Below are 57010 nucleotides of genomic sequence, written 5' to 3' on the forward strand. Positions count from 1 at the left end.
TGCCGAGCCGCCCAACGGCTGGATCAAGAGCGTGCTGGGGTTGCGCCAATTCAGTATGAGGGGCCTGCACCGGGTACGCGCCGAATTCAAGCTCGTGTGCCTGGCCCTCAATCTGCGCCGGATGTGTTCAATGCAAAGCGGCTGAGGGCAACAACCAGCAAAAAATGCCCGCACCTGCCCCGCAGCAGGGCTCAAGGAGCCGCCCCAGCGCGGTCGTGCCGCGCCAAAACCATGATCGACTGCCACGGTAGCAACGAAAACAGCAAATTACCAAGCTCATCGAGCCTCAAATCCTTCTGCCGCGCAGACTCCTAGAGACCTTTTTTATACAAAAGTTCGGCACGCATCTGCGCCTGGGCGGTTTTAGCCTCGGCGACTTCGAGTTCGAGCTCGAGCTGATGGCAGCGAAGGCGCTCATGCGTGAGCGCCGTATGCAACTGGTCCAATGCCGAAACGCACTCCAGCACGACGACCTGGATCCGGCCTGCTGTGTCGCGCATCTGCGGCTCGGGTGTTCCAGCCGGTCGGGTGCCCACAATCAACGTGAGCCTTTCCTCGACGGCGCGAAACAACTCGTCCCAATCCCCAATCGCAATATTCAAGGGATGGCTTGGTGGCGGCAGGCGGGCCAGCGGGCCGACTTGGGTCGTGTCAACAAACGCGTGATCCTGCGCTCGCACAGTTTCGGCCATGCCGGCCTCCGGGGCGTGATGCTTTGACTCATGAAAGAACGCTTCGGAACTCAGGCGTTTCAGTGTTGACTGGGACTGATTCTTGAAGGTGGGGTCGTGTGTGGACATTAGCTGGTTCATTTCGAAGTCCTCCCTGGGAAAACTGATGCAGGGCGCTGCAACTCCGATCAGACCTTGTGCGCAACAAGCGATTCACAAAAATGCCTGGCTCTCTTTTGTAAAACATAGGGGACGCCTTGTCTGTGCGGTATCGCACATCGGCGCACTGGTAAACCATTAACCCACACGGCAGTTCGCGCCTCACCTCAGCTAGGTTTCGATCGGGAACGGCGCAGGTCAGCCCAGCAAGCGGGTGTAGGACTGCCGGTCTGCGGCATAACAGCCACAGGCCGCGGCTTCGAGTCCGCCGCGGTCAAGCACCTTCAGCTCACCGCGGTGGTATTCGATGAGCCCGCCGCGCTGCAAGACACTGGCGGCGGTCGTGATGCCGACGCGGCGCATACCGAGCATGTAGGCAAGAAATTCATGCGTCACATGAAAGCTATCGGAATGGGCGCGGTCCTGACTCATGAGCAGCCAGCGCGCCAGACGTTGGCCGGTCAGGTGAAAGCGCAGGCAGGTGGCCGACGCCGCCTGCTGGGCCATCAGCACATAGAGATAGCGGTTCAGGATGCGCTGCAGCGCGGTACTGCGTGCCAGCTCCAGCCTGAAGGCCGCGCTGGCAATACGCCACGCCGCACCCTCGCCTTGAACCAGCGCATGCAGAGGCGCGGTAAGCACCCCCAGAGCCAGTTGTGCGCCCAGCATGCCTTCACGGCCCACCATTCCGACTTCCACGCCCGGACTGCCTTCGACCAGTGCCACCAGAGAAATGAAACCCTCGGTGGGAAAGTAAACATGGCGCGTCGGTTTGCCGGGCTCGCACAACACTTCAGCCAGTACCAGTTGAACCGGCTCGCAGATGGCAAGCAGGCGCAGACGGTCCTTGCGGGGAAGCCGCTCTATCAGGTGGTTCTGGACGGTGGCCAAACTGGCTCTCCGGTGGACTGGCCCCAACAGGTAACGGGGCGAGTAAAAGGTCGCGCTGCTGTAGAAAGCAGTTGAGGTCGGTGCACCCAGTATGCACCAGGCACCTCAGAGTCTCCGTATGCCAGCGCACATAGCGCCCCGGCACCTCCCCTGCCCCGCCTCCCAGCGCTTAATTACCCAAATCAGGCCGCCTGCATGGTGGGCAGCAGCCGGTCGTATTCCTTCTTGACCACGGCATAACATTCACAGGTGCGTTTCTCCAGGCCCGGCCGGTCCAGCACCGAGATGCGGCCGCGCGCGTAACGGATCAGCCCGGCAGCCTGCAGCTGGAGCGCAGCCTCGGTCACGCCTTCGCGGCGCACGCCCAGCATATTGGAGATGAGTTCCTGCGTCATCACGAGCTCACTGCCCTGCAGCCGGTCCAGGCTAAGCAGCAACCAGCGGCACAGCTGCTGGTCCAGCGAATGGTGCCGGTTGCAGACGGCGGTTTGCGACATCTGCGTGATCAAGGCCTGGGTATAGCGCAGCAGCAGGTGCAGCACCGGGCCGCCCCGGTTGAACTCGTTTTTCATCGCCTGCGCTTGCAGCCTAAAGCCCTGGCCGGCGCTTTGCACCACCACACGGCTGGGCGTGGACTCGCCGCCCATGAACAGCGAGATGCCAACGAGCCCCTCGTTGCCGACGACGACAATCTCGGCCGAAGCGCCGTTTTCCAGCACATAAAGCAGCGAGATGATGGCTGTCGTCGGAAAGTACACATGGCTCAAGGTGCTGCCTGACTCGTACAGCACCTGGCCCAAGGGCAAGTCGACCGCTTCAAGTTCCGGCAGCCAGCGCTGCCATTCGGCATCGGGCAGCGCGGCCAACAGCTGGTTCTTTTGGGGATCGGAAGTTATCGGTTGCGCGTGATTGGCCATCATGAAGCCCTGAGACGCGCTACTTTCAAGGCGGCTCAGAGACGAGAAGTTTTACAAAACAACTCAGTATAGGCAGTTGCATTTAGCGCGTATGTTCGCTACCGCACACAAGCGTAACAAGTCGCCTCACTTCGTAACCGGCGCAACATCGCTATCAAATAAATAGCTTCTTGCCCCCGTACTCATTGCGCTTCAAGCCATTTTCATCACTAAAAACGGCAAGGGCCGATGGCTGGCGGCAGAAACGCCTACTGGCCGGCAGCGGGAAGCTGCAAGCCCAGCAAGGCGGCCAGGGCGGCCGTGGACATGGCGCCTTCCTGCGTCACCAGCGCACCGGTCTGGGCATGGGTGGCGACGATGGTCGGGATGGAGCTGAAGCCGAAACGGGTCATCAGTTCGGTGTTTTTGACCACCGCGGCTTTCTGCGCCTCGGCATCACCGCTGGCGCTGATACCGCCGCGCTGAGCCCGCATGGAGGCTTCGTGCTCATCCATGGCGGCGACCGGGTCCTTGGCCGCCAGCAAGGTTGCGCCCTGCGCGGTGCTGGCCGGATTCAGGATGCCGACCGGAATCCAGACAAATTTCGCTTGCGACTTCAGCGGCCTCGCCGCCTCCCACAAGGCGGCGCAATGCGGGCACTGGGCATCGAAAAAAACATACACGGTGCGAGCGCTCATCGGCGAGCCGGCGGCAAAGCCCTTGGCCTCGGCGGCAATCGCCGCCACCGAAACCGGCGATGAAGCGGCTTTCGTCGACGCGGTCCCGGGCGCGTCGTTACAGCCAGAGAGCAGCAGGCTGACGGCAATGAGCGCAGCCGGGAAGATGTTGAAGGGCTTGAGTGTCATAAGAAGAACCTGCGGACTGAAGAATGGCAAGGATACCCCTGCCAGCCGGTTTTCGGCTCACCGGTGCTTGGGGCCGTGCTCAGCCTGGCGGCGGCGGCGCGTCGAACAGCCCCGGCTCAGCCCCAAAGCGCGCGCCTTCGATCTGCAGCATGCGCAGCTTGGTCGCCACGCCGCCGGCCGCTGAAAAGCCGCCAGCACGCTGGCCCGCCGCCAGGACGCGGTGGCAGGGCACGATAGGCGCAAACGGATTCGCCCCCAGCGCCTGGCCCACCGCGCGCGCCGCGCCGGGTTCGCCCAGCTCGCGCGCCAACTCGCCGTAGCTGCGCGTGCGGCCGGGCGCAATCGCGCGCGTGAGCGCGTAGACACGGCGGTGAAACGGCGGCACGCCGCTCATGTCGAGTGCGACGCTCTCAAACATGCGCGCCTCGCCGCTCAACAGCGCCACGATGTCTGCGATGGCCGCCTGCACTTCGGCCGGTGGCGGCAATGCCGGAAGATCCGGAAAACGCCGCAGCAAACGCCCCCGGGTTACTGCATCGCTAATTTCGGGCAGCTGCACGCCCGTGATGCCGCGCGGCCCCCAGCTGATGCCACAACGGCCCAGCGGGGTGTCAAACAGCGTGAAGCCTTCGCTTGTCATGAGTGGTGTTCTCGTTTGGCCTGAAAGTTTGCTACCAAATCAATAGCTAGCTGCGCATACCAGGCAAGGGCTACAGGCCAATTTAACTTGAAAATCAAGCCAAACCCGTGCATCTATCGCCTCAAGCCCCACGCAGGGCGCGCTTGAGCTGTGCGCCAATCTCGGGCTTGTCGGCAAACGGGTCGGTCGGATTGCGCGCCTGCAAGATATCCTCCATCCGCGTTTGAACCGAGTGAATCGCCTGGGGATGGCTGTAGATATAGAACTGGTCGGCCACCATGGCATCGAAGACTTTTTGCGCCACGCCGGCCGCCGTCACCTTGCCCGAGCCCACGGCCTTGTCCGTCATAGCCTGCTGGATCAGTTGGCTCTTGGTCGGCTTGCTGTTGCTCAGCTCGGCCGGCCGGTTGCGGTGACTCTGGCTGATGCCGGTGGGCACAAAAAACGGGCACAGTACCGAGGCGCCGATCTGGTCGGTCACCAGTTGCAAATCCTGGTACAGGGTTTCACTCAGGCTGACCACCGCATGCTTGCTGACGTTGTAGACCCCCATATTGGGCGGATTAAGCAACCCGGCCATGCTGGCGGTGTTGACGATATGCCCCTGCCAGGCCGGGTCTTTGGCGGCGGCTTCCAGCATCATGGGGACGAACAGGCGCACGCCATGAATCACGCCCCACAGATTGACGCCCAGCACCCACTCCCAGTCTTTGACGCTGTTCTCCCAGAGCAAGCCGCCCGAGCCGACACCAGCATTGTTGAAGACAAAATGCGGCGCGCCAAAATGCTCTAGCACGGCCCGGCTCATGGCCTGCATCTGCTCGGCATTCGATACATCCAGCCTGAAGGCCAGTACCTGGGCGCCGGTGGCCTGCAACTCTGCGCTGGCCTGATCCAGGGCGTCTTGCTGCACGTCGACCAAGACCAGATTCATGCCCAGTGCCGCCCCCAAGCGGGCGCACTCCAGGCCAAAGCCGGAGCCGGCCCCGGTCAGCACCGCTGTTTTGCCTTTGAAATTCGTGATCATCAATAACTCCCGAAGCTAAGCCGAACGCAACATTTCGATGTGGGGAATGTCGTCTTCGATGTAAGTCGCCCCCGAGCTGACAAAGCCGTGCTGCGCGTAAAACGACTCCAGCCGCGCCTGCGCGCCAATCCTGATGGCCTGCCGCCCCCAATGCTGCGACAGCTGGGCGATGGCCTGCTGCACCAGCACATGACCGGCACCGCTGCCGCGCAAGACGTCGCGCGTAATCACCCGGCCTATGCTGGCTTCGGCAAACTTGACGCCGGCGGCAAAGCAGCGCGCGTAGGCCACCAGTTGGCCTTGCAGCGTGCCCAGCAAATGCATGGCCTGGGCATCGGCGCCGTCCATGTCCTGGAAAACACAGTTTTGCTCGACCACGAAAACTTCGCTGCGAAGCTGCAGCAGCGCATACAGCTCGCCGGTCGTCAAGCTCTCAAAATCCACGAAGCGCCAGCTGATGCTGTCTGTGAGCTTGCTCATGCCGGCTTCACCGTATCCAGCGCCTTGAGCGCGTAGCCAATGCGAGGGAAATGCACATGAACCGTACCGGCGCGCTCGTCAGTGCGGCGCAAGGTGTAGTGCATGCGGGTGGCGGCCAAAAGCTCGCCTTCTGTAGGCTCAAGGCCAAAGCTCTCGGCCCTGACCTGCACCCGGCTACCCAGCGCAATGCCGTGCTCGTCCTGAAAGGTATCGTCATGCAGCGGCAGCGGTGTTGCGGCAGCAGCGACGGCAATGGCTTCTGGCGCGCTGAATTTCTCCATGCTGCCGTGGCCTATCGCGGCCATGCGATCCATCCAGTCCAGCACGGCGGGCGTGGCGCTCAGGATATCGGCCAGCACCGAGGTTCGCACACGCGTGAACCACAGCGGGTGGTACATGGCAAAGTCGGTGATGCACGGCACATCACCCAGCACAAAAGGCCGGACATCGAGCATGTCGGACAGGCGCCGCAAATAGGATTTGTAGGCCGCCGCCGCGTCTTCGGCACGCACACGCGCCATGCCGCCGTTCATGGCCTTGCGGTCTTCAGCAAAGACCCTGGCCGCGTCGGGCGGTGCATGGTCAAAGATCTGGGCCAGCCCCTTGGGCTGCATATTAAAAGCCATGGAGGCCCAGAACAGCGTGCTGTCGGCCCATTGCGCCAGCGTGCGCGCCATGCCTTTGCAGGGCTCGGGGTAGAGCGTGGGCCAGGGCTGGAGATGTTCCAGCACATCGGCGATCAGGGCCGTATCGCAATAAATGTCGGCGCCAATTTGCAGCACCGGTGTTTTGCGGTAGCCGCCCGTGAGCGCCACCAGATCGGGTTTGGGGCTCACCATGGGAATGACGACCGACTTCCAGGGCAGATTCTTGTAGCCCAGCATCAGCCGGACTTTCTCGGCAAAGGGCGAGTTTGGGTAATGGTGAAGAATTAACTCTGACATGGCTGTCTCTCTTGAGTAAGCGTTGTTAGGGCTGGCGGGGCATGGCCCGGGCAATGATGCTGGTGAAATCGGTCGTTGCGGCCAGGGTGCCGAAGGTTTGGCCCCAGTTGCCGGCGATGCGCGAATCGCAAAAAACTGCCCAAACCGCGCCGGGAGCCGTCTGGCACAGCAGCGCGGCCTGCAGCGCTAGGGCCACGTCCTGCGCCAGGCGGCGTGCTTCCAGCTCGGTCGCCATGTTTTCCACCCGGGCCGGCAAGGCGGCGGCGAGCCGGTCCAGGGCAGTATGCGCGCCCTGGGCGGCCGACAACTCCCGGGCCAGCGCAGCGACCACGTCGGCCTTGCGCAAGGCTCGCAGCAAGTCCAGCGCCATGATGTTGCCCGCACCTTCCCAGATCGAATTGAGCGGCATCTCGCGGTAGATTCTGGCCATGACGCCCTCGCCGCCCTCCTCCACATAGCCATTGCCGCCCAGGCATTCCATGGCCTCCTGGGCGAAATGGCTGCCGCGCTTGCAAATCCAGAACTTGGCCACCGGCGTCAGCAGGCGCGCCATCACGGCCTCGTGTGCGTCACCGGGGTGGTCAAACGCCCGCGCCAGGCGAATCGCCAGCGCGGTGGCGGCTTCGGACTCCAGCGCCAGATCGGCCAGCACGTTTTGCATCAAGGGCTGTGCTATCAGGCGCTTGCCGAAGGCCTGGCGCTGGGAAGTGTGGTTCAGTGCCAGGCTCAAGGCCTGGCGCATCAGGCCGCTGGTGCCCAGGGCGCAATCGAGCCGCGTCATGGTGCCCATCTCGAGGATTTGCGGAATGCCGCGCCCCTCGTCGCCGACCAACCAGGCTTGGGCGTTCTCGAATTCAACTTCAGAACTCGCGTTGGCCTTGTTGCCCAGCTTGTCCTTCAGGCGCTGAATGCGGATGGCGTTGCGGCTGCCGTCCGGCAAGACGCGCGGCAGAAAAAAGCAACTCAGGCCGCTGGCAGTCTGGGCCAGCACCAGGAAGGCGTCGCACATGGGCGCCGAGAAAAACCATTTGTGGCCGGTGATAGCGTAGCGCTCGCCCCAGCCGTCGCGCCCAGCAGCCACAGCCTGGGTCGTGTTGGCCCGCACGTCCGAGCCGCCCTGCTTCTCGGTCATGCCCATGCCCATGGTCAGGCCGGACTTGTCCTGCCACAGCTTGAGTGCCGGATCGTAAGCGCGGCTGGTGAGCTTGGGCCCCCAGTCGGCATAGATGGCCCCATTGCCGCGCAGCGCCGGGGTGGCCGCGTAAGTCATGGAAATCGGGCACAACACCGAAGGCTCCAGTTCGGTGAACAGCATGAAGCCCGCGGCGCGCAAAACATGGGGAGAGGTGCCGCCGCCAGACCAGGGTGTTCCATGCAGCCCTGCATCTGTCGCCAACTTCATGAGTTCGTGATAGCTGGGGTGAAACTCGACCCGGTCGATACGCCTGCCAAAGCGATCATGGCTGTGCAGCTCGGGCACCTGGACATTGGCCAGCCGCGCATGGGTCTGCATGTCGGCGCGGCCCAAGGTGGCGCCCAGCTGGCTGAGCTCGGCCGTGTCCAGCCCCGGCGCGTTAAACTTCAGCGCAGCGCGCAGCGCCTGGTTGCCTTCAAACAGGTTGTAGTTGACCAGCGGCTCGGGCTGGTTGAAGACCTCATGGGTGGTATCCACGGCGACCTCCTTTGGCAAGCGCTAAATCAGCTTGACCAATTGCTTGCCGAAATTTTTACCCTTGAGCAGCCCCAGAAAGGCCTCTGGCGCCGCTTCTATGCCCTGGGCCACGCTTTCACGTGGCCGCAGCTTGTCAGTGGCCACCAGCGTGCCCAGCTCCTTGAGGGCTTCGGGCCAGACTTCCATGTGCTCGCTGACGATAAAACCCTGAACCTTGAGCCGATTGGTCAGGATCAGCGCCGGGTGAGTCAACGGCATGGGCTGGCCGTCATAGCCGGCGATCATGCCGCACAGGGCGATGCGGCCAAAGGCATTCATCCGCGGCAGCACGGCGTCCAGCACCATGCCGCCGACGTTTTCGAAATAGCCGTCTATGCCGTCGGGGCAAACCCCCTTGAGCGCATTGGAGAGCGAGGCCGCGTCCTGGTGCAGCTTGTAGTCTATGCAGGCGTCAAAGCCGAGTTCCTCGACCGCGTACCGGCATTTTTCAGGGCCGCCGGCAATGCCCACCGCACGGCAGCCGCGCGCCTTGGCCAGCGCGGCAAAAGCACTGCCGACGGCGCCGGTGGCGGCGCTGACCACCACGGTCTGGCCGGCCTTGGGCTCTATGATTTTCACCAGGCCATACCAGGCGGTGACGCCGGGCATGCCGACCGCACCCAGGTAATGCGACAGCGGCACATGCGTGGTGTCGACCTTGCGCAAGGCGCCTGGCTGTTCCGCGTCGACCACGCTGTATTGCTGCCAGCCGCCCATGCCGACCACCTTGTCGCCGGGCTGAAACTTGGGTGAGCGGCTCTCCACCACTTCGCCGGCGGTGCCGCCCAGCATGACCTGGCCCAGGGGCTGCGGCGCCGCGTAACTCTTGGCGTCATTCATGCGGCCGCGCATATAGGGGTCCAGGCTCAGAAAGTGGTGGCGCACCAGTACCTGGCCGTCCTGCAGGGCCGGCGTTTCGCTGCTCACCTGCTTGAAATTGCTGACGACGGCCTCGCCGGTGGGGCGGCTATCGAGGAGGATTTGCTGATTGAGCGGCATGAGAGTCTCCTGTGATGACAATTTCGCTATCCATTTAATAGCTGCTAGAGCTCGCGCCTATTGGGCTAGAGCACTATTTTTCTATAAAACGCCGATTTAGTCGGTGGAAATGGAGTTGCCCGGCAGATTCAGCGACTGGGCGCTCTTGGGGCCGACGGGCAGCCGTTTAACGTATTTAAACGTTCCGGTGGCATGCGCGCAAGCCTGACCCTGCGCGTCGTAAAGCGTGGCCTCGGTAAACGCCAGCGTGGCGGTGCGGTGTATCAGCCGGCCCTTGCCGGTGAGCTTGCTGCCATCGCCCGGGGCCGGACGCATGAAGCTGGTCTTCATCTCTATGGTGACCACGCCCATGTCTTTTTGCACGCTACGAGCGGAGGTGGCCATGGTCACGTCCAGCAGCGTCATGATGGCGCCGCCATGGGTGACCAGAAAGGAGTTCAGGTGTTCAGGGCTGGGGCTGTAGCCCAGGGTAGATTCACCCCCGTCAAACCGCTCCAGGGTAAAGCCGAGGTGGTTGACGAAAGGGATTTCTGCGCCGAAATTCATTGTTTCTCCATTAGTTGTGGCTAGCCGCCCGTCACCACCGACACGCCACCGTCCACCGCCAGCCACTGGCCGGTGATGTGCTTGCCGGCGTCCGAGGCATACAGCACGCAAAGCCCTTTGAGGTCCTCGTCATCGCCGAGGCGGCCCAGCGGCGCATGCGCGGCGAGTTCGTCGCCCTTTTCCGCCAATGTGGCAGCCGTCAGCTTACTGGGGAAAAAGCCCGGGCAGATGGCGTTGACCGTGATGTTGTAGGCACCCCATTCACAACCCAGTGCGCGGGTGAAATTGATCACCGCTCCCTTGGAGGTGTTGTAGGCAATCATTGACATGCCTGGCGGGTTGCCGCCCAGACCGGCGATGGACGCCACATTGATGATGCGGCCCGACTTGCGCGGAATCATGCTGTGCTTGGCGATGTGCTGCGAGAGCAGGAAGTAGCCGCGGACGTTGAGGTTCATGACCTTGTCCCAGGCCTCGACCGGGTGGTCTTCGGCCGGTGCGCCCCAGGAGGCGCCGGCATTGTTGACCAGGATGTCGACATGGCCGAAACGCTTGAGGGTTTCGTCGGCCAACGCCCGGATATCGGCTTCCTTGGCGCAGTCTGCGGCAATCCAGTCGACATCTATGCCTGCGGCCTTCAGCACGGCGGCCGATTCGATCAGGTCTTGCTCCTTGCGCGAGCTCAGCATGACCTTGGCACCGGCCTCGCCCAGCGCCTGGGCCAGTTGCAGGCCCAGGCCGCGCGAACCGCCCGTGACCAAGGCGGTTTTTCCTTTGAGATCAAACAATTGCTGAATGCTACGGGTCATGCACTATCTCCTTGAGTTTGAAGTTTCGGCACCCGATGGGTGCCGAAGGTAAGAATATTTTTTTGGGGCGGCTGACAGCGCGCACTGGTTCAAGACCAAGTAAAGCACAAGATGGCGCAGGGCTTGGCGCCCGGCTGTCATGGTGGCGACTTCAGGACCGGGCTCCACTATGAAGCGGAGCCGCACGACTCATGCCCGCCATGCCCGCGCGAGAGCCAATGGCTTCATGGGTCAACCTTGAGTCTTGAGCGCACATAAATCAGGGCAAAACCCAGGCCGGCAACAATGCCGCCGCCCACCACCATGGTCCAGCCCGTGTCCTCGTCCAGACGCTCCACCGACAGGCCCAAAACCAGCGCCAGCAGCCCGCCATAAATCAGCACCCAGATGAGTGCCTGCAGGCGGGCCACGGCTTTATTGGAGGTCGTTCCGTCGGAAGATTTGAAAAAAGACATTAAAAGGATTCCTCGGCAAAATCGGCACAAGTCATGTCACGCTGTTCAACCACTTGAAGCCAGGCGCCCACCTTGGGCAGCTCATAGTGATAAAAGTAACGTGCTGCGCCCAGTCTACCTGCAGTGGCTGCTATTAATTTTGCGCTATCGGCTTTCAGCGCAGCCAGTGCCACCTCCAGCCAAATCCAGGCCAGCACGGTATGGCCAAAGCCCTGCATATAAGGCACGGCATTGGCCAGGGCTTCGCCAGGATGGGCGCCAGCCCAGGCGGCTTGGGTGGCGCGCCCCACATGCTGCAGGGCCTGGCCCAGGGCATTGGCATGGGCCGCCAGCTCGGGCAGTTGGGTCGCGCGCTCAATCGTCACCTTGATGCGCGCCGCCAGCAGTTGCAGTCCCCTGCCCCCTTCCATCAAGACCTTGCGGCCCAGCAAGTCCATGGCCTGAATGCCGTGCGTGCCTTCGTGAATCATGTTCAGGCGGTTGTCGCGCCAGTATTGCTCCACCGGAAAATCGCGGGTGTAGCCGTAGCCGCCATGCACCTGAATCGCCAGCGAGTTGGCCTCCAGACACCATTCGCTGGGCCAGCTTTTGGCAATCGGCGTCAACACCTCCAGCAGCAGGCGTGCGTCGTCGGCGGCCTGGGCATGGGCCGTGTGCTGCTCATCGACCAGCCGGGCGCAATACAGCTCCAGCGCCAGGGCACCCTCGCAATAGGCTTTTTGCGCCAGCAGCATGCGCTTGACGTCGGCGTGCTCGATGATGCGGACCTGCGCTTGCGCCGCATCTTTTCCGCCCAATCCAACAGGCCTGCCCTGCGGCCGGCTCTTGGCGTAATCCAGGCTGGCCTCATACCCCGCCATGCCCAGCATGGTGGCGGCCATGCCGATGCCTATGCGTGCCTCGTTCATCATGTGGAACATGCAGCGCAGGCCTTCATGCGGTTTGCCGACCAGGTAGCCGACGGCGCCGGCCTCACCGTTCACCGGGAATTTGCCCTCGCCAAAATTGAGCAGCGTGTTGGTGGTGCCGCGCCAGCCCAGCTTGTGGTTCAGGCCGGCCAGCGCCACGTCGTTGCGCACGCCTGTGAGTTCGCCGTCGCTATTCACCAGCTTTTTCGGCACGATGAACAGCGAAATGCCGCGCGTGCCGGCAATCAGCTTGCCGTCAGGGCCGGGAATCTTGGCCAGCACCAGATGAATGATGTTCTCAGTCAACTCATGTTCGCCGGCCGAGATCCACATCTTGTTGCCCTTGAGGCGAAAGCGTGGGCCAAGCGGGTCGGCGTCGAAATCGTCGCCATCGGGCACGGCCCGCGTGATGAAGTCGCTAAGAGAGGAGCCGGCTTGCGGCTCTGACAAACACATGGTGCCGGAAAAGCGCCCCGAAAACTCGTTCAGGGCAAAGACCTTTTTCTGCAGCTCGGTGCCGTGCACCATCAGCAAATTGGCGTTACCGGTGGTCAGCAGGCTGGCGCCTATGCTGACCGAGGCCATGGCAAAGAAAGCATTGGCCGCCGCCTCAATGGTGTAAGGCAGTTGCATGCCGCCTGCGTCGTAGTCCTGCGCGGCGCCAAGCATGCCCGAAGCCGCGTAGGCCTTGTGCGCATCGTGCGTGGCCTGCGGCAGGACGACTTTTTCACCGTCGAAATGCGGCTCCTGCGTGTCCACCGTGCGATTGAAGGGCGCATATTTTTCGCGGGCGATGCGCTCGCAGGTGTCAAACACGGCATCAAAGGTGTCGCGCGAATGATCGGCAAAACGCGGGCGCTGCTGCAGCGATTCAGCGTCAAGCCACTGGTAGAGCAGGAAATCCAGGGTAGATCGCAAACTCATGACTGGCCTTCAAGGCAAAAAGAAAACGGGCCAATCATGCTTGGCGTTGGCATGATAGCCCCTAGGCTGAAGGGCTTGAACGCCCCGGCTTTACAACACCTCAAACACGCCTGCAGCGCCCATGCCGCCGCCTATGCACATGGTCACGCAAACCAGTTTGGCGCCGCGTCGCTTGCCTTCGATCAAGGCATGGCCCGTCAGGCGCTGGCCGGTCACGCCATAAGGATGGCCGACGGCGATGGCACCGCCATTGACGTTGAGCTTGTCCATGGGAATGCTCAGTTTGTCGGCGCAGTACAGCACCTGCACGGCAAAGGCTTCATTGAGTTCCCACAGGTCAATGTCATCGATCTTCAGGCCCAGCTTGGCCAGCACCTTGGGGATGGCAAATACCGGGCCTATGCCCATTTCGTCGGGCTCGCAGCCGGCAACGGCAAAGCCGAGGAAACGGCCCAAAGGTTTCAGGCCTTTCTTTTCGGCCACTTTTTCGTCCATCACCACCACGGCGCCGGCGCCGTCGGAAAACTGGCTGGCATTGCCGGCCGCAATCACACCGCCCGGCATGGCCGGCTTGATGCCGCTGATGCCTTCCTTGGTGGTTCCTTCACGAATGCCTTCATCCTTGCTGACGCTTACTTTCCGGGTGCTCAAACCCATCACCGGGTCGACGATACCGGCCATCACGGTGATGGGTGCGATCTCGGCTTCAAAAAGGCCGGCAGCCAGCGCTGCCGTGGCTTTTTGCTGGCTAAGTGCACCGTACTCGTCCATGCGATCGCGCGAAATGTTGTAGCGTTGGGCGACCTGCTCAGCGGTTTGCAGCATGTTCCAGTAGATTTCAGGCTTGTTTTTGAGCAGCCAGGGGTCGGTCAGCATATGGGTGTTCATTTCCTGCTGTACGCAGGAGATGCTTTCGACGCCGCCAGCCACAAAAATATCGGCTTCGCCGGCAATCACGCGCTGGGCCGCCAAGGCAATGGCTTGCAGACCGGAGGAGCAAAAACGGTTGACCGTCATGCCCGACACGGTGACCGGGCAGCCGGCGCGCAAGGCGATCTGGCGCGCAATGTTGGCGCCCGTGGCGCCCTCAGGCGTGGCACAGCCGATGATGACGTCCTCCACTTCACCGGCCTCAATGCCGGCGCGCTTGATGGCATGTTCCACGGCATGGCCGCCCAGGGTGGCGCCGTGCGTCATGTTGAAGGAGCCCTTCCAGCTTTTGGCCAAAGGAGTGCGGGCGGTGGAAACGATTACTGCTGAAGTCATGAATTTCTCCGAAATGAGTTAACTGGGGAGTCAGTTGAAAGTCTTGCCTTCAGCAACCAGTTTGGCCAGCAGCGGTGCAGGTTTCCAGAAAGCGGCGTCGTCGAGCGGGTTTTGCGCGAAGCGCTTCATGCTTTGCAGCACGTTGAAGAGGCCCACCTGGTCGGCGTACAACATGGGACCGCCGCGATATACCGGGAAGCCATAGCCCATGATGTAAACCATGTCGATGTCGCTGGCCTTGGAGGCTATGCCTTCCTCCAAGATGTGGGCGGCCTCATTGACCAGTGAATAAACCAGGCGTTGCACGATTTCTTCGTCGGAGATCTTGCGCGGCGTGATGCCCAGTGCCTTGCGGTGCTCCTCTATCATCTGGACCACCTCGGCATTGGGGATGGCATCGCGCTTGCCGGCCACATAGTCATACCAGCCGGCACCGGTTTTCTGGCCAAAACGCCCTTTTTCGCAAAGCAGGTCAGCCGTCTTGCTGTACTTCATACCTGGCTGCTCAATCGCGCGGCGCTTTCGAATGGCCCAGCCAATGTCGTTACCGGCCAAGTCACCCATGCGAAACGGGCCCATGGCAAAGCCGAACTTTTCAATGGCCTTGTCGACCTGTTCAGGCGTGCAGCCCTCGTCCAGCAAGAAGCCGCCCTGGCGGCCGTATTGCTCGATCATGCGGTTGCCGATGAAGCCGTCACACACGCCAGAAACCACGGCCGTCTTCTTGATTTTTTTACCCAGGGCCATCACGGTGGCCAGCACGTCCTTGGCGGTCTTCTCGCCGCGCACCACTTCGAGCAGCTTCATGATGTTGGCGGGGCTGAAGAAGTGGGTGCCTATGACGTCTTGCGGACGCTTGGTGAAATTGGCAATCTGGTTGAGGTCAAGCGTTGATGTGTTGGATGCCAGGATGGCGCCCGGCTTCATCACCCGGTCCAACTCCTTGAAGACCTTTTCCTTGACGCCCATTTCCTCGAAGACCGCTTCGATCACCATGTCGGCGTCTTTCAGGTCCTCGTAGCTCAGCGTGGTGCTGAGCAGGCTCATGCGCTGCTCATACTTGTCTAGCTTGAGTTTGCCCTTCTTGACCTGGGCTTCGTAATTTTTGCGAATGGTGGCGATACCGCGCTCCAGCGCCTCCTGCTTCATTTCCAGCATCTTGACCGGGATGCCGGCGTTGAGGAAATTCATGGAAATGCCGCCGCCCATGGTGCCGGCGCCAATCACGGCAATCGATTTGATGTCGCGTTTCGGCGTGTCGCTCGGCACGTCCGGAATCTTGGAGGCGGCGCGTTCAGACATGAAAACATGGCGCAGCGCGCGGCTTTCGGGCGTCCACATCAGGTTGATGAAGATTTCGCGCTCAAACAGCAGGCCGTCTTCAAACTTTTTCCGGGTCGCGGCTTCGACGGCATCCACGCACTTGAGTGGTGCCGGGAAATTTTTGGACATGCCCTTGACCATATTGCGCGAAAACTGGAAATAGGCGTCGCCATTGGGGTGTTTGCAGGGCAGATCGCGCACCAGCGGAAGTGGGCGCGCATCGGCAATCGCCTGGGCAAAGGCAAGCGCCTCTTCGGCCAGCGATTCTGGCGACTGGGCCAGCTTGTCAAACAGCTTCTGGCCGGGAATCTGGGCCAGCAACTCGCTCTTGACGGGTTCGCCGCTGACGATCATGTTCAGTGCCGGTTCGACGCCAAGGGCACGCGGCAGGCGCTGGGTACCGCCCGCGCCAGGCAGCAGGCCCAGCTTGACTTCGGGCAAGGCCACACTGCAGCCCGGCGCAGCAATGCGGTAGTGGCAAGCCAGCGCCAGCTCCAGGCCACCGCCCATGCAGACCGAGTGAATCGCCGCAACTACCGGCTTGGAGGAGTTCTCGACGACCCGTATGACGCTGTGCAGATTGGGTTCGGACAAGGCCTTGGGCGTGCCAAACTCCTTGATGTCGGCGCCGCCCGAAAAGGCCTTGCCGGCGCCGGTGATCACGATGGACTTGACGGCCGCATCCGCATTGGCTTTTTGCAGGTTGTCGGTCAGGCTCAAGCGCGTGGCGTGACCCAGGCCATTGACAGGAGGATTGCTCAGGGTGATGAGCGCCACGCTGCCGCGAACTTCATAATGGGTTGTCATTGAGATGTCTCTTTCCTTGATTGAAGTTTCAGTATCAGGTGCATCGCCCCAGTGGCAGGATTTGCACTTCTCGATAAAAATAGTACGACCGTTCTTTTATCATTGTAGGGGGAGCGCTTGACAGGGCAAGCGCGTCAGGGCGGTGATGGGCCCTAAGCTGTCTCTGCAGTGACAAGCCCCATGGTTTTTACACTTCCAGCCACTCTTTTCGAACGTAGGCATCGGCCCGCAGACCGTCCGGGGTGCCATCGAACACGATGCTGCCGTGCCCCATCACCAGAACCCGGTCTGAAATAGCCATGGCGATGGTCAGCTTCTGCTCAATCAGGAGCACAGAGATGCCTTTTGCCTTGAGCGCTTGCAAGTACTGGCCCACCAGTTCCACAATTTTTGGCGCCAGGCCTTCGGTAGGCTCGTCAATGATGATGAGATCCGGGTCTCCCATGAGCGTGCGGCACAGCGTCAGCATTTGCTGCTCGCCGCCCGACAAGACCCCGGCTTCCGTGTGCTGGCGCTCCAGCAGGCGCGGAAACATGGCGTACATGTCCTTGAAGGACCAGCGTGCCCCCTTGCCCGCGCCCTTTTGCCCCAGCAGCAGGTTTTGATGCACCGTCAGTTTGGGAAAGATGTCGCGGTTTTCGGGAACGTAGCCAATGCCCAGATGAGCAATCTGGTAAGCCTTTTTACCGACAATTTCACGCTCTTTCCAAAGAATGCTGCCGCGGCAATCGACCAGCCCCATGATGGCTTTGGCGGTGGTCGAGCGGCCCGAGCCGTTGCGGCCCAGCAAAGCCACAATCTGGCCGGGCTGCACATGGAACGAGACGCCATGCAGCACATGGCTTTTGCCATAAAAAGCGTGAAGGTTTGCGACATTCAGCATGAGCTGACTCCATAACGCCACCCCAAGGACGGCACAGAGGTCACAAAGTGCCCAACGTGGGGGCTCATGCCTTCACTCCTGCCTGCTGGTCGGCCACCGATGAACCCAAATAGGCCTCCTGGACGCGCTGGTCGGCACGTACCCTCTCCGGCGTATCGTAAGCAATGACCTCCCCGTAAACCACTACCGCGATTTTGTCGGCCAGACCAAACACCACCCCCATGTCGTGCTCTACCGTCAGCAGTGTTTTGCCAACGGTGACCTCCTTGATCAGGCTGATGAAGCGACTGGTTTCGGAGCGACTCATGCCTGCGGTTGGCTCATCCAGCAGGATCACGCCGGCGCCACCGGCAATGGTGATGCCGATCTCCAGCGCACGCTGCTCGGCATAGGTCAGGTTGATCGCCAGTACGTCGCGTTTTTTGTCGAGCTTGATCATGGCCATCAGCTCATCAGCCCGCGCATTGGCGTCATCCAGATCCGCCAGAAATTTGAGGAAGGTGTATTTGTAGCCCAGGCTCCAGAGCACGCCACAGCGCAGGTTCTCAAACACGCTGAGCTTGGGGAAAATATTGGTGATCTGAAAGCTGCGCGACAAACCGAGCCGGTTGATTTCGAAAGGCTTTTTTCCATTGATACGCTGGCCGTTGAGCAGCACTTCGCCACTGCAGGGCTCAAAGCGGCCGCTGATCAGATTGAACAGCGTGGACTTGCCGGCACCATTCGGCCCGATGATGGCCACCCGTTCCCCGGGTTTAACGGCCAGGTTGGCACCCCGGATGATTTCGGTTTTACCAAAGCTTTTACGCAGATTCTTAAGTTCAAGTGAATAGCTCACAACAGCTCCCTTCGCTTGATTTCCTTTTCAATCTCACCCTGGACTTCACCCCATTGCGCCAGAAACTGCCGGCGTGTGAGCTCGAACAGCCCCAGTCCCGTCAACAGCACCAAACCGGCGCCAAACCAGCTATTGACATTCATGGCATTGAGCTTGAAGCCCAAGAAGCCCAACTGCGGGCCGAGTGCGGCGTTAAGTTGCAGGTGATAAATCATCTCCACCATGGCGGCCGCGCCGAACAACGCGGTCAGCGCGGTCACCCCCAGGGCCAGGTAGCCCACCCACAATTGCCGGAGTTTTCCGAAAGCAGCCACCCGCAGATTCATCATGATCAGGCTGGCCAGGCCGCCGGGCGCATACATCACCATGAAAAGAAAAATCAGCCCCACGTAAAGCAGCCAAGCCATGGACAGCTCTGACAGCAAAATCAGCGCCAGCACCAGCAGGCCCGCGCCCATGATGGGGCCGAAGAAGAAGGTGGCGCCACCCAGAAAGGTGAACAGAAGCAGACTGCCGGAACGCACACCGCTGACCACCTCAGCGGTGACAATTTCCGAGTTGATGGCCGCCAGCCCGCCGCCAATGCCGGCGAAAAAGCCGGCAATGATGAAGGCGTAATAACGCACCTGCTGTGTGTTGTAGCCTATGAACTCCACGCGTTCGGGGTTGTCGCGCACCGCGTTCAGCATGCGCCCCAGGGGCGTTCGGGTGAAGGCAAACATGGCAGCGGTGCAGACAAAGCAGTACACCGCAATCAGGTAGTACACCTGAATTTGCGGCCCGAAGCTGATGCCCCACAGCGGCTTGCCGTAGGCCCGATTGGTGGTGATGCCGCCCTCGCCGCCAAAAAACTCCGGGAACATCAGCGACATGGCAAACACCAGCTCACCCACGCCCAGGGTGATCATGGCAAAGGTGGTGCCGGCTTTTTTGGTGGTGACATAGCCCAGCAAAGCGGCGAAGAAAAGCCCGGACAGGCCGCCCACCAAGGGAATCAGCGGCAAGGGGATGTAAAACACGCCCTTGGAGGCCAGGTTCATCGCATGTATGGCGAGGAAGGAACCCAGCCCGACATAGACCGCATGGCCGAAACTCAGCATGCCGCCCTGCCCCAGCAGAATGTTGTAGCTCAGGCAAACAATCACCAGATAGCCGGCCTGCGAGAGCATGGTGAGCGCCAGGCTGCTCTTGAACAGCATGGGCGCCACGATCAGCAGCAAGGCGTAAAGCGTCCAGACCAGCCAGCGGCCGATGTTATAGGGTTTGAATTGATAAAACTGACTTGCCATGTGATGCTGCCCTCAGCCTTCCCGGGTACCCAAAAGGCCTTTGGGCCGAAAAATAAGGATTAGCACCAGAAACAGAAAAGGCAGTATCGGCGCGGTCTGTGAAATGCTGAGCTTGAGCAGGGGGTAGCCAAAGGTGTCGGGCGTCACCACGTAGTTGAACTTGGCCAGCAGCGTGATCAGTGACTGGTCCATGGCCACGGCAAAGGTCTGTACCAGACCGATCAATAGTGAGGCCAGAAAAGCGCCGCTGAGTGAGCCCAGGCCGCCCACCACCACCACCACAAAAATGATGGCGCCAACCGAACCGGCCATCGCCGGTTCGGTGATAAAGGTGTTGCCGCCCACCACCCCGGCCAGGCCGGCCAGCGCCGCACCACCGCCAAACACCAGCATGAACACCCGGGGCACGTTGTGCCCCAGCGACTCCACCGTCTCCGGATGCGTCAGGGCGGCCTGAATCACCAGCCCAATGCGGGTGCGCGTCAGCAGCAGCCAGATGCCGACCAGCATGGCCAGGGAAATGAACATGATGAAAGCTCGCGACTTGGGAAAGTTGGTGCCAAACACCGTGAACAGCGGCCCTTGCAGGCCGGGGGGCAATGCATAGTTCACGGCGGCGCGGCCCCACACCAGTTGAACCAGCTCCAGCAGCAGATACGACAGGCCAAAGGTCACCAGCAACTCGGCCACATGGCCAAACTTGTGCACCTTGCGCAGACAAAAGCGCTCAAAGGCGGCGCCCATGACGAATACCAGCAAAGGCGCTACCAGCAAAGACCACCAAAAGCCTATGACCTGCGAGGTGCTGTAGGCGAGGTAGGCGCCCAACATGTAGAAAGAGGTATGGGCAAAATTGAGCACGCCCATCATGCTGAAGATCAGCGTCAGCCCTGAGCTGAGCATGAAGAGCAGCAGGCCGTAGCTAAGCCCATTGAGCAGGGAAATGGTGAAAAACTCCAGGTTCATCGGTGAGCGTCTGAAAAGTAAATAAAAAGGCCCGAACTTTGGTCGGGCCTTGCGTCACGAGCGCCAGCGCTCCCGGCGCATCACGCGGGGCGCTTCATCTGGCACGAGGTCGGTGTGCTGGCCACATAGGGTTCGTAATATTTGACCGGCACAAAGGTATAGCCTGTGTTTTCAGCGTCATAAGGGTATTTGCCGCCCGCTTTTTCCCAGCGGTCAATGTACAGGCCCTGCTGCAGCTGATGGTCGGTCTTGCGCATCTCCACGTCGCCGTTAAAGCTCTTGAAGCGCAGGCCTTCCATGGTTTTGGCCACCACGGCTGGCTCGGTCGACTTGGCCTGGGCCATGGCCTCGGTCAGCAGCATGAAGGCGTGATAGACCGCCCCGGTATACATGTCGTCATTGAACTTTTTCTTGAAGTCCGCCATGACTTGCTGGATGTCGCCGCCCATGTTGTAGTGGTTGTAGGAAACCTGATAAACCCGGCCGGCCGATGCGGCGCCCATGGCCGTCGGTGTACCGCTCACGCCGCCATAGTAGGTGTAGAACTTCACAGTGTTCAGACCAGCCTCATTGGCCGCCTTGATCAGCAAGGTCAGATCCGAGCCCCAGTTGCCGGTGATGACCGAGTCAGCACCAGACTGCTTGATTTTGGCGACGTAAGGGGCGAAGTCGCGAACCTGGGCCAGGGGATGCAGGTCGTCGCCGACGATCTGGATGTCAGCGCGCTTGGTCGCCAGGTTCAGCTTGGCAAACTTAGAAACCTGCTGGCCGTGCGAGTAGTTCTGATTGATCAGGTAAACCTTCTTGATCTCGGGCTGATCCTTGATGAAGGCGGTGAGCGCCTCCATTTTCATGGAGGTGTCAGCGTCCAGGCGGAAGTGCCAGTAATCGCACTTGCTATTGGTCAGATCGGGATCGACGGCGGCATAGTTCAGGTAAACCACCTCCTTGCCGGGATTTCGCTCGTTGTACTTGGACAAGGCGTCAATGATGGCGAGCGCCGGACCGGAGCCATTGCCCTGCACCACATAGCGTGCGCCCTGGTCAATCGCCGACTTGAGCGCGTTGGTGGTCTCCTGCGGACTGAGCTTGTTGTCAATGCCAATGATCTCGAACTTCACCCCGGCCTTGTTTTTCTGGCTGAAGCGCTCGGCCAGAAACTGAAAGCTCTTGAGCTGGTTGGTACCCACGGCTGCCATCAGGCCGGACAAGGGGTCCAGCCAGGCGATCTTCACGGTCTGATTCAGGTTGACCACAGTACCCGGCGCCGGCGCCGCAGACTTGACCGGCGCGGCGACGGCTTTGGCAGGCGCCTGGGCCAGCGCCACGCCACCGCACAGCATGGCCGAGGCGGCCACGGCCATACCCACATGCCGGCGGGAAAAATAGGTCTGGGTGCTCATCCGTGGTCTCCTGAGAGTTATTGAAATGACGCGCAAAACGAACGGTGAAGCGGCAAAGATTAGGGTAAAAGAAGCGGCACAACTTCAGGGAATGCCCTAGCTTATGTCGCTCTTATGTCGCTCGCGGGACTAACCCGGCATGGCCGCTGCGCTAGCTCAAAGCTGCGGCAGCTTGTAGTCCTTCAGCAACTCCCTGAGCCGGGTCTTGAGCATCTTTCCGGTCGCGCCCAAAGGTATGGCGTCCACAAACACCACGTCATCCGGGATCTGCCATTTCGCTGTCTTGCCCTCGTAGAACTTGATGAGTTCGTCGCGTGTGACCTCCATGCCGGGTTTCTTGACCACCGCGATGATGGGCCGCTCATCCCACTTGGGATGAGGCACGCCGATACAGGCTGCCATGGCCACGGCCGGATGGGCCACGGCAATATTTTCAATCTCTATGGAACTGATCCATTCACCGCCCGACTTGATGACGTCCTTGCTGCGATCGGTGACCTGCATGTAGCCATCGGCGTCTATGGTGGCAACGTCGCCGGTCGGAAACCAGCCATCTACCAGCGGGCTGCCGCCCTCGCCCTTGTAGTACTCGCGCACTATCCATGGACCCTTGACATGAAGATCACCAAAGGTCTTACCGTCCCAGGGCAGCTCCTTGCCAGCCTCGTCGACGATTTTCATATCGACACCGTAAATCGCCCGCCCCTGCTTCAGGCGAATTTTCATTTTTTCCTCGGCGGGCAAGGCGTCATGCTTGTTCTTGAGGGTGCACAGCGTGCCCAGCGGACTCATTTCGGTCATGCCCCAGGCGTGCAGCACTTCCACGCCGTAGTCATCATTAAAGGCCTTGATCATGGCCGGCGGGCAGGCCGATCCACCAATCACCGTGCGGCGCAGCGTGGAAAACCTCAAGCCCCCCGGCTTCATGTGACTCAGCAGCATTTGCCAGACGGTGGGCACGCCGGCGGCGTAGGTGACTTTTTCCGCCTCCAGCAGTTCGTAGATCGACTTGCCATCGAGTGCCGGGCCGGGAAACACCAGCTTGGCGCCGGTCAGCGCCGCCGAGTAAGGGATGCCCCAGGCGTTGACATGGAACATGGGCACCACCGGCAAGATGGCGTCGCGCGCCGACATGCACATCACATCGGGCAAGGCGGCGGCATAGGCATGCAGTGTGCTGGAGCGATGACTGTAGAGCGCCGCCTTGGGATTGCCGGTCGTGCCGCTGGTGTAGCACATGCCGGAGGCTGTGTTCTCATCAAAACTCGGCCAGACGTAGCTATCGGACTGAGCGCCTATCCAGCTTTCGTAGCTCTGCAGGTTGGGAATGCCGGAGTCAGCCGGGAGCTTGTCCGCATCGCACAGCGCGATGTAGTGCTTGATGCTGCTGCATTTGCCATGCACGGCCTGCACCAGCGGTAAAAAGCTCAGGTCAAAGCACAGCACCTGGTCTTCTGCGTGATTGGCAATCCAGGCGATCTGATCGGGGTGCAAGCGTGGGTTGATGGTGTGCAGCACCCGGCCCGAGCCGCTGACGCCGTAATACAGCTCAAAATGCCGATAGCCATTCCAGGCCAAGGTGGCAACTCGGTCGCCGAAGTTGAGCTTCAAGGCATCCAGGGCATTGGCGACCTGGCGGGAGCGTCGGCCGGCCTCCTTGTAGGTGTAGCGGTGCAGGTCGCCCTCGACGCGGCGTGAGACGATTTCGGCATCGCCATGGTGACGCTCGGCGAATTCGATCAGGGAAGAAATCAGCAGCGGCTGGTTTTGCATTAAACCTAACATCGTCCGTATCCTTTCGTGCCGACTGGGGCATGCTTGATAGTTGAAGGCTCTGCCGCGCATGGTAACGCGCCCCAAGGCCGGCTTTCCCCGGGAAACTCCGCAGAGACGGCGCCTTGGCGACACCACCGGGCGCTGCAAACCCCTGGCGGCACAGGGCTGCCGGAGCCATTGCACAATCAGCTCATGACCTCTGCTCCGAACGCCGCCCCTGCCGCGCCCAGCCTTGCGCAAGCTAACCCGACATGGGTGAACAGCTTTGCCCAACTTGGCCCCGACTTCTACACCGAACTCCAGCCCACGCCACTGCCCTCGCCCTACTGGGTGGGGCGCAGCCGGGCGCTGGCGCGCGAGCTGGGCCTGGAGGATGCGTGGCTGGAATCCGATGCCATGCTGGCCGTGCTGAGCGGCAACCAGACGCTGCCCGGCTCCCGGCCGCTGGCCAGCGTGTACAGCGGTCACCAGTTCGGCGTCTGGGCCGGGCAACTCGGCGACGGCCGGGCGATTTTGCTGGGCGAGCTGGAAACCGCCAGCGGTGCGCAGGAGATCCAGCTCAAGGGCGCAGGCCGCACGCCCTACTCGCGCATGGGCGATGGCCGCGCCGTGCTGCGCAGCTCGATTCGCGAATTTTTGTGTTCCGAAGCCATGCACGGCCTGGGCATACCCACCACCCGCGCGCTGTGCGTGACCGGCTCCGATGCCCCAGTGCGGCGCGAGGAAATTGAAACCGCCGCCGTGGTGACCCGCACGGCGCCCAGTTTTGTCCGCTTTGGCCACTTTGAACACTTCAGCTACAGCGGCCAGCACGTCCAGCTCAAGGCGCTGGCCGACTATGTGATTGATCAGTTTTACCCGGTCTGCCGTGAGGCCAAACAGCCCTATGCGGCGCTGCTGCAAGCGGTGAGCGAACGCACGGCGCTGCTAATGGCCGCCTGGCAGGCCGTGGGCTTTTGCCATGGCGTCATGAACACCGACAACATGAGCATCCTGGGCCTGACCATGGACTACGGCCCGTTCCAGTTTCTCGATGCCTTTGATCCCGGCCACATCTGCAACCACTCCGACAACCAGGGCCGCTACGCCTACAACAAGCAGCCCAATATTGCCTACTGGAACCTGTTTTGCCTGGGCCAGGCCTTGCTGCCGCTGATTGAGGAACAAGACCAGGCGCTGGCAGCCCTGGAATCCTATAAAACCGTGTTTCCTGACGCACTGCAGGCCCGCATGCGCGCCAAGCTGGGCCTGGCCGATGTGCAAGCCGAGGACAAGGAGTTGATAGACAGCATCTTCAGGCTACTGGCCAGCAACAAAGTGGACTACACGATTTTCTGGCGCCGCCTGTGCGCCTTCACCCCGCAAAGCGGCCATGAGCCACTGCGCGATCTCTTCTTCGACCGCGAATCCTTCAACGCCTGGGCGCTACAGTATTCGGAGCGCATTGCGCACGTGGATATTGGCCTGTGGACCGATTTGATGCTTAAAAACAATCCCAAATTCGTGTTGCGCAACCATTTGGGCGAAGAGGCCATACAGGCTGCGAAACTAAAAGACTTCTCGGGGGTCAACACCTTGCTGAAGTTGTTGCAAGCCCCATTTGAAGAGCATCCCGGCCACGACAGCTTCGCCGGCTTTCCGCCTGACTGGGCGGCCTCCATAGAAATCAGTTGCAGCTCGTAACGCCTTCTTTCAACGTCAAAGACGCCAGGACACCCACGCCATGAACACCAAAATCCAGAAAACCGACGCCGAATGGAAAGCCTTGCTGGCTGACAAAGGCGCCGAAGCGGTCGCCTTCGAAGTCACCCGCCATGCCGCCACCGAGCGCCCATTTACCGGAAAGTACGAAACCAACTATGCGGCAGGCACTTACCGCTGCATCTGCTGCGATGCCGAGCTGTTCGACTCATCGACCAAGTTTGATGCCGGCTGCGGCTGGCCCAGCTTCTCCCAGGAAGTCAAACCCGGCGCCATCGAAGAACATGTGGACCGCGCGCATGGCATGACGCGAACCGAAACCGTTTGCGCCAACTGCGGCGCCCATCTGGGTCATGTGTTTCCCGATGGCCCGGCCCCCACCGGCTTGCGCTACTGCATGAACTCGGCCTCGCTGGATTTCAAACCCAAGTGATCGCCCCCACGGTCGCTCGCTACGCGTAGCTCCCTGCCCCCCGAGGGGGCCGCTGCGCCTGCGGTCTGGCGAAGCCAGTCCCGCGGCCCCTGCTGGCCGTTCCGGGCACAAGGTCAAACCATCTCTTCTTCTTTTTTGCCACCGATAATCACAGCATGAAAATTTTGTTCGACTTTTTACCCATTGCCCTTTTCTTCGGCATGTTCAAGTACGCCGAAGGCCACAAGGACTGGGCGGCCAGCACGGCCACCGACTGGCTGGGCTTCATGGTTTCCGGCGGCGTGGTCGGGCCGGCTGAAGCCCCCATGCTGCTGGCTACGGTCGTGGTCATCGTGGCCACCTTCGCCCAGATCCTCTGGCTCAAGTTACGCGGCAAAAAAGTCGATGCCATGCTGTGGGTCAGCCTGGGCCTGGTCACCATGCTGGGCAGCGCCACTATTTACTTCCATAGCGAAAGCTTCATCAAATGGAAGCCGACGGTGCTTTACTGGGTGATGGGCGGCGCCTTGCTGTTTGGTCAGCTGGTGCTGAAGAAAAACGGCATCAAGTCCTTGATGGGCGCGCAAATGAACCTGCCTGACGCCGTCTGGCGCACCGTGAATTTCAGCTGGGTGGTCTTTTTTGCCGTGATGGGTTGCGTCAACCTCTGGGTAGCCTTCAACTTCTCCACCGACACCTGGGTCAATTTCAAGCTCTTTGGCGGCCTGGGCCTGATGCTGGTGTTTGTGCTGGCGCAAGCGGTCTACCTGAACAAGCACCTCAAGCCGGACACCACCCCATGAGCGCGCAGCTACCGGCCGCCCGGCCCATTCATGTGAGCGAAATCGAACAGCAACTCCAGGCGCGGCTTCAGCCCACGCAGCTGGAAGTACTGGACGAAAGTGCCGCCCATGCAGGCCATGCCGGCGCCAACGGCCAAGGCTTTGGCAGCCACTTTCGCGTCCGCATTGCCAGTCCTGCCTTTGTGGGAAAGAGCCGCGTGGCATGCCATCGGCTTGTGTATGATGCAATGCAAAATTTCATCGATCAGGGCTTGCACGCCCTGGCTATTGAGATTCTTTAATTCCCCCGAGACTTGTCGAGTTGCCGAAACCCTCCGCCACCTGTGGCCGGCAACGCGCCATCCAACAACCAGCCTGACCAAAGGACAATCGCTTTCATGAAGAAACAATTTTTACTGGCAACCGCTGTTGCCGGCTTGCTGGCCCTGAGCGCACAAGGCGTTCTCGCCCAGAACGTCGCCATCGTCAATGGCAAGGCCGTGCCCAAGTCCCGCCTGGATTCGCTGGCCCAGCAAGTTGCCAAATCCGGCCGCCCGGTGACGCCTGAAATGGAAGGCCAATTGCGCGAAGAAGTCATTGCCCGCGAAGTGTTCATGCAAGAAGCCGAGAAGCTGGGCCTGACCACCAGCGAAGACTACAAAGTGCAGATGGAGCTGGCACGCCAGACCATACTGATCCGCGAGCTGTTCGCCGACTACCAGAAAAAGAATCCGGTCACGGAAGCCGACCTGAAAGCCGAATACGACAAGTTCGCCGCCGCCAACGGTGGCCAGGAATACAAGGCCCGCCACATCCTGGTGGAAAAAGAAGCCGAAGCCAAAGCCATCATTGCCAGCCTGAAAAAAGGCGGCAAATTTGAAGACATTGCCAAGAAGCAATCCAAAGACACGGGTTCAGGCGCAAAGGGTGGCGATCTTGACTGGGCCAACCCGTCCAGCTATGTGCCTGAATTCGCCGATGCCATGCGCAAGTTGAGCAAAGGCCAAACCACCGACACCCCGGTGAAGTCGGATTTCGGCTACCACATCATTCGCGTCGACGACATCCGCACGGCCCAGTTGCCGGCCTTTGAAGAAGTCAAGCCGCAAATTGCCCAGCAGATGCAGCAGCAAAAACTGGCAGCCTTCCAGGAAGACCTGCGCAAAAAAGCCAAGGTGGAATAAACCTTTTGCCGGACGGCCCTTCACGGGTCCAATCCGTCAACAAAAAAGCGCGGCAATACCGCGCTTTTTTGCTTTCCAGAGCGATCAAGAGCGCGAAAGTTGTCCTAGTCTAGTGTGGACAAGTTTGTTGATGAGCCCCTGGAAAAGCCGGCAAAGCGATACAGGGCGGGGCTTTCACTAGGGCGCCCAAACTTTAGGCAATCAATTAGGTAATCCATAAAAAAACGCATTGTTAATATGACTCGCACAAAACAACAGTCATTATTTTTGGAAGTTGGGAAAAGGCCAAGCATGAAATCCATTCATTTACTGACCACCCTGGCAACGGCCTGCCTGCTGGCGGCCTGCAGCGGCGGCTATTTTGCCCCTGCGGCCCGTGGTTCCCTGATCCAAAACCCGCCGCTACTCACCACCTCGCTAACGGCCGACAGCCTGGCGGCCAGCCTCAACAGCAGTGCCACCGGCAAGGGCCTGCTGGCCATGGCAGGAAAACCCAAATGCGGCATCAATGTGCAGCACATCCAGTACGCTACGGTAGGCGGCGCTGGCGAAGCCACTGACGCATCGGGCGCCCTGATGACGCCATCGGGCGGCGTGGACTGCACAGGGGCCCGTCCCGTCGTGCTCTATGCGCACGGCACCACAGCCGCCAAGAACTACAACCTGGGCACCCTGGCGGACAACACGAACCCAGCTTATGGTGAAGCCCTGCTGATTGCCGCCATGTACGCGGCCCAGGGCTTCATCGTAGTCGCCCCCAACTATGCTGGCTACGACAGCTCCAGACTCAACTACCACCCCTACCTGAACGCCGACCAGTCATCCAAGGACATGATGGACGCCCTGAGCGCCGCACGCAAAGCCCTGACTGGCCTGAAGCAGCCTGTGCAAGACAGCGGCAAGCTCTTCATCACCGGTTACTCGCAAGGCGGCCATGTCGCCATGGCCACCCACAAGGCCATGCAGGCCGCAGGCCTGCCGGTCGCCGCCAGCGCCCCCATGTCCGGCCCCTACGCCACCGCCGCTTTTGGCGACGCCATTTACTACGGCAATGTCAACCTCGGCAGCACGCTCTTCCTGCCTTTGCTGGTGAATAGCTACCAAAAAGCCTACGGCAATATCTACAGCCGTCTCACCGATATTTACGAGCCCGCCTACGCCACCGGCCTGGACAAGCTACTGCCCACAGACCTGCCCGTCAAGACCCTGTTCAGCCAGGGTTTGCTGCCGCAAACCACCTTGTTCAGCAACCCAGCGCCTACGGCGCCCGCCGGCTCGCCACCCACCCTGCAAGCGACCCTGAACGCCATCAGCCCGCCTACCAAGCCGCCCGCGCTGGCGCCACTGTTTGCCCTGGGGTTTGGCCATAACAATCTGATGACCAACCAGTCCAGGCTCAATTACCTGCTTGATGCCATCGCCCACCCGGATGGCGCCATGCCGCGCCTGACTAATGGTGCGCCTGCGGCCAGCCCTGCCCACCCCATGCGCATCGCCGCCAAAAGGAATGACTTGCGTAACTGGACGCCCACCAGCCCCGTGCTTCTGTGTGGTGGCAAGGGCGACCCGACGGTGTTTTTCGACATCAACACCAGCTTGATGCAAAGCTTCTGGTCAGCCCCCTCACCCGCCGCTCCAGCAGCCGGTTTGTTGACCGTGCTGGATCTGGCATCTGCCTCCACCGGCGCCGCCGACCCTTACGCCGCGGCCAAAACCGGCTTTAACCAGGCGATGAGCAACACGGCCAAAGCGGCTATTGCCGCAGGCGCTACCGATGGCGGCAGCGCCGCCGTCACCCAGGCTTATCACGGCGCGCTACTGCCGCCCTTTTGCAACGCTGCCGCGCGCGGCTTCTTCCAGCAGGTGCTGGCCAGGGGCGCATAAAAGCACCGGCTTGGCCTGGCTGGCAAGGGCCTGAGCGGCGCTATTCAAGCCGACACAGCTCGCCTTCATTTTGCAAAACGGGGAACAAATGAGCTGTGCTGGCCTCTACCAGCCAGTGCAGCTAGCTCTGAGCTGGAGTACTAGCGCATCAACCCCTGAACCGGAGAAGAATAAAGATGAAGTCATTGACCAAGGAGCTGCTCGGCTGCGGCGCACTTTCGCTGCTATTGCTGAGTGCTTCATTGCCTGCAGCAGGAGCCACAAAAACGCCCGCTGCAGCAGCCACGGCAAGTCAACAGGCCAGCGCCAACAGCGCACTGGCATGGACGCAATGGGAATTGATTTCGCCTGAATACGCAGGGCTGGAGCAGCGAGCCTTCTTGAAATTCACAGACCTCCGCTTGAACGCCTCGGTGGGTTTGAATTCCATAGGTGGAAGCTACACGCTGGATGGCAAAAAAATAACCATCAACCACTTGTTTTCAACACGCATGGCGGGCCCTGCTTCGCTGATGAAGGCGGAAGACCTCTATAGCCAGGCGCTGCAGAGCGTGCGGAGCTTTGATGTTTCAGCCGATGGAAAAAACCTGAGCTTGCGCGGCGAATCCACCTTGTCATTTCGTTTGACGGGCCACACCCCGCAAGGCTTTGTCGCGACAGAAAGCAAAATCATCAATGTGGCGCCGCAACTCGGCCCGGAACTGGACGGCGACAAAACGCCCAAGTATCTGCAACTTGAGGATTTGAGTCAGGGCAGCAGCTGGGGACGCTTTAGCGAGGCCAGCATAGAAGGCTTCGACTATGTGCCAGGCTACCGTTACCAGATGCGCGTCGTCGTCGAGCGCAACGCACGCACCAACGAAAAGCGGCTACGCCTGCTGGAGGTTTTCAGCCAGCAGTGGATGCAAAGCACCAAGCTAGAAGCCAATCACAAGATCCTTGAAGTCGCGCCGACCAAAGTCAATTGCGTAGGCGTGGCGCCCATGCAATGCCTGCAGGTGCGCGAAGCAGGCGGCCAGTGGACAAACTTCCATGCCCCGATTGAAGGCTTCAACTTTCAGGAAGGCTGGCGTTATCGCCTCCAAGTCGCGGTGGAGCCGGTTCAAAATCCGCCAGCAGATGCTTCGAGCTTGCGCTACACGCTGGTGCGTATCCTCGACAAGCTGCCGGTCATTCGCTAAGCGCCGGCGCCCTTGGCTGGGACATGCTGGTCACGCCGCGAGTGGCGTGACCAGCATGCGGCCTTATGGGATCACGCCGATCAAGCCACCCACTTGCGCGCGTTGAGCCACAGCTGCGTCCAGGGGCTGAGCTCGCTCTTGTCCAGGCTGGTCCAGCTCATCTGGATGTTGCGGAACACGCGCTCGGGGTGCGGCATCATGGCGGTGAAGCGGCCGTCTAGCGTGGTCACTGCGGTCAAACCGCCGGCGCTGCCGTTGGGGTTGGCCGGATAGGCCTCCGTCGGCTGGCCGTGGTTGTCGGTGAAACGCATGGCGGCAATCGCCTTGCTGGCATCGCCGCGATAGGCAAAGTTGGCATAGCCCTCGCCATGAGCCACCGCGATGGGCAGGCGCGTACCGGCCATGCCTTGCAGGAACAGGCTGGGCGAATCCAGCACTTCAACCTGGCTCAAGCGGGCTTCAAAACGCTCGCTCTGGTTGGTGGTGAAACGCGGCCAGGCTTGAGCGCCCGGAATGATGTCGGCCAGCTCGGCAAACATCTGGCAGCCGTTGCACACGCCCAGACCAAAGGTATCGAGGCGACCGAAGAAGGCCTTGAACTGGTCGGCCAACACCGGGTTGAAGGTGATGGAGCGCGCCCAGCCAATGCCGGCACCCAGGGTGTCGCCATAGCTGAAACCACCACAGGCCACCACGCCCTTGAAATCGGCCAGCTGGGCCCGGCCGGTTTGCAGGTCGGTCATGTGCACGTCTATGGCTTCAAAGCCGGCCTGCGTGAAGGCGTAAGCCATTTCCACATGCGAGTTGACGCCCTGCTCGCGCAGCACCGCCACCTTGGGGCGCGACAGATTCAGCGCCGGCGCAGCCGGCAGCTTGGCGGGCTCAAAGCTCAGGTGCACATGCAAGCCGGGATCGCTCGGCTCGCCGGCGGCGGCGTGCTCGGCATCGGCGCAGGCTGGGTTGTCGCGCTGCTGGTTGATCTTCCAGCTGATCGAGTCCCAGACCTGATGCAAGTCGTGCAGCTTGGCGCTGAACACCGACTTGGTGTCGCGCCAGATCTGCACTTCGCCCTTGCCGATTTCCAGCGCAGCGTGTTGCGGCCGGGTCTTGCCGACGAAGTGGCTGAATTTGGACAGGCCGTGCTCGCGCAGGGTTTGCATGACCTCGTTGCGCGACTCGGTGCGCACCTGAATCACGGCGCCCAGCTCTTCGTTGAACAAGGCTTTGAGCGTCAGCTCTTCGCGGCGCGGGCCGACTTGCTTTGCCCAGTTCTTGCTGTCACCGGCATCCATGCGGCTGTCGCTGATGCCGTCGCCTTCGAGCAGCAGCATGTCGATATTGAGCGACACGCCGACATGGCCGGCAAAAGCCATCTCGCAAACGGTGGCGAACAAGCCGCCGTCGCTGCGATCGTGGTAGGCCAGGATCTGGCCCTGGGCGCGCAGCGCATTGATGGCGTTGACCAGGTTGACCAGGTCTTTGGCCTCGTCCAGATCGGGCACTGCGCCGTCTTCGAGCTTGAGGCTTTGCGCCAGGATGGAGCCGCCCATGCGCATCTGACCCTTGCCCAGGTCGATCAGGATCAGCGTGGTGTCGGCCTCCTCTGCATTGAGTTGCGGCGTCAGCGTGCCGCGCACATCGGCCAGGGTGGCAAAGGCGCTGACGATCAGCGACACCGGCGAGGTGACTTTCTTGGCTTGGCTGTCGTCACTCCAGACCGTGCGCATGGACAGCGAATCCTTGCCGACGGGAATCGATACGCCCAGCGCCGGGCACAACTCCATGCCGACAGCCTTGACGGTTTCGTACAGCGCGGCGTCCTGACCCGGCTCGCCGCAGGCGGCCATCCAGTTGGCAGACAGCTTGACGCGCGGCAGCTCAATCGGTGCGGCCAGCAAGTTGGTGATGGCCTCAGCCACCGCCATGCGACCCGATGCCGCGGCATTGTTAGCGGCCAGCGGCGTGCGTTCGCCCATGCTCATGGCTTCGCCGGCAAAGCCCTGGTAGTCGGCCAAGGTGACGGCGCAATCGGCCACCGGCACTTGCCACGGGCCGACCATCTGGTCGCGGTGCGTCATGCCGCCCACGGTGCGGTCGCCAATGGTGATCAAAAAGCGCTTGGAGGCCACCGTCGGGTGGCTCAGCACATCAATCGCGCTCTTTTGCAGCTCCACGCCGGTCAGGTCAATCGCTTTGATGGCGCGCGTCACGGTGGTCACGTCGCGGTGCATCTTGGGCGGCTTGCCCAGCAGCACGTTCATGGGCATGTCGACCGGCGAGGCAGCGCCCTGATCAGACAGCACCAGCTGCCTTTCTTCCGTGGCCACGCCAATCACCGCAAACGGGCAACGCTCGCGCTCGCAAAAGGCCTGGAACTGCGGCAGCGACTCGGGCGCAATCGCCATGACGTAGCGTTCCTGACTCTCGTTGCTCCAGATTTCCTTGGGCGACAGGCCGCTTTCTTCCAGCGGCACGGCGCGCAGTGCAAAACTTGCGCCGCGCCCGGCATCATTCACCAGTTCGGGGAAGGCGTTGGACAGGCCGCCGGCACCCACGTCGTGGATCGCCAGAATCGGGTTGGCCGTGCCAAGCTGGGCACACTGGTTGATGACCTCTTGCGCACGGCGCTCGATTTCGGGGTTACCGCGCTGTACCGAGTCAAAGTCCAGGCTGGCCGCATTGGCGCCCGAAGCCATGGAGCTGGCGGCACTGCCACCCATGCCAATGCGCATGCCGGGGCCGCCGAGCTGGATCAGCAAAGTGCCGGCCGGGAACAGGATTTTCTTGGTGAGTTGGGCATCAATGGTGCCGACGCCGCCGGCGATCATGATGGGCTTGTGGTAGCCCCAGCGCTCGCCGCCCACGGTTTGCTCGTACTCGCGGAAGTAGCCGGCCAGGTTGGGGCGGCCAAATTCGTTGTTGAAGGCCGCGCCACCCAGCGGGCCTTCGGTCATGATTTGCAGCGGACTGGCGATGTGCTCGGGCTTGCCGTAGTCGCCGTCGAACAGCTTGGACACGGTAAAGCCGGTCAGGCCAGCCTTGGGCTTGGAGCCGCGACCGGTGGCGCCTTCGTCGCGAATTTCGCCGCCGGCGCCGGTGGAGGCGCCGGGGAATGGCGAGATCGCCGTGGGGTGGTTGTGGGTTTCAACCTTCATCAGCACATGCGTCAGCACGTCCTCGGAAGCGCTATAGCTTTGATAGCTGGTAGCGCATGCCACATCTGCGCTAGAGGTCGATTTCGCATAAAAACGCTGGATTTTTCCGCCTTCCATGACGGAGGCGTTGTCGGAGTAAGCCACCACCGTGTGCTGGGGGTTGAGCTTCTCGGTGTTGCGAATCATGCCGAACAGGCTTTTGTCCTGGGCCACGCCGTCAATCGTGAAGTCGGCGTTGAAAATCTTGTGGCGGCAATGCTCGCTATTGGCCTGGGCAAACATCATCAGCTCGACGTCGGTCGGGTTGCGCTTGAGCTGGGTGAAGGCGTTGACCAGGTAGTCAATTTCGTCCGCCGCCAGCGCCAGGCCGAACTCGGTATTGGCGCGTTCCAGCGCCGCCTTGCCACCGGCCAGCACGTCTATGGTTTGCAGCGGCGCGCCCTGCAATTCGGTGAACAGACCGGCCGCCTGGGCGCGCTCGAACATCACGCTTTCCGTCATGCGGTCGTGCAGCAAGGCCGCCACCTGCTGGTGCTGCGCCTCGCTCAAGGCGCTCTTGCTGAAAAAACCGGATTTCAGCGTCAGGCGGTATTCGGTAATGCGCTCTATGCGCTTGATGGCCAGGCCGCAGTTGTGCGCGATATCGGTCGCCTTGGAGGCCCAGGGCGACACCGTGCCAAAACGCGGCGAAACAATAAACAGCAAGGCCTGATCCGCGCTGCCGGCCGGCTCTGAGCAGGGCTCGCCGTAGGTCAGCAAGGCCGCCAGCTGGGTCTTGACGGCCTCGGAGGGCGCGGCCTCGCTGGCCACCAAATGCACAAACCGGGCGCTGATGCCCACGATCTTGTCGTGAATCGCTTGCAGGCGGGGAAGAAGTTGCTGGACGCGAAAGTCGCTCAGGGCGCTGATGCCATGGGCTTCGCCCTCAAAAGTCGTCAGGTGCAGGGTCACGGTAGCGGTGGCCTTGTAGTGGGAGGTTGGCAGCGCATGGGCTGTTGCTGGGGTGTCGCGCCGCCCGCCAGCCAGTGCTTTGGCAAGGCCTGCAGGGTACGCGTTAACCCGTAATTTTACCAGCGAGTCCGGGCTGCGCGCGTTCATGCGCCTAATTTGGCCGCCGGCGCTGGCAGCCCGCAATAGCTGGTGCTGACGCGGGAAATGCACTGCCAGTGGTCCGGTGGGATAATCGGGCCATGAGTATTACTTACAAAGACGCCGCAGGTATTGAAGGCATGCGCGTGGCGTGCAGGCTCGCTTCCGAGGTGCTGGACTACATCACCCCCTTTATCAAGCCGGGCATCACCACCAACGAAATCGACCGGCTGGCCTCCGAGTGCATGGTCACGCAGGGCTCGATTTCCGCCACCCTCAACTACCAGCCGCCGGGCTATGTGCCCTACCCCAAATCCCTGTGCACCTCGGTCAACCACCAGGTCTGCCACGGCATTCCCAATGACAAGCCGCTGAAAAAAGGCGACATCGTCAACGTCGACGTGACCGTCATCAAGGATGGCTGGCACGGCGATAACAGCCGCATGTATCTGATCGGCGACTGCTCGATTGCCGCCAAGCGGCTGTGCCACATCACCTATGAGTCCATGTGGCACGGCATCATGCGCGTCAAGCCCGGCGTCCGGCTGGGCGACATCGGTCATGCCATCCAGGTTTTTGCCGAAAAAAATGGTTTTTCCGTGGTGCGCGAATTTTGCGGCCATGGCATTGGGCAGAAGTTTCATGAGGACCCGCAGGTGCTGCATTACGGCCGGCCCGGTACGCTGGAAGAACTCAAGCCCGGCATGATTTTCACCATTGAGCCCATGATCAACGCCGGCAAGCGCGACATCAAGGACGGCCCGGAAAAAGACGGCTGGAGCATCGTGACGCGCGACCACTCGCTCTCGGCCCAGTGGGAGCACACCGTGCTGGTCACCGAAACCGGCTACGAGGTGCTGACGCTCTCCGCCGGCAGCCCGCCGATTCCCGCCTTTGTTCCGCAAAGCAGCCCGGAGCAGGCCGGCGCCTGATCACCCCGCCCCCCGGCGCATCCCCGCGCCCGCATGTGTTCACCCCTGGATGAGCTGGTATGACTGAACTGCTGCAAGTGCGCGAACAATACCGGGCGGGCAAGGCCGCGCTGCTGGCCTCGCTGGCAAGCAGCGGCGCCTCGACTAGGGGCATACACGGCCTGCTGAAAAAGCTGGCCAAACATACCGACGCCACCTTGCAGCAGCTGTGGCAGCAGGCCGATTTTCCGGCCTCTGTCTGCTTGGTGGCGGTCGGCGGCTTTGGCCGGGGTGAGCTCTTCCCCCATTCCGATATCGATGTCTTGCTGCTGCTGCCCGACGATGCGCAAGTCGAAAACGATCCGGCGCTCAAGGCCAAGGTGGAAGGCTTCATCAGCAATTGCTGGGACGGCGGCCTGGAAATAGGCTCCAGCGTGCGCACGGCGGCCGACTGCGTGGAAGAAGCGGCCAAGGACGTTACGGTGCAGACCTCCTTGCTGGAGATGCGGCTGATCACCGGGTCCAAGAGCAACTTCCTGCGCCTGCAACGCCAGCTCGATGCCATCCTCGATCCCAAGGCCTTTTTTATCGCCAAAACGCTGGAGCTGCGGCAGCGCCACAACAAATTTGAAAACACGCCCTACGCGTTGGAGCCCAACTGCAAGGAGTCGCCGGGCGGCCTGCGCGACCTGCAGGTGCTGTTGTGGGTAGCGCGGGCGGCCGGCTTGGGCAAGTCCTGGGACGAGCTGGCCAAAAACGGCCTGGCCACGGCTTTTGAAATACGGCAGATCAAGGCCAACGAGGCGCTGCTCAGCATGGTGCGCGCGCGTCTGCACCTGATTTCCGGCCGCCGTGAAGACCGGCTGGTGTTCGACCTGCAAACCGCCGTGGCCGAGTCCTTCGGCTATGGGGCCCAGGCCGACGAGGCAAGCAAGCGACCGCGCCGCCTCAGCGAAGCGCTGATGCGGCGCTATTACTGGGCCGCCAAGGCGGTAAGCCAGTTGAACCAGATTTTGCTGCTCAACATCGAAGAGCGGCTCAACCCCGACACCTATCCGCTGCGTCCCATCAACGAACGTTTTCTGGACAAGTCCGGCATGCTGGAAGTCGCCAGCGACGACCTGTATGTGCGCCAGCCCCACGCCATCCTGGAAACCTTTTTGCTGTATGAGACCACGGTGGGCATCAAGGGCCTGTCGGCGCGTACCCTGAGGGCGCTGTACAACGCCAGGGGCGTGATGAACGGCGCATTTCGCCGCGACCCGGTGAACCGCACCACCTTCAGGCGCATCCTGCAGCAACCCGAGGGCATCACACACGCCCTGCGGCTGATGAACCAGACCTCGGTGCTGGGCCGCTACCTCTGGGTGTTCCGCAACATCGTCGGGCAGATGCAGCACGACCTGTTCCACGTCTACACGGTGGACCAGCACATCCTGATGGTGCTGCGCAACGTGCGGCGCTTCTTCATGGCCGAGCATTCGCACGAGTACCCCATGTGCTCGCAATTGGCGGCCGGCTGGGACAAGCCCTGGATACTTTTTATTGCCGCGCTGTTTCACGACATTGCCAAGGGCCGCGGCGGCGACCATTCCGAACTGGGCCGCAAGGAGGTGCGCGTGTTCTGCCGCCAGCATGGCATTGCCAGCGAAGACGCCAAGCTAATCGAATTCCTGGTCGGCGAGCACCTGAGCATGAGCCGCATCGCCCAAAAGGAAGACCTGAGCAACCCCGAAGTGATTGCCGCTTTCGCCCAGCGCGTGGGCAACGAGCGCTACCTGACGGCACTCTATCTGCTGACGGTGGCCGACATACGCGGCACCAGCCCCAAGGTCTGGAATGCCTGGAAGGGCAAGCTGCTGGAAGACCTTTACCGCTACACCCTGCGTGTGCTGGGTGGCCGCGCGCCCGATGCCGACGCCGAGGTCGAAGCCCGCAAGCGCGAAGCCCTGACCACACTGGCCCTGCATGCCGAACCTTTTGAGGGGCACAAGGCACTGTGGGACACGCTGGACGTGAGTTATTTCATGCGCCACGAGGCCAGCGACATCGCCTGGCATGCGCGCCAGCTGTCGCGCCATGTCGGCAAGGCCAAGGCCATTGTTCGCGCCCGCCGCTCACTGGCGGGCGAAGGCATGCAGGTGCTGGTCTACACACCCGACGCACCCGACTTGTTCGCGCGCATCTGCGGCTACTTTGACCAGGCCGGGTTCAGCATCCTGGACGCCAAGATCCACACCGCCAACAACGGCTACGCCATTGACACCTTCCAGGTCATCAGCCCGACGCTGGCCGAGCATTACCGCGAACTGGCAGCCATGGTCGAAGCCGACCTGGACCGCACCATAGAAGAGCCTGGCCCGCTGCCGCCGCCCGGCAAAGGCCGGGTGTCGCGCCGGGTCAAAAGTTTTCCGATTGCGCCGCGGGTGGATTTGCGGCCCGATGAAAAAGCCCAGCGCTGGCTGCTCAGCGTTTCGGCCAGCGACCGCGTCGGCCTGCTCTACCTGATCGCCCGCGTGCTGGCCCGGCACAAGATCAATCTCCAGCTCGCCAAGATCACCACCCTGGGCGAGCGCGTCGAAGATACTTTTTTGATCGATGGCCCCGAACTGCAGCACAACAAGGCGCAGATCGCCATAGAGACCGAGTTGCTGGAAGCGCTGAACGCTTAGACGCCCAAAGGGCCAGGCCCGGCCTTGGCCATGCAGGCGCCAGCGCTCTTGCGGTAGCGCAGCAGACGGCCCTTGTACTTGGTAGCGCCGCCCGGCAGCGTTGAAATCAGTGTCTCGCTGCGCGCATAACCCATGGCGTCCATCTTGCGGTTGAAACTGGCCCGGTTGCCACGGTCCGGGTCGACGATCAAGACCTCCGCATCCGGCTGAGTATGCAGGCCTATGAATTGCGACAGCGCCTCGGGCTGATCCCGGTCGTAGAGCACATCGCTGCCAATAATCAGGTCAAACCGCGCCAACAGCGGATTGGCACGCGACCAGTTGCCGGTCTGGTATTTCATGACCGGCAGGTGGTTGAGCTTGAGGTTTTCCCGTAAAAAGTCGGCCGCCAGGGGATGGCAATCGCTGGCCGTGATGTTGCCCCCGCGCCGGTGCACCACCAGGCTGGCCAGTGCCAGGCCACAGCCCAGCTCCAAAATACGCTTGCCTTCCAGCTCATAGGTCAGCATGGCATGGGCCAGCACCCGGCCTGAGGGCCACAGCAGGCCAAAAATCGGCCAGGCCGAGGAAGAAATGCCCTCACGCTCGGCCTCACCCAGCGGGTCGTGAAACTGTTGCCGGTCCAGCAAGGAGCGCATTTGCAGGTCTTCGCCACTGCCGCTGACCGTTTCAAACTTGAGTTGGTAGGGATGCGAAGCAATCGGCTCAATGACATGAGCCAGTCCCGAATCGGGAGCATGTGACATCCGGAAAACTTCCTTGCGTACAACACGCTCAAACGAGGCAACATAGCCTCAACCGACCCTGCAGTGTACGCCTACGGCCTCACCGGGAAGAATCAGTCGTCAGCCGGCGTATCCAGCCCCGGAAACAGCACCTCGGTATAGCCAAACTTGCCGAGGTCGCGTATCCGCATGGGATAGAGCATTCCTATCAGATGATCGCACTCGTGCTGCACCACGCGCGCGTGAAAGCCCTGCACCGTGCGGTCAATCGGGTCACCGTACTGGTCAAAGCCGGTGTAGCGTATGCGCGAAAACCGTGGCACCACGCCGCGCAGGCCGGGCACCGAAAGGCAGCCTTCCCAGTCGCTCTCTTCCTCGGGTCCCAAGGGCGTGATGACTGGATTGAGCAACACGGTACGCGGCACCAGCGGCGCATCGGGATAGCGCGGGTTGACCTGGTCGGTGCCAAAAATCACCAGTTGCAAATCCACGCCAATCTGCGGCGCCGCCAGGCCGGCGCCGTTGACCGCACGCATGGTGTCAAACATGTCCGAGATCAGCAGATGCAGCGCGTCCGTGTCAAAGGCCGTGGCGGGCTGGGCCACGCGCAGCAGTCGCTCGTCGCCCATTTTGAGAATTTCGCGTATGGTCATGGACCAATTATCGCGGCGCCGCGATCACTTCAGGCGCATCTACCCCAGACTTAACGCCAATACCGGTGGCCGCGATAACCGTAGTAACCGGGTGCAGGCACCACCACCGCTGGCGGGCTGACATAAACGGAGGGCCCAACCGGGTAAGCGCCGTAGGCGTTAGCCCCCAGCGGCGCGACCACGCAGCCAGACAATAAAGCGACCAGGCCGGCGCTGGCCAGCAAGGCGGAAAAACGTTTGATATTCATAAAAGACTCCTGTGTATCCAGAGTCTCTCAACGTGCGAGCACACCCGAAGCCTGACATACGGCGTGCAAACTCCGGTAACCCCCTGTAAGTAAGGCGGCCTGCTGGCCGGCTCCCTTACCCGCGCTATTCAGTGACTACTCAGTGGTACTGGCGCTCCAGTAGGCCTGGCGCACCATGGGCAAGGCGGCAAGGTGCTCGACGATCAAATCCATGACGGCCCCATTCACGGACGTCGCCGCCAGCGTCGCCTCGATCTTGACGTTCTCGCCACCAAAGGGGTGAACCTCCAGATCGCGCGTCGGATAGTGCAGGTCTTCCAGCTCTTTCTCCAGCAGCGCCAGGGCTTCTTTCTGGCGCTCACTACTGGTGACGACATAGACGGTATTGGTCACCTCCGCGGACTGGACGTCCAGCGGCTGGCTGTTGATTTTGTCCACCACCGGACGCAGCAGCGTGTTGGCGGCCAGCACAAACAATGTTCCCATGGCCGCCTCTATCACCAGGCCGGCACCGGTGCAAGCACCGACGGCACCTGAACACCACAAGGTGGCCGCCGTATTCAGGCCGCGCACATTGCCCTCTTCGCGCATGATGACGCCGGCGCCCAGAAAACCAATACCAGACACCACATAGGCCACGACGCGCACCGCCCCTTCGCTGCCAGTCAGGCTGCTGGCCATGTCGACAAAAATCGACGCGCCCAGCGCCACCAGCACATTGGTGCGCAAACCCGCCGTACGCTGGCGGTATTGCCGCTCCAGGCCAATCAGGCCGCCAAGTATGAAAGCGGCCACCAGACTGACCAGCGTTTCAAGCAAGGAGGCCGTGTTGATGTCCTGAAAAGACTGCATGTCAGGTGTTGGTCCTAGTCAAACGAGCCGCTTCAGCCCGATGAAGATGTCAGCAAGGCCAGCAGCCCCGCCTCGTCAATGATGGCAAGGCCCAGCTCCTGGGCCTTGAGTAGCTTGCTGCCGGCCTCGGCGCCGGCCACCACGTAATCGGTTTTTTTGCTGACCGAGCCGGCCACCTTGCCGCCCGCGGCTTCCACCATGTCCTTGGCCTCATCCCGGCTCAAGCTGGGCAAGGTGCCGGTAATCACCAAGGTTTTCCCCGACAAGGGCTGGGGTGCCCGCGCCGCCGGCTCGCCCTCTTCCCAAGTCACGCCGCAGGCGCGCAGCTGCTCCACCACCTCGCGGTTGTGCGGCTGCTCAAAAAAGGTGCGCAGACTCTGGGCGACGATGGGGCCGACATCGCTGACTTCGAGCAACTGCTCTTCGGTCGCGTCCATGATGGCATCGAGCTTGCCGAAATGGCGCGCCAACTCCTTGGCCGTGGCCTCGCCGACATGGCGAATGCCCAGGCCAAACAGAAAGCGCGGCAAGGTCGTCTGTTTGGACTTTTCCAGCGCTTCCAGCAGCTTGTTGGCCGATTTGTCGGCCATGCGGTCCAGGCTGGCCAGGGCCGTGAAACCTAGCTTGTAAAGGTCGGGCAAGGTGCGGATCACGTTGGCATCCACCATCTGTTCGACCAGCTTGTCGCCCAGGCCTTCAACCTCCACCGCGCGCCGGTGCGCGAAGTGCAGTATGGCTTCCTTGCGCTGGGCGCCGCAAAACAGGCCGCCGGTGCAACGGTAGTCGGCTTCGCCCTCTTCCCGCACGGCGGCCGAGCCGCACACCGGGCACTGGCGCGGCATGGTGAACTGCGGCGCATCGGCCACGCGCTTGTCCAGCAGCACGCTGACCACCTCGGGAATCACGTCACCGGCACGGCGCACGATCACCGTGTCACCCACGCGCACATCCTTGCGACGCGCTTCGTCTTCATTGTGCAGCGTGGCATTGGTCACGGTGACGCCGCCGACAAACACCGGCGCTAATTTGGCAACCGGCGTCAGCTTGCCGGTGCGGCCTACCTGCACGTCAATGGCCAGCACGGTGGTGAGTTGCTCCTGCGCCGGGTATTTGTGCGCCACGGCCCAGCGCGGCTCGCGCGTGACAAAGCCCATTTGCCGTTGCAGCGCCAGGCTGTTGACCTTGTAGACCACGCCGTCGATGTCATAGGGCAGACTGTCGCGCGCGGCGCCCATGCGCTGGTGAAACGCTATTAATTCAGTAGCACCCTGCGCACGTCCCACCTGGGCTGCAACCGGAAAACCCCATGATTCCAGGGTTTTCAGCAGTTCGTAATGGGTGTTGAAGCTGGGCCCGCCCTGCTCGGGCGGCGTGATCTCGCCCAGACCGTAGGCAAAAAAGCTCAGGCGACGCTGGGCCGCGATGGCCGGGTCCAGCTGGCGCACGCCACCGGCCGCCGCATTGCGCGGATTGACAAAGGTTTTTTCGCCCTTGGCACCCTGGGCGATCTTTTCACGCTGCTTTTCATTCAAAGCTTCAAAATCGGCGCGCCGCATATAGACCTCGCCGCGCACCTCAATGACGGGTGGAGCATCCGCCGGCAGCCTGAGTGGAATCTGGTTGATGGTGCGGATGTTCTGCGTCACGTCTTCGCCGACCTCGCCGTCGCCGCGCGTGGCGGCCTGCACCAGCACGCCATGCTCGTAGCGCAAGCTCATGGCCAGGCCGTCGAACTTGAGTTCGGCGACGTATTCGACCGGGGGGTCGGCCGGCGTCAAGCCCAGCTCCTTGCGCACGCGGGTGTCAAAGTTCTGCGCACCGCTGGCTTCGGTATCGGTTTCGGTGCGTATGCTGAGCATGGGCACCTTGTGGCGCACGCTGGCGAACTGGTCCAACGGCTTGCCGCCCACGCGCTGGGTCGGCGAATCGGACGTCAGCAGCTCGGGGTGGGCGGCTTCCAGCGCCTGCAACTCCTTGAACAGCCGGTCGTACTCGCTGTCAGGAATGCTGGGTTCATCCAGCACGTAGTAACGGTGGGCATGCTCATGCAGTGCGGCGCGCAAGTCCGAAACCTGCTCGGCGATGGAGGCCGGCGGCGGAGAAGGCTGCGCAAACAGATCAAGGGTGGCCATGGGACAGGTGAAAGAAGACAAAAAAACTCACGAAAACAGGCGCCGGCTCAGTACCGAGCCGGCCGACAGCTCGCGCTCGTCCAGCATGTCATAAAGCTTTTCCAGGTCGGCGTGAATCACCTCCATGGCTTCGGGCCGGATGCGGCTGCCCTTGTCATCGGTGATGACGCCGTCCATGCTGGCGGCCAGCGCCAGGGCCAGCTCGCACATGCGCACAAAAGGCTGCTCGGAACGCAGCACTTGCGGCACGTCCAGCGACAGCGTGAGCTCGCGCAGCGCGGTTTGCTCCGGGTCTTCGGCCATGGCCGCCTGCGAGTCGAAGTGCAGGCCCAGAATCGGCGCCTGGCCTGGCTGAGTGCCGGGCAACACCATGCGCCCGGGGACAGCACCGGCCACAAAACCCAGGCTGGCTGCGCTTTGCTGCACATAACCCGGGCTCCAGGCCGCATGGACCGCACGCAGGGAAAAGCCCAGTTGAGCATCATGCGTGCTGGCAAACTGATCCAGTTCACGGGCGCGTGCCACCTCACCCTGCATTTCCGCAAACTCCACCTCGCCGCCTATGGCGTCGGCAAAGGTCTGGGTCTTGATGACAAATTCAGAATATTCGATCTGGTTCAGCGCACCGGTCCGGTTGGCCAGTTGCACGCCGCACTGAAAGGCGCTGTAACGCTGGCCGGCCGCAGGGAACTCCCACTCGCTACTGAGCGCGTTCAAGCCCTCGATGGCAAAGGGTTTGCTGCCAACCCGGCGCGTGCTGGGCATGGCCGCCAACGCGGCCTCGCCCGAAATCGCGGACTCCAGCGCCACAGACGCAATGGCGTCAATCAGGGCATCCAGGCCGGGTTTTTTTTCGGGGGCGGTGAGTTGGGTCAGTGCCGCCAGGCTGGCGTCGGCATCAAAGCTGGCATCGGTGTCAAAACTGGGCTCCGTCCGCTCGGCCAGCGCGTCAGGCGCCTGCCCCAGCGTGGGCTCTTGCGCTGGCGCGGACTCGGGCTCGGGCACTGGTTTGGGGCTGGCCTGCTTGGGCAGATTTTTACGCGTGGACCAGGCACTGTGGGCCACCACGCCCGCCAGCACCAAGCCGCCCACCATCGCTAAACTGATTTGTAATGTACTCATGATGTGTCAGATTGCTTCGGCAAAACCCAGGGCGGCTTCCATGTCCACCGCCACGATGCGGGAGACGCCCTGCTCCTGCATGGTTACGCCAATCAATTGTTCGGCCATTTCCATGGCGATCTTGTTGTGGCTGATAAATAAAAACTGTGTTTCCTTGCTCATGCTCGACACCAGTTTGGCATAGCGCTCGGTGTTGGCGTCGTCCAGCGGCGCATCGACCTCGTCCAGCAGGCAAAACGGCGCCGGATTGAGCTGAAAAATGGCAAACACCAGCGCAATCGCCGTGAGGGCTTTTTCACCGCCCGAGAGCAGGTGAATGGTCTGGTTTTTCTTGCCGGGCGGCTGCGCCATCACCTGCACGCCGGCATCCAGAATTTCATCGCCCGTCATCATGAGCTTGGCATTGCCACCGCCAAACAGCTCGGGAAACATGCGGCCAAAATGTCCGTTGACCGCCTCAAACGTGCTGGAAAGCAGGTCACGGGTTTCCATGTCAATCTTCTTGATCGCGTCTTCCAGCGTGGCCATGGCATCGTTCAGGTCGGCCGACTGGGCATCCAGAAACTGCTTGCGTTCGCGCGCGCTGCTCAGCTCATCCAGCGCGGCCAGGTTAACGGCGCCCAGCGACTGGATCTCGCGGCTGATCCGGTCAATCTCGCTTTGCAGGCCCGTTAGACGGACATTACCGTCCTCAATCGATTGCGCCACGGCGGCCAGGTCGGCCTGCGCATCGGCCAGCAGCTGATCGTATTGCTCCAGCCCCAGGCGCGCCGCCTGCTCCTTGAGCTGGAACTCGGTGATGCGCTGGCGCAGCGGATCGAGCTCGCGCTCGAGCTGCAGGCGCCGCTCATCGCTGGCGCGCAGCTTGTTGGTCAGGTCGTCGTAATGGCTGCGCTTGGCGCTCAAATCGGCCTCGCGCTCCATCTTGACATTCAGGGCGTCTTGCAGCCCGCCCTGCGCCGCCGCATCGGTCAAGCGCGACAGCTCATCGCGGGCCCGCTCCTCTTCGCTGGCAATCGAGGCCGCCTGGGCTGTGGCGATGGCGATGGAGCGGCTCAGTTCTTCGCGGCGCGCGGCCAGGCTGCGCAACGCAAACTGAGCCTCCTGCGCCTGCCGCTCCAGCGTGCGCTGCTGCTCACGCGACTCGGCCATGCGGCGCTCGATCTCGATCACCCGGTCGTCCAGCTGGGCATGGCGCTCCTGGCTGTCCGCCAGCTGCATGTCAAGCTCTTCAAAGCGCGCCTCGGCCGTGACCTTGCGCTCTTGCAACTCATCGAGCTGCGCCTCAATCTCAACCATATCGCCCTGAATCTGGGCACTGCGCGCACGCGTCTGCTCGGCCAGTTGGGTCAGGCGCAACACCTCCACCTGCAGCTCATGGGCCCGGCTCTGGCCTTCGGTGGCTTCACGGCGGGCCGCGGCCAGGCGCTGGGCGGCGTCGGCATAAGCCGCCTCGGCGCGTACCAGCGCACTGCGCGCTTCATCGCTGATCATGGCCTGGGCCTTGGCACTTTTCTCCAGGTTTTCAATTTCCTGGGCCCGCGCCAGCAAACCGGCCTGCTCGGAATCCTGCGCATAAAAGCTCACGCTGAAAGGCGTGACGGCGTGGCCGCTTTGCACGTAAATCACCTCGCCGGCCTGCAGCTGGGCGCGCACGGCCAGGGCGTCGTCCAGGCTCAGCGCGGTGTAGCAGCCATGCAGCCAGTCGCCCAGCAAGGCGGCCTGGCCGGCATCGTTTAGCCTGAGCAAATCAACCAGGGGCTTGAGTTGCAGCGCCGGGTTGGATCGCCCGGGCACGGCGGCATTCGGCGCCGTATAAAACGACAGCTTGGCCGGCGGCGTGCCCTGGCCGTCAGAGCCGGCAAAGCCGCGCACCATGTCCAGCCGGCTGACTTCCAGCGCACTCAGGCGCTCACGCAAGGCGGCTTCCAGCGCATTTTCCCAACCCTGCTCGATGTGGATGCGGCTCCACAAGCCTTGCAGGCCGTCCAAGCCATGCTTGGCCAGCCAGGGCCTGAGCTTGCCGTCGGTCTTGACCTTTTCCTGCAAGGCCTTGAGCGCCTCCATGCGGGCCGACAGATCGGCGCGTTTGGCCGACTCGGTGTTGACGCTTTGCTGCAGCCGGCGCCGCTCTTCGTCCAACTGCGGCACGCTGTCCGTCAGCTCCTGCAGCCGGGCCTCGGCCTCCGCCTGTGCCTCCTGGGCGCTGGCGAATTGCGTGCTCAGGTTGGCCAGGCGCGCCTCGTCCGGCGCATTGAGCGCATTGCGGTCGGCCGTCAAGCGCTCATGGCGCAGGCCCAGCGTGCGCGTCTGCTCTTCAATATTGCGCTGGTCGGCCGCCAGCACCTGAATCTGCTGCTGCACCTGGGACACGCTGGCACGCTGCTCGTTGGCCTTGGCCTGGGCCTGGCGCAGGGTTTCCTCCAGCGCCGGCGACTGGCTGGCCTGCTCCTCGTTTTGCGCCGCCAGCAGCTCAGCCTTTTCCTCGGCATCGATGGCCTGGCCGGCCAGGCTTTCCGCCTCTATGGCGGCGTCTTCCTGGCGCGCGGCCCACTGGGCGGTCTGCTCCTTGAGCTGGGCCAGGCGCTGCTCGACGCGCAGCCGGCCTTCCACCACAAAGCGGATTTCGGCCTCCAGCCGGCCCACTTCGGCACTGGCCTCGTAGAGCTTGCCCTGGGTCTGATTGACCTGATCGCCAGCCGTGTAGTGCGCCTGGCGTATGGTTTCCAGGTCAGCCTCGATGTGGCGCAGGTCGGCCAGACGGCTCTCCAGGTCGTTCACCGACTTTGCGGCATCCGCCTTGACCCTGGCCTGGTCGGCCTCGCTCTCGCTGCGCTTTAAAAACCACAGCTGATGCAGCTTCAGCGTACCGCTGGCCTGCAGCGCGTTGTAGCGTGTGGCCACCTCGGCCTGCTTTTCGAGGCGCTCCAGGTTGGTGTTGAGCTCGCGCAGGATGTCTTCCACCCGGGTCAGGTTTTCGCGCGTGTCGCTCAATCGGTTGGCGGTTTCGCGGCGGCGCTCCTTGTATTTGGAAACACCGGCGGCCTCTTCCAGAAACAGCCGCAGCTCTTCGGGTTTGGACTCGATGATGCGACTGATGGTGCCCTGGCCAATGATGGCGTAGGCACGCGGCCCCAGGCCGGTGCCCAGGAACACATCCTGCACGTCACGCCGGCGCACCGACTGGTTGTTGAGGTAGTAGCTGGAGTTGCCGTCGCGCGTCAGCACCCGCTTGACGGCGATTTCTTCAAACTGGCCCCACTGGCCGCCGGCGCGGTGGTCCGCGTTGTCAAACACCAGTTCCACGCTGGCGCGGCTGGCCTGCTTGCGGGTGGTGGTGCCGCTGAAAATAACGTCCTGCATGGATTCGCCGCGCAGCTCGGACGCCTTGCTTTCGCCCAGCACCCAGCGCACCGCATCCATGATGTTGGACTTGCCACAACCATTGGGCCCGACCACGCCGACCAGTTGCCCTGGCAGCATGAAATTGGTCGGCTCTGCGAACGATTTAAACCCGGATAACTTGATCGAATTGAGCCGCACGGCTGCCCCTGTTTTCTTGAGCCTGAGCTAAGTCGTTGATTTTTATAGCGACTACTGGGAGACGCTGGCACGGCGCGCACCACTTGGCAAGCTGTGCGCAGCCCGCAATGTTACCCGAGCACCGGTTTGCCTTTTGTAGGGCAAAAGGCCAAAAACGCCTGGCCGGGCCAGTCGGACCGGTTCACGGACCAAAAACCACTGACTTTCATGAAAAAATGCACGAAATTGCCTACTAGCCCAATCAGGGCGGGCGCAAGCAGCTATGGTTTTTGAAGCACTCATGACGCATGCCGCCGTGACCGACCGCGAGCGCCCGGGCAAGAGCAGCCGCCCAGGCTGGATAATCCGGGCATGAACCCCCTGCTTTCACGCCTTCAGCCCTACCCATTTGAGCGGCTGCGCCAACTGCACGCCGACATCACCCCCAATCCGGCCTACAGCCCCATCAGCCTGGGCATTGGCGAGCCCCGCCATGCCACGCCGCAGCTGGTCAAGGAGGCGCTGAGCGCCAGCCTGGCCGGCCTGGCGAGCTACCCCGGCACCCTGGGCACGCCCCTGCTGCGCCAGACCATGAGCGACTGGATGGCGCGTCGCTATGGCGGCCTCAAGGTCGATCCGGCGACGCAAATCCTGCCGGTCAACGGCTCGCGCGAGGCGCTTTTTGCGCTGACGCAGACCGTGATCGACGCCAGCCAGCCGGGCGCCACCGTGATCTGCCCGAATCCCTTCTATCAAATCTACGAAGGCGCGGCGCTGCTGGCCGGCGCGCAGACCTGGTTCGCCCCCAGCGTTCCAGCGCGCAACTTCGGCATCGACTGGGCGGCTGTGCCCGAGGCCGTGTGGGCCAAAACCCAGCTGGTCTTTGTCTGCTCGCCGGGCAACCCCACCGGCGCCGTGATGTCGCTGGCTGAGTGGGAACTGCTGTTCAAGCTCAGCGACCAGTACGGTTTTGTCATTGCCTCGGACGAGTGCTACAGCGAGATTTACTTCCGCGACGAAGCCCCGCTGGGCGGCTTGCAGGCCGCGGCGCAGCTGGGCCGGATGGATTTCAAAAACCTGATCTCGCTCACCAGCCTGTCCAAGCGCAGCAATGTGCCCGGCCTGCGCAGCGGCTTTGTGGCCGGCGACGCGGCCATCATCAAGTCCTTTTTGCTTTACCGCACCTACCACGGCAGCGCCATGAGCCCCGTGGTGCAGGCCGCCAGTATCGCCGCCTGGAACGACGAGCAGCATGTGGTCGACAACCGAGCCATGTACCGCGAGAAGTTTGCCCAGGTCACGCCCCTGCTCGCAGGTGTGATGGACGTGGCCCTGCCCGACGCCGGCTTTTATTTATGGGCCGCGATTCCGGAAATCTTCAAAGGCTCGGACACCAACTTCTCGCGCGAGCTGCTTGGCTTTTACAATGTCGTCGTGTTGCCGGGCAGTTACCTGGCACGCGATGGCCAGGGCCACAATCCGGGCGCCGGCAGAATCCGCATGGCGCTGGTGGCTGAAACCGCCGAATGCGTGGAAGCGGCGCAGCGCATCGTTCAATTCATTCAATCCAAAGCTCACTGAGAACCATCACATGACTAATCTGCAAAGCACCATAGACGCGGCCTGGGAAGATCGCGCCAACCTGTCGCCCAAGACGGCTTCCAAGGAAGTTCTTGATGCGGTCGAGCACACCATTGCCGAGCTGAACAACGGCAAGCTGCGCGTCGCCACCCGTGAAGGCGTGGGCCAGTGGACCACCCACCAGTGGATCAAAAAGGCCGTGCTGCTGAGCTTTCGCCTGAAAGACAACGAGATGATGCGCGCCGGCGACCTCGGCTTTTTCGACAAGGTGCAAACCAAGTTCGCCCACCTGAGCGAAGACGAAATGCGCGCCACCGGCGTGCGCGTGGTGCCGCCCGCCGTGGCTCGCCGCGGCAGCTACATCGCCAAGGGCGCGATCCTGATGCCCAGCTACGTCAACATCGGCGCTTGGGTCGGCGAAGGCACCATGGTTGACACTTGGGCCTGCGTCGGCAGCTGCGCACAGGTCGGCAACAACGTCCACCTGTCCGGCGGTGTCGGCCTGGGCGGCGTGCTCGAACCCCTGCAAGCCAACCCAACCATCATTGAAGACAACTGCTTTATCGGCGCCCGCTCCGAAATCGTCGAAGGCGTGATCGTCGAGGAAAACTCGGTGATTTCCATGGGCGTGTACATCGGCCAGAGCACGCCGATTTACGACCGCGAGCTGGATACCGTCAGCTATGGCCGCATTCCGGCCGGCTCGGTCGTGGTCTCGGGCAACCTGCCCAAGGCCGGCGGCAAATACAGCCTCTACTGCGCCGTGATCGTGAAGAAAGTTGACGCGAAAACCCGCGCTACCACCAGCCTGAACGACCTGTTGCGCGACTAAAAGAGCACATGGCCCCCACGCTTGTCACTGCGTGTACTGCGCTGCCCCCCGTGGGGGCTGTGCTGGCTTGGGGCGGCCCGGCGCGGCGCACCATGTCCCCCACGCTTGCCACTGCGTGTGCTGCGCTGCCCCCCGTGGGGGCGGCCTTGCTTAGGGCGGCCCGGCGCGGCGGCCGCTGGCATGCGTGGCTGGCGCTTTGTGTAATTTGAACTAAAAGGGCGAAGCATGAGCACGATGGAGAGAATTCTGCGTTTGATGGCCGATAAAAAGGCCTCGGACGTTTACCTGTCGGCTCACTCGCCCGCCCTCATCAAGATCAATGGCCAGGCCCTTCCCATCAATGCGCAGGTGCTGCCGGCTGACGCCCCGCTCAAGCTGTTGGCCGAAGTGCTGCCGCCCGAGCGGATTGAAGAGCTGCAAGAGCTCGGCGAGCTCAACGTTGCCCTGCCGATTACCGGTCTGGGCAACTTTCGTATCAGCGGCTTCAGGCAGCGCAACACCTATGCGGCGGTGATTCGCTTTATCCCCAACACGATTCCGCCTCTTGACAGCCTGAGCCTGCCGCCCATCCTGGCCGATCTGATCATGGAAAAGCGCGGCCTGCTGCTGATGGTGGGCGCCACTGGCGCCGGCAAGAGCACCACGCTCGCGTCCATGATGGACAGGCGCAATGAAACCGCGTCCGGCCACATTCTGACGATTGAAGATCCGGTCGAGTTTTTGTTCACCAACAAGAAGTCCGTGGTCAACCAGCGCGAGGTCGGCAACGACACGCAGTCGCTGCAGGTGGCGCTGAAAAACGCGCTGCGCCAGGCGCCCGACGTGATCCTGATCGGCGAGATCCGCGACCGTGAAACCATGTCGGCGGCCATCGCCTATGCCCAGTCCGGGCATTTGTGCCTGGCCACCATGCACGCCAACAACAGCTACCAGGCGCTCAACCGCATCCTCAGCTTTTACCCGGTGGAGGTGCGCAACACCTTGCTGGGTGACTTGGCTGCGGCCATGAAGGCCATCGTGTCACAGCGCTTGCTGCGTAGCGAGAGCGGCACGCGTGTGCCGGCGGTGGAAGTCATGCTCAACACCAAGCTGGTGGCCGAATTGATTGAAAAAGGCGACTTCTCGGGCGTCAAAGAGGCCATGGAAACCTCCATGGCCGACGGCTCGCAAACCTTCGAGCAGGATATTGCCCGCCTGATTGGGCAAGGCAGTGTCACGCGCAAGGAAGGCCTGCTGTTTGCCGATTCGCCAACCAACCTGATGTGGCGGCTTGAAAACGACTTCTCCACCAAGGCCAAGCCAGCGGAAGCCGAGGACGAGCGGGACGATGAACCCTCCTTCACGGAAATCACGCTGGACGTCAGGTATTGATGACCGCCGCCGCCACTCCCCTTACTTCGGGCCAACCCGACCGCTACTGAACGACTATGTCCCGAACGCTACATCTCGCAGAACAACTCATTTCCCGCCCGTCCGTCACCCCTGACGACGCAGGTTGCCAGGCCATCCTGGCCGCACGGCTCGCGCCCCTGGGCTTTAGCTGTGAAACCATCGTCAGCGGCCCGGAGCACTTCCGGGTCACCAATCTGTGGGCGAAATTTGAGGGTTTTAGGCCTGCAGCCCAATCAGGAAAAGCGCAAGGCGCTATTGAATCAATAGCAACCCAGGCATCCGGCAGGAGCCGCGCCAAAACCCTGGTGTTCGTCGGCCATACCGACGTGGTGCCCACCGGCCCGCTGGAGCAGTGGCACAGCCACCCCTTCACGCCCAGCCACCGCAACGGCATGTTGTACGGGCGCGGCACCGCCGACATGAAGACCTCCATCGCCGCCATGGTGGTGGCGGTGGAAGAATTTTTGGCAGCTCAGCCACAGCCCGAGCTGTCGATCGCCTTCCTGATCACCAGCGACGAGGAAGGCCCGGCGCTGGACGGTACGGTGGTGGTCTGCGAGCAACTCAAGGCCAGGGGCGAGGTGCTGGACTACTGCATCGTCGGCGAACCGACCTCGGTCGACCAGCTCGGCGACATGATCAAAAACGGCCGCCGCGGCACCTTGAGCGGCAAGCTCACCATCAAGGGTGTGCAAGGCCACATCGCCTACCCGCACCTGGCGAAAAATCCGATCCATCTCTTTGCACCGGCGCTGGCCGAGCTGGTGGCCACGCAGTGGGACCAGGGCAACGAATTCTTTCCGGCCACCAGCTGGCAGGTGTCCAACCTCAATGGCGGCACCGGCGCGACCAATGTGATACCGGGCGAACTGGTGGTTGACTTCAACTTCCGCTTTTGCACCGAGTCCACCCCCGAAAGCCTGCAGCAACGCCTGCAAGCCGTTTTGAGCAAGCACCAGCTGGAGTACGACCTGAAGTGGACCCTGGGCGGCCTGCCCTTTTTGACCACCCCGGGCACGCTGGTCGATGCGGTGCGCGGCGCCATCCAGGCCGAAACCGGCCTGAACACCGAGCTGTCAACGACGGGCGGTACCAGCGATGGCCGCTTCATCGCCAAAATCTGCCCGCAAGTCATTGAATTCGGCCCTATCAATGCCTCGATTCACAAGATCAATGAGTCTGTGCCGGTGGCCTCGCTAGACCCCCTGAAAAACATCTACAAAGGCGTGCTGGAACGCCTGGCCGCCGCATGAGCACTGCAGCCATGCCCGCGCAGCCCGTGACCATACTGGCGCTCATTGAGCAGATGGCGGCCCGGCTGGAAGCCGCCGGCCTGAGCTTTTCCGACGGCTTTGGCCAGGGTACGACCAATGCTTTCGACGAAGCCGCCTGGCTGGTGCTGTGGCAGCTGGGTTTACCGCTCGACGAGCTTGATGAAGTAGAAAACAAGGCTGTAGCGCCCGCCGATCAAGCGCAGCTTGCTCTACTTTTTGACAAACGCATCAGCAGCCGACTGCCCGCAGCCTATCTCACCAACGAAGCCTGGCTGATGGGCGTGCCCTTTTACGTCGACGAGCGCGTGATCATTCCGCGCTCCCTCATCGCCGAGCTGCTGGACGACGGCAGCATAGACCCCTGGCTGAGCGACGAAACGCAACGCGTGCTTGACTTGTGCACCGGCAACGGCAGCCTGGCCGTGCTGGCCGCCATGACCTACCCGGACGTGACGGTGGATGCCGCCGACATCAGCCCGGATGCCCTGGCCGTGGCCCGCATCAATGTGGACAAGCATCAGTTGGCCAGCCGCATCACCCTGATCGAGTCCGACGGCCTGGCCGCCTGCCGCGGCGCTGACAATGGGGGTTATGACCTGATTCTGTGCAACCCCCCCTATGTCAATGCCACCAGCATGGCTGCCCTGCCGGCTGAATTTCGCGCCGAACCCGACCTGGCGCTGGCCGGTGGCATCGATGGAATGGACTTTGTTCGAAGCCTTTTTCTAAACGTCGCGGCGCAAATGAACGAAAATGCCGTATTGGTGCTGGAAATAGGCCATGAACGCGCCAATTTTGAACGCGCTTTCCCCCATCTGGAACCGCTCTGGTTTGAAACCAGCGCCGGCAGTGACCAGGTGATGCTGCTGACACGGGAACAGCTGGCTTAAGTCCCGCTATCCCGTGATTGCTCCCCAGGCTGCGCTGCCAGCGGCCCGGCTACTTTTCTTCAGTCTGTTGGTTTTAAATGATTACCCTTAAAAACGTGGTGCTGCGTCGCGGCGCCAAAGTGATTCTCGACAGCGCGTCTGTCAGCCTCAACCCGGGCGAAAAAATTGGCCTGGTCGGCCGCAACGGCGCAGGCAAGTCCTCGCTGTTTGCCATGCTCAACGGCACGCTGCACGAAGACGGCGGCGAGTTTTACATCCCGGCCCAGTGGCGCATGGCGCAGGTCGCCCAGGACATGCCCGAAACCGAGCAAAGCGCCACCAGCTACGTGATCGAAGGCGACGTGGTGCTGCTGGCCGCGCAGGCCGAGGTCGATGCGGCCGAGGCCAGCGGCGACGGCGACCGCATGGCGCACGCCTACATGGACTTGTACGACTCGGGCGCGCACGACGCGCAGGCACGCGCACAGGCGCTGATCCTCGGCCTGGGCTTCAAGGTCAGCGAAGTCGACAACCCGGTCAACAGCTTTTCCGGTGGCTGGCGCATGCGCCTGCAGCTCGCACGCGCCCTCATGTGCCCGTCCGACCTGCTGCTGCTCGACGAACCGACCAATCACCTGGATCTGGACGCACTGGTCTGGCTGGAAGCCTGGCTGCAACGCTACCAGGGCACCATGCTGGTCATCAGCCATGACCGCGAATTCCTCGATGCCGTGACCGATGTCACCGTGCACATCGAACGCGCCAAACTCACGCGTTACGGTGGCAACTACAGCAAGTTCGAAGACCTGCGCGCCGAGCAGATGGCGCTGCAGCAAGGCGCTTATTCCAAGCAGCAGGACAAGATTGCCCACCTGCAGAAGTTCATTGCGCGTTTCAAAGCCAAGGCCAGCAAGGCCAAACAGGCACAAAGCCGCGTCAAGGCGCTTGATCGCATGGAGAAAATCGCGCCGCTGCTGGCCGAGGCCGACTTCACCTTCGAGTTCAAGGAACCGGCGAATCTGCCCAACCCCATGCTGTCGATGCAGAACGCCTACTTTGGCTACCCGGCACCGGAAGACGCCCCCGAAGGCACACCGCCCACAGTCATCGTGCAAAACGTCAGCAAGTCGGTGCTGGCCGGCCAGCGCATCGGCATTCTGGGCGCCAATGGCCAGGGTAAATCAACCCTGGTGAAAACCGTGGCGCGCGCCCTCGCCCCGATTCAAGGCGAGATGACCGAAGGCAAGGGCCTGAACATCGGCTACTTCGCCCAGCAGGAGCTGGACGTGCTGCGTCCCGCCGACAACCCGCTGGAACACATGATCCGCCTGGTCAAGGAAGTCACCGCTGCCGGCAAGATGGGCAACCAGCCCACGCGCGAGCAAGACCTGCGCAGCTTCCTGGGCAATTTCAATTTCAGCGGCGACATGGTCAAGCAAGCCGTCGGCAGCATGAGCGGCGGCGAAAAAGCCCGGCTGGTGTTGTGCATGATCGTCTGGCAGCGCCCCAACCTGCTGCTGCTTGATGAGCCCACCAATCACCTGGACCTGGCCACCCGCGAAGCACTGTCGATGGCTCTCAATGAGTTTGAAGGCACGGTGATGCTGGTCAGCCATGACCGCGCCCTGCTGCGCGCCGTCTGTGACGAATTCTGGATGGTGTCCCAGGGCGGTGTGGCGCCGTTTGACGGCGACCTTGACGACTACCAGAAGTATTTGCTCGACCATGCCAAGCGCCAGCGCGAAGAGGCCAAGGAAGGCAATCGCAAGTCCGCTGCGGCTGTTCAGCAACCAACGGCAACGCCGGTTGCAAAGCGCGAAGATCCCGAGCAGAAAAAACTCGAGGCGCAGCGCCGGCAACAGCAGGCCGAGGCGCTCAAGCCCGTGCGCAAGGAACTGGAAAAGGTAGACCGCAAGATGCAGTCGCTCACCACCGAGCGGGACAGCTTGCAAACCCTGTTGACCACCGCCACCGCTCCGGCAGAAATTGCCCAGACCGGCAAACGTTTAAAGGCGATTGAAGTGGATATGGCCGCGCTGGAGGAGCGTTGGCTGGCGCTGAACGAGCAGATTGACACTGCAACGGTATAAAGTGAAACTGCAGCCAGACCGCTTCAAAAGGTCTGCCTGCCATCACTTCACCAAGGAGTCCCAACATGCTGTCCTTTATCGGAACCATTATTGTCGGCTTGATTGTCGGCCTGCTAGCCCGGGCCCTGAAGCCCGGCAATGACAGCATGGGGTTCATCATGACCGCCGTATTGGGCATTGCCGGTGCCTTTGCCGCCAAATACGCAGGCATAGCCACCGGTTTTTACAAGGACGGCGATCCTGTCGGCTGGATTGCCTCCATCATTGGCGCCATCGTTCTGCTGGTCATTTACGGCTTGATCACTTCCAAACGCACCGGCTAATGCGGGCTGTTGCGGCACACGCGACGGCTACGCAGCGTCAAACCTAGGCCATTCATGCCGACAGCCCTGCAAATGGCGGCTGATGATGCCGCACTGGCTGCGGCCGTCAAACGCAGCCGCCAGCTACTCAACAAGCGTGCCATGGTCGCCGCAGCGGCCAGCGCCATTCCCGTGCCCGGACTGGACTGGGCGGTGGATGCAGCCCTGCTGTCCAGGCTGATTCCCGAAATCAACAAGGAGTTTGGCCTGAGTCCCAGCCAACTCGACCAGCTCGATCCAAAGAAGCGCGACCAGGTGCAAAAAGCCGTGGCCATGGTGGGTTCGGTGTTGATCGGAAAATTCGTCAGCCGTGACCTGATCATCAAGGCTGCCACCAAACTAGGGGTGCGCCTCACCAGCATGCAACTGGCCAAATTCATCCCTCTGGCCGGCCAGATCGTTTCGGCCGCAGTGGGCTATGCAGCGATTCGCTACTTTGGCGAAGAACACATGAAAGACTGCATTCGGGTCGCCAGGCAAGCACAGCTGCAGCTACCCTCAGCGGAACATTCCACCTGAAAATCAAGCGCAGCAACCCATGCAGGGCTGCATCATTGAACAGCTTGAAAAATGTGAATGCTGCAAGCAAGAAACTTCAGAGGAGATCGGCATAGGGGGCCTCCATTCTTGGAGGCACCCCTGCCACACCACCCGGCATGCGGGTCCGCACCGGGCGATTCGAGCGCTTGAGGTCAGGACAGTCTTGGCACCCCCAGCCCATTGAAGTACGCAATCGTCAGCACGATCTTGATGACCCCATTGCTGTTGCGCCACCAACGGTGGCAGTTTCCCGCCACCTGCTTGGCAACGTCTTCGCTGGCACCCATCGCCTTAAGCCCCCGGTAAATCGTCCTCGGCCGCTTCCAATGCCACAGCTGGATCGCCCTCAGGCGGTGGCGCAACCATTT

Annotated in this window: 48 protein-coding genes and 1 pseudogene; 18 read left to right on the top strand and 31 right to left on the bottom strand. The window is 61.8% G+C overall.

The features are described from left to right. The coding region (locus BM160_RS18325; protein ID WP_177219070.1) for a transposase at positions 1-145 on the top strand (145 nt) is incomplete at its 5' end. A 166-nt stretch (positions 146-311) separates the two neighbouring features. Here the strand turns inward: BM160_RS18325 and BM160_RS18330 are convergent. From BM160_RS18330 to BM160_RS18435, 22 genes are all read right to left on the bottom strand, one after another. Then, the gene (locus BM160_RS18330) at positions 312-800 is read right to left on the bottom strand and encodes a hypothetical protein (RefSeq protein WP_092007616.1); all 489 of its coding nucleotides are present in this window, start codon (positions 798-800) and stop codon (positions 312-314) included. A 228-nt stretch (positions 801-1028) separates the two neighbouring features. Continuing rightward, entirely contained in the window at positions 1029-1721 is a 693-nt protein-coding gene (locus tag BM160_RS18335) for a Crp/Fnr family transcriptional regulator (protein ID WP_092007617.1), read from the bottom strand. A gap of 182 nt (positions 1722-1903) precedes the next feature. Then, positions 1904-2641 carry a Crp/Fnr family transcriptional regulator gene (locus BM160_RS18340; RefSeq protein WP_255368998.1) on the bottom strand — a complete coding sequence of 246 codons (738 nt, stop codon included), beginning with the start codon at positions 2639-2641 and terminating at the stop codon, positions 1904-1906. A gap of 245 nt (positions 2642-2886) precedes the next feature. Then, on the bottom strand, positions 2887-3483 hold the full coding sequence (locus BM160_RS18345; protein WP_092007618.1) for a DsbC family protein: 597 nt from the start codon (positions 3481-3483) through the stop codon (positions 2887-2889). Between the two features lie 79 nt (positions 3484-3562). Further along, a complete protein-coding gene (locus tag BM160_RS18350; RefSeq protein ID WP_092007619.1) occupies positions 3563-4123 on the bottom strand; it encodes a methylated-DNA--[protein]-cysteine S-methyltransferase in 561 nt (186 codons plus the stop codon). A gap of 121 nt (positions 4124-4244) precedes the next feature. Then, on the bottom strand, positions 4245-5150 hold the full coding sequence (locus tag BM160_RS18355) for an SDR family oxidoreductase (protein ID WP_092007620.1): 906 nt from the start codon (positions 5148-5150) through the stop codon (positions 4245-4247). Between the two features lie 15 nt (positions 5151-5165). Continuing rightward, on the bottom strand, positions 5166-5630 hold the full coding sequence (locus tag BM160_RS18360) for a GNAT family N-acetyltransferase (protein ID WP_092007621.1): 465 nt from the start codon (positions 5628-5630) through the stop codon (positions 5166-5168). After that, the gene (locus BM160_RS18365) at positions 5627-6574 is read right to left on the bottom strand and encodes a glutathione S-transferase family protein (RefSeq protein WP_092007622.1); all 948 of its coding nucleotides are present in this window, start codon (positions 6572-6574) and stop codon (positions 5627-5629) included. The genes BM160_RS18360 and BM160_RS18365 overlap by 4 nt, the downstream gene beginning before the upstream one ends. A gap of 25 nt (positions 6575-6599) precedes the next feature. After that, complete coding sequence (locus BM160_RS18370; protein WP_092007659.1) at positions 6600-8246, bottom strand: isovaleryl-CoA dehydrogenase; 1647 nt, start codon at positions 8244-8246, stop codon at positions 6600-6602. 21 nt (positions 8247-8267) lie between these two features. Further along, entirely contained in the window at positions 8268-9284 is a 1017-nt protein-coding gene (locus BM160_RS18375; RefSeq protein ID WP_092007623.1) for an NADP-dependent oxidoreductase, read from the bottom strand. A gap of 96 nt (positions 9285-9380) precedes the next feature. After that, complete coding sequence (locus BM160_RS18380) at positions 9381-9830, bottom strand: PaaI family thioesterase (RefSeq protein WP_092007624.1); 450 nt, start codon at positions 9828-9830, stop codon at positions 9381-9383. 20 nt (positions 9831-9850) lie between these two features. After that, complete coding sequence (locus tag BM160_RS18385; protein ID WP_092007625.1) at positions 9851-10639, bottom strand: SDR family oxidoreductase; 789 nt, start codon at positions 10637-10639, stop codon at positions 9851-9853. Between the two features lie 224 nt (positions 10640-10863). Then, positions 10864-11094: a hypothetical protein gene (locus tag BM160_RS18390; RefSeq protein ID WP_092007626.1), complete on the bottom strand. Its 231-nt coding sequence runs from the start codon at positions 11092-11094 to the stop codon at positions 10864-10866. Then, positions 11094-12926, bottom strand: coding sequence for an acyl-CoA dehydrogenase (locus BM160_RS18395; protein WP_092007627.1), 1833 nt, complete (start codon positions 12924-12926; stop codon positions 11094-11096). Before BM160_RS18395 ends, BM160_RS18390 begins: the two co-directional genes overlap by 1 nt. Before the next feature lie 90 nt (positions 12927-13016). Then, the gene (locus BM160_RS18400) at positions 13017-14192 is read right to left on the bottom strand and encodes an acetyl-CoA C-acyltransferase (protein WP_092007628.1); all 1176 of its coding nucleotides are present in this window, start codon (positions 14190-14192) and stop codon (positions 13017-13019) included. Positions 14193-14222: 30 nt separating this feature from the next. After that, positions 14223-16322 (bottom strand): 3-hydroxyacyl-CoA dehydrogenase NAD-binding domain-containing protein, encoded by a 2100-nt coding sequence (locus BM160_RS18405; protein WP_092007629.1) that lies wholly within the window; start codon positions 16320-16322, stop codon positions 14223-14225. A gap of 187 nt (positions 16323-16509) precedes the next feature. Beyond that, positions 16510-17205 (bottom strand): ABC transporter ATP-binding protein, encoded by a 696-nt coding sequence (locus tag BM160_RS18410; RefSeq protein ID WP_092007630.1) that lies wholly within the window; start codon positions 17203-17205, stop codon positions 16510-16512. 64 nt (positions 17206-17269) lie between these two features. Then, positions 17270-18043, bottom strand: coding sequence for an ABC transporter ATP-binding protein (locus tag BM160_RS18415; protein WP_092007631.1), 774 nt, complete (start codon positions 18041-18043; stop codon positions 17270-17272). Further along, positions 18040-19332 carry a branched-chain amino acid ABC transporter permease gene (locus BM160_RS18420; protein ID WP_092007632.1) on the bottom strand — a complete coding sequence of 431 codons (1293 nt, stop codon included), beginning with the start codon at positions 19330-19332 and terminating at the stop codon, positions 18040-18042. The genes BM160_RS18415 and BM160_RS18420 overlap by 4 nt, the downstream gene beginning before the upstream one ends. A 12-nt stretch (positions 19333-19344) precedes the next feature. Next, a complete protein-coding gene (locus BM160_RS18425) occupies positions 19345-20298 on the bottom strand; it encodes a branched-chain amino acid ABC transporter permease (protein ID WP_092007633.1) in 954 nt (317 codons plus the stop codon). An 80-nt stretch (positions 20299-20378) separates the two neighbouring features. Continuing rightward, positions 20379-21641 carry a branched-chain amino acid ABC transporter substrate-binding protein gene (locus BM160_RS18430; RefSeq protein ID WP_092007660.1) on the bottom strand — a complete coding sequence of 421 codons (1263 nt, stop codon included), beginning with the start codon at positions 21639-21641 and terminating at the stop codon, positions 20379-20381. 216 nt (positions 21642-21857) lie between these two features. After that, positions 21858-23486 carry a 3-(methylthio)propionyl-CoA ligase gene (locus BM160_RS18435; protein ID WP_092007634.1) on the bottom strand — a complete coding sequence of 543 codons (1629 nt, stop codon included), beginning with the start codon at positions 23484-23486 and terminating at the stop codon, positions 21858-21860. Between the two features lie 183 nt (positions 23487-23669). Between BM160_RS18435 and BM160_RS18440 the strand changes: the two genes are divergently transcribed. The 7 genes from BM160_RS18440 to BM160_RS18470 all read left to right on the top strand — a co-directional run bounded on the left by BM160_RS18440 (position 23670) and on the right by BM160_RS18470 (position 30621). Continuing rightward, positions 23670-25160 (top strand): protein adenylyltransferase SelO, encoded by a 1491-nt coding sequence (locus tag BM160_RS18440; RefSeq protein WP_092007661.1) that lies wholly within the window; start codon positions 23670-23672, stop codon positions 25158-25160. A 40-nt stretch (positions 25161-25200) separates the two neighbouring features. After that, on the top strand, positions 25201-25611 hold the full coding sequence (gene msrB / locus BM160_RS18445) for a peptide-methionine (R)-S-oxide reductase MsrB (RefSeq protein WP_092007635.1): 411 nt from the start codon (positions 25201-25203) through the stop codon (positions 25609-25611). Between the two features lie 155 nt (positions 25612-25766). Next, positions 25767-26393, top strand: a complete 627-nt coding sequence (locus BM160_RS18450) for a septation protein A (RefSeq protein WP_092007636.1) — start codon at positions 25767-25769, stop codon at positions 26391-26393. Continuing rightward, the gene (locus tag BM160_RS18455) at positions 26390-26674 is read left to right on the top strand and encodes a BolA family protein (RefSeq protein ID WP_092007637.1); all 285 of its coding nucleotides are present in this window, start codon (positions 26390-26392) and stop codon (positions 26672-26674) included. The genes BM160_RS18450 and BM160_RS18455 overlap by 4 nt, the downstream gene beginning before the upstream one ends. 96 nt (positions 26675-26770) lie before the next feature. Next, the gene (locus BM160_RS18460; protein WP_092007638.1) at positions 26771-27556 is read left to right on the top strand and encodes a peptidylprolyl isomerase; all 786 of its coding nucleotides are present in this window, start codon (positions 26771-26773) and stop codon (positions 27554-27556) included. Positions 27557-27847: 291 nt separating this feature from the next. After that, complete coding sequence (locus BM160_RS18465; protein WP_092007639.1) at positions 27848-29440, top strand: alpha/beta hydrolase family protein; 1593 nt, start codon at positions 27848-27850, stop codon at positions 29438-29440. A gap of 176 nt (positions 29441-29616) precedes the next feature. Then, positions 29617-30621 (top strand): DUF4377 domain-containing protein, encoded by a 1005-nt coding sequence (locus BM160_RS18470; protein WP_092007640.1) that lies wholly within the window; start codon positions 29617-29619, stop codon positions 30619-30621. A gap of 80 nt (positions 30622-30701) precedes the next feature. On the opposite strand, the gene purL is transcribed toward BM160_RS18470, so the two are convergent. Next, a complete protein-coding gene (purL, locus tag BM160_RS18475) occupies positions 30702-34727 on the bottom strand; it encodes a phosphoribosylformylglycinamidine synthase (RefSeq protein WP_092007641.1) in 4026 nt (1341 codons plus the stop codon). Between the two features lie 239 nt (positions 34728-34966). On the opposite strand from purL, the gene map reads away from it, so the two are divergent. Next, on the top strand, positions 34967-35797 hold the full coding sequence (gene map, locus BM160_RS18480; RefSeq protein ID WP_092007642.1) for a type I methionyl aminopeptidase: 831 nt from the start codon (positions 34967-34969) through the stop codon (positions 35795-35797). A 59-nt stretch (positions 35798-35856) separates the two neighbouring features. Beyond that, positions 35857-38448 carry a [protein-PII] uridylyltransferase gene (locus BM160_RS18485; protein WP_092007643.1) on the top strand — a complete coding sequence of 864 codons (2592 nt, stop codon included), beginning with the start codon at positions 35857-35859 and terminating at the stop codon, positions 38446-38448. Here BM160_RS18485 and BM160_RS18490 read toward each other — a convergent pair. The 7 genes from BM160_RS18490 to smc all read right to left on the bottom strand — a co-directional run bounded on the left by BM160_RS18490 (position 38445) and on the right by smc (position 47723). Then, complete coding sequence (locus tag BM160_RS18490; protein WP_092007644.1) at positions 38445-39194, bottom strand: class I SAM-dependent methyltransferase; 750 nt, start codon at positions 39192-39194, stop codon at positions 38445-38447. The two genes, BM160_RS18485 and BM160_RS18490, sit on opposite strands and share 4 nt — an antisense overlap. 92 nt (positions 39195-39286) lie before the next feature. After that, the gene (def, locus tag BM160_RS18495; RefSeq protein WP_092007645.1) at positions 39287-39826 is read right to left on the bottom strand and encodes a peptide deformylase; all 540 of its coding nucleotides are present in this window, start codon (positions 39824-39826) and stop codon (positions 39287-39289) included. 50 nt (positions 39827-39876) lie between these two features. After that, positions 39877-40074: a hypothetical protein gene (locus tag BM160_RS18500; protein WP_092007646.1), complete on the bottom strand. Its 198-nt coding sequence runs from the start codon at positions 40072-40074 to the stop codon at positions 39877-39879. A gap of 135 nt (positions 40075-40209) precedes the next feature. After that, a complete protein-coding gene (locus BM160_RS18505) occupies positions 40210-40926 on the bottom strand; it encodes an MgtC/SapB family protein (protein ID WP_092007647.1) in 717 nt (238 codons plus the stop codon). A 32-nt stretch (positions 40927-40958) separates the two neighbouring features. Further along, positions 40959-43058 carry an NAD-dependent DNA ligase LigA gene (ligA, locus tag BM160_RS18510; RefSeq protein ID WP_092007648.1) on the bottom strand — a complete coding sequence of 700 codons (2100 nt, stop codon included), beginning with the start codon at positions 43056-43058 and terminating at the stop codon, positions 40959-40961. Between the two features lie 27 nt (positions 43059-43085). Further along, positions 43086-44180, bottom strand: coding sequence for a cell division protein ZipA C-terminal FtsZ-binding domain-containing protein (locus BM160_RS18515; protein ID WP_092007649.1), 1095 nt, complete (start codon positions 44178-44180; stop codon positions 43086-43088). Positions 44181-44186: 6 nt separating this feature from the next. Further along, positions 44187-47723, bottom strand: coding sequence for a chromosome segregation protein SMC (gene smc, locus BM160_RS18520; RefSeq protein WP_092007650.1), 3537 nt, complete (start codon positions 47721-47723; stop codon positions 44187-44189). Positions 47724-48074: 351 nt separating this feature from the next. Between smc and dapC the strand changes: the two genes are divergently transcribed. The 8 genes from dapC (at position 48075) to BM160_RS18560 (ending at position 56621) form a co-directional block, all read left to right on the top strand. Then, positions 48075-49283 (top strand): succinyldiaminopimelate transaminase, encoded by a 1209-nt coding sequence (dapC, locus tag BM160_RS18525; RefSeq protein ID WP_092007651.1) that lies wholly within the window; start codon positions 48075-48077, stop codon positions 49281-49283. 10 nt (positions 49284-49293) lie between these two features. Then, positions 49294-50115: a 2,3,4,5-tetrahydropyridine-2,6-dicarboxylate N-succinyltransferase gene (dapD, locus tag BM160_RS18530; RefSeq protein WP_092007652.1), complete on the top strand. Its 822-nt coding sequence runs from the start codon at positions 49294-49296 to the stop codon at positions 50113-50115. Between the two features lie 225 nt (positions 50116-50340). Next, the gene (locus BM160_RS18535) at positions 50341-51486 is read left to right on the top strand and encodes a PilT/PilU family type 4a pilus ATPase (protein WP_092007653.1); all 1146 of its coding nucleotides are present in this window, start codon (positions 50341-50343) and stop codon (positions 51484-51486) included. Between the two features lie 56 nt (positions 51487-51542). Next, complete coding sequence (dapE, locus tag BM160_RS18540) at positions 51543-52760, top strand: succinyl-diaminopimelate desuccinylase (RefSeq protein WP_092007654.1); 1218 nt, start codon at positions 51543-51545, stop codon at positions 52758-52760. Further along, positions 52757-53671: a 50S ribosomal protein L3 N(5)-glutamine methyltransferase gene (prmB, locus tag BM160_RS18545; RefSeq protein WP_255368999.1), complete on the top strand. Its 915-nt coding sequence runs from the start codon at positions 52757-52759 to the stop codon at positions 53669-53671. Before dapE ends, prmB begins: the two co-directional genes overlap by 4 nt. Before the next feature lie 77 nt (positions 53672-53748). Further along, the gene (locus tag BM160_RS18550) at positions 53749-55740 is read left to right on the top strand and encodes an ABC-F family ATP-binding cassette domain-containing protein (protein WP_092007655.1); all 1992 of its coding nucleotides are present in this window, start codon (positions 53749-53751) and stop codon (positions 55738-55740) included. 65 nt (positions 55741-55805) lie between these two features. Beyond that, complete coding sequence (locus tag BM160_RS18555; RefSeq protein WP_092007656.1) at positions 55806-56063, top strand: GlsB/YeaQ/YmgE family stress response membrane protein; 258 nt, start codon at positions 55806-55808, stop codon at positions 56061-56063. Between the two features lie 54 nt (positions 56064-56117). Then, entirely contained in the window at positions 56118-56621 is a 504-nt protein-coding gene (locus BM160_RS18560; protein WP_092007657.1) for a hypothetical protein, read from the top strand. 173 nt (positions 56622-56794) lie between these two features. Here BM160_RS18560 and BM160_RS18565 read toward each other — a convergent pair. Beyond that, positions 56795-57010, bottom strand: a pseudogene (locus BM160_RS18565) (group II intron reverse transcriptase/maturase); the annotation flags it as partial.

This window comes from Polaromonas sp. OV174, from assembly GCF_900112285.1.
GTDB lineage: Bacteria > Pseudomonadota > Gammaproteobacteria > Burkholderiales > Burkholderiaceae_C > Polaromonas.

Coding starts and splice junctions, on each gene's coding strand:
- BM160_RS18330 (WP_092007616.1), bottom strand. CDS start 800: ATGTCCACACACGACCCCACCTTCAAGAATCAGTCCCAGTCAACACTG.
- BM160_RS18340 (WP_255368998.1), bottom strand. CDS start 2,641: ATGATGGCCAATCACGCGCAACCGATAACTTCCGATCCCCAAAAGAAC.
- BM160_RS18345 (WP_092007618.1), bottom strand. CDS start 3,483: ATGACACTCAAGCCCTTCAACATCTTCCCGGCTGCGCTCATTGCCGTC.
- BM160_RS18350 (WP_092007619.1), bottom strand. CDS start 4,123: ATGACAAGCGAAGGCTTCACGCTGTTTGACACCCCGCTGGGCCGTTGT.
- BM160_RS18355 (WP_092007620.1), bottom strand. CDS start 5,150: ATGATCACGAATTTCAAAGGCAAAACAGCGGTGCTGACCGGGGCCGGC.
- BM160_RS18360 (WP_092007621.1), bottom strand. CDS start 5,630: ATGAGCAAGCTCACAGACAGCATCAGCTGGCGCTTCGTGGATTTTGAG.
- BM160_RS18365 (WP_092007622.1), bottom strand. CDS start 6,574: ATGTCAGAGTTAATTCTTCACCATTACCCAAACTCGCCCTTTGCCGAG.
- BM160_RS18375 (WP_092007623.1), bottom strand. CDS start 9,284: ATGCCGCTCAATCAGCAAATCCTCCTCGATAGCCGCCCCACCGGCGAG.
- BM160_RS18380 (WP_092007624.1), bottom strand. CDS start 9,830: ATGAATTTCGGCGCAGAAATCCCTTTCGTCAACCACCTCGGCTTTACC.
- BM160_RS18385 (WP_092007625.1), bottom strand. CDS start 10,639: ATGACCCGTAGCATTCAGCAATTGTTTGATCTCAAAGGAAAAACCGCC.
- BM160_RS18390 (WP_092007626.1), bottom strand. CDS start 11,094: ATGTCTTTTTTCAAATCTTCCGACGGAACGACCTCCAATAAAGCCGTG.
- BM160_RS18395 (WP_092007627.1), bottom strand. CDS start 12,926: ATGAGTTTGCGATCTACCCTGGATTTCCTGCTCTACCAGTGGCTTGAC.
- BM160_RS18400 (WP_092007628.1), bottom strand. CDS start 14,192: ATGACTTCAGCAGTAATCGTTTCCACCGCCCGCACTCCTTTGGCCAAA.
- BM160_RS18405 (WP_092007629.1), bottom strand. CDS start 16,322: ATGACAACCCATTATGAAGTTCGCGGCAGCGTGGCGCTCATCACCCTG.
- BM160_RS18410 (WP_092007630.1), bottom strand. CDS start 17,205: ATGCTGAATGTCGCAAACCTTCACGCTTTTTATGGCAAAAGCCATGTG.
- BM160_RS18420 (WP_092007632.1), bottom strand. CDS start 19,332: ATGGCAAGTCAGTTTTATCAATTCAAACCCTATAACATCGGCCGCTGG.
- BM160_RS18425 (WP_092007633.1), bottom strand. CDS start 20,298: ATGAACCTGGAGTTTTTCACCATTTCCCTGCTCAATGGGCTTAGCTAC.
- BM160_RS18430 (WP_092007660.1), bottom strand. CDS start 21,641: ATGCTGTGCGGTGGCGTGGCGCTGGCCCAGGCGCCTGCCAAAGCCGTC.
- BM160_RS18435 (WP_092007634.1), bottom strand. CDS start 23,486: ATGTTAGGTTTAATGCAAAACCAGCCGCTGCTGATTTCTTCCCTGATC.
- BM160_RS18440 (WP_092007661.1), top strand. CDS start 23,670: ATGACCTCTGCTCCGAACGCCGCCCCTGCCGCGCCCAGCCTTGCGCAA.
- msrB (WP_092007635.1), top strand. CDS start 25,201: ATGAACACCAAAATCCAGAAAACCGACGCCGAATGGAAAGCCTTGCTG.
- BM160_RS18450 (WP_092007636.1), top strand. CDS start 25,767: ATGAAAATTTTGTTCGACTTTTTACCCATTGCCCTTTTCTTCGGCATG.
- BM160_RS18455 (WP_092007637.1), top strand. CDS start 26,390: ATGAGCGCGCAGCTACCGGCCGCCCGGCCCATTCATGTGAGCGAAATC.
- BM160_RS18460 (WP_092007638.1), top strand. CDS start 26,771: ATGAAGAAACAATTTTTACTGGCAACCGCTGTTGCCGGCTTGCTGGCC.
- BM160_RS18465 (WP_092007639.1), top strand. CDS start 27,848: ATGAAATCCATTCATTTACTGACCACCCTGGCAACGGCCTGCCTGCTG.
- BM160_RS18470 (WP_092007640.1), top strand. CDS start 29,617: ATGAAGTCATTGACCAAGGAGCTGCTCGGCTGCGGCGCACTTTCGCTG.
- map (WP_092007642.1), top strand. CDS start 34,967: ATGAGTATTACTTACAAAGACGCCGCAGGTATTGAAGGCATGCGCGTG.
- BM160_RS18485 (WP_092007643.1), top strand. CDS start 35,857: ATGACTGAACTGCTGCAAGTGCGCGAACAATACCGGGCGGGCAAGGCC.
- BM160_RS18490 (WP_092007644.1), bottom strand. CDS start 39,194: ATGTCACATGCTCCCGATTCGGGACTGGCTCATGTCATTGAGCCGATT.
- def (WP_092007645.1), bottom strand. CDS start 39,826: ATGACCATACGCGAAATTCTCAAAATGGGCGACGAGCGACTGCTGCGC.
- BM160_RS18500 (WP_092007646.1), bottom strand. CDS start 40,074: ATGAATATCAAACGTTTTTCCGCCTTGCTGGCCAGCGCCGGCCTGGTC.
- BM160_RS18505 (WP_092007647.1), bottom strand. CDS start 40,926: ATGCAGTCTTTTCAGGACATCAACACGGCCTCCTTGCTTGAAACGCTG.
- ligA (WP_092007648.1), bottom strand. CDS start 43,058: ATGGCCACCCTTGATCTGTTTGCGCAGCCTTCTCCGCCGCCGGCCTCC.
- BM160_RS18515 (WP_092007649.1), bottom strand. CDS start 44,180: ATGAGTACATTACAAATCAGTTTAGCGATGGTGGGCGGCTTGGTGCTG.
- dapC (WP_092007651.1), top strand. CDS start 48,075: ATGAACCCCCTGCTTTCACGCCTTCAGCCCTACCCATTTGAGCGGCTG.
- dapD (WP_092007652.1), top strand. CDS start 49,294: ATGACTAATCTGCAAAGCACCATAGACGCGGCCTGGGAAGATCGCGCC.
- BM160_RS18535 (WP_092007653.1), top strand. CDS start 50,341: ATGAGCACGATGGAGAGAATTCTGCGTTTGATGGCCGATAAAAAGGCC.
- dapE (WP_092007654.1), top strand. CDS start 51,543: ATGTCCCGAACGCTACATCTCGCAGAACAACTCATTTCCCGCCCGTCC.
- prmB (WP_255368999.1), top strand. CDS start 52,757: ATGAGCACTGCAGCCATGCCCGCGCAGCCCGTGACCATACTGGCGCTC.
- BM160_RS18550 (WP_092007655.1), top strand. CDS start 53,749: ATGATTACCCTTAAAAACGTGGTGCTGCGTCGCGGCGCCAAAGTGATT.
- BM160_RS18555 (WP_092007656.1), top strand. CDS start 55,806: ATGCTGTCCTTTATCGGAACCATTATTGTCGGCTTGATTGTCGGCCTG.
- BM160_RS18560 (WP_092007657.1), top strand. CDS start 56,118: ATGCCGACAGCCCTGCAAATGGCGGCTGATGATGCCGCACTGGCTGCG.